Annotated in this window: 48 protein-coding genes and 4 tRNA genes (2 of these 52 running past the window's edge); 24 read left to right on the top strand and 28 right to left on the bottom strand. The window is 61.1% G+C overall.

The annotated features are described in order from the left end of the window. The 6 genes from AC0Z42_RS23115 to ahpF form a co-directional block, all read left to right on the top strand. Nucleotides 1–664: the 3' portion of a LacI family DNA-binding transcriptional regulator gene (locus AC0Z42_RS23115; RefSeq protein ID WP_485470524.1), read on the top strand. The gene continues 377 nt to the left of window position 1, outside the view; the window shows 664 of its 1,041 coding nt (coding positions 378–1,041); its start codon lies beyond the left edge, outside the window; it ends in the stop codon at nt 662–664. Then, on the top strand, nt 661–1,572 hold the full coding sequence (gene rbsK / locus AC0Z42_RS23110) for a ribokinase (protein WP_485470523.1): 912 nt from the start codon (nt 661–663) through the stop codon (nt 1,570–1,572). Before AC0Z42_RS23115 ends, rbsK begins: the two co-directional genes overlap by 4 nt. Before the next feature lie 4 nt (nt 1,573–1,576). Then, nucleotides 1,577–1,969, top strand: coding sequence for a D-ribose pyranase (rbsD, locus tag AC0Z42_RS23105; protein ID WP_485470522.1), 393 nt, complete (start codon nt 1,577–1,579; stop codon nt 1,967–1,969). 193 nt (nt 1,970–2,162) lie between these two features. Further along, nucleotides 2,163–2,573 carry a DUF3597 domain-containing protein gene (locus AC0Z42_RS23100; protein WP_485470521.1) on the top strand — a complete coding sequence of 137 codons (411 nt, stop codon included), beginning with the start codon at nt 2,163–2,165 and terminating at the stop codon, nt 2,571–2,573. A 156-nt stretch (nt 2,574–2,729) separates the two neighbouring features. Further along, nucleotides 2,730–3,293: an alkyl hydroperoxide reductase subunit C gene (ahpC, locus tag AC0Z42_RS23095; RefSeq protein WP_485470520.1), complete on the top strand. Its 564-nt coding sequence runs from the start codon at nt 2,730–2,732 to the stop codon at nt 3,291–3,293. Between the two features lie 98 nt (nt 3,294–3,391). Beyond that, the gene (gene ahpF, locus AC0Z42_RS23090; RefSeq protein WP_485470519.1) at nt 3,392–4,987 is read left to right on the top strand and encodes an alkyl hydroperoxide reductase subunit F; all 1,596 of its coding nucleotides are present in this window, start codon (nt 3,392–3,394) and stop codon (nt 4,985–4,987) included. Between the two features lie 73 nt (nt 4,988–5,060). Here ahpF and AC0Z42_RS23085 read toward each other — a convergent pair whose 3' ends face one another. From AC0Z42_RS23085 to AC0Z42_RS23050, 8 genes are all read right to left on the bottom strand, one after another. Further along, nucleotides 5,061–5,378, bottom strand: a complete 318-nt coding sequence (locus AC0Z42_RS23085) for a CzcE family metal-binding protein (protein WP_485470518.1) — start codon at nt 5,376–5,378, stop codon at nt 5,061–5,063. A gap of 119 nt (nt 5,379–5,497) precedes the next feature. After that, nucleotides 5,498–6,124, bottom strand: coding sequence for an ABC transporter ATP-binding protein (locus AC0Z42_RS23080; protein ID WP_485470517.1), 627 nt, complete (start codon nt 6,122–6,124; stop codon nt 5,498–5,500). Continuing rightward, on the bottom strand, nt 6,115–7,218 hold the full coding sequence (locus AC0Z42_RS23075; RefSeq protein ID WP_485470516.1) for a hypothetical protein: 1,104 nt from the start codon (nt 7,216–7,218) through the stop codon (nt 6,115–6,117). The genes AC0Z42_RS23080 and AC0Z42_RS23075 overlap by 10 nt, the downstream gene beginning before the upstream one ends. A gap of 102 nt (nt 7,219–7,320) precedes the next feature. After that, nucleotides 7,321–7,397 (bottom strand) — tRNA-Asp (locus AC0Z42_RS23070). A gap of 56 nt (nt 7,398–7,453) precedes the next feature. Beyond that, a tRNA-Val gene (locus AC0Z42_RS23065) sits at nt 7,454–7,529 on the bottom strand. A gap of 184 nt (nt 7,530–7,713) precedes the next feature. Then, nucleotides 7,714–7,790: transfer RNA gene (locus AC0Z42_RS23060), tRNA-Asp, on the bottom strand. A 54-nt stretch (nt 7,791–7,844) separates the two neighbouring features. Next, nucleotides 7,845–7,920: transfer RNA gene (locus AC0Z42_RS23055), tRNA-Val, on the bottom strand. Nucleotides 7,921–8,023: 103 nt separating this feature from the next. Next, entirely contained in the window at nt 8,024–10,165 is a 2,142-nt protein-coding gene (locus AC0Z42_RS23050) for a S9 family peptidase (protein WP_485470515.1), read from the bottom strand. Between the two features lie 176 nt (nt 10,166–10,341). Here AC0Z42_RS23050 and dinB point away from each other — a divergent pair, with 176 nt between their 5' ends. Continuing rightward, complete coding sequence (gene dinB / locus AC0Z42_RS23045) at nt 10,342–11,526, top strand: DNA polymerase IV (RefSeq protein WP_485470514.1); 1,185 nt, start codon at nt 10,342–10,344, stop codon at nt 11,524–11,526. Between the two features lie 117 nt (nt 11,527–11,643). Continuing rightward, a complete protein-coding gene (locus AC0Z42_RS23040) occupies nt 11,644–12,540 on the top strand; it encodes a recombination-associated protein RdgC (RefSeq protein ID WP_485470513.1) in 897 nt (298 codons plus the stop codon). 129 nt (nt 12,541–12,669) lie between these two features. On the opposite strand, the gene AC0Z42_RS23035 is transcribed toward AC0Z42_RS23040, so the two are convergent. After that, on the bottom strand, nt 12,670–15,405 hold the full coding sequence (locus AC0Z42_RS23035; protein ID WP_485470512.1) for a TonB-dependent receptor: 2,736 nt from the start codon (nt 15,403–15,405) through the stop codon (nt 12,670–12,672). Between the two features lie 487 nt (nt 15,406–15,892). Beyond that, entirely contained in the window at nt 15,893–16,378 is a 486-nt protein-coding gene (locus AC0Z42_RS23030) for an asparaginase domain-containing protein (RefSeq protein WP_485470511.1), read from the bottom strand. Nucleotides 16,379–16,529: 151 nt separating this feature from the next. On the opposite strand from AC0Z42_RS23030, the gene AC0Z42_RS23025 reads away from it, so the two are divergent. Beyond that, on the top strand, nt 16,530–17,303 hold the full coding sequence (locus AC0Z42_RS23025) for an L-asparaginase (protein WP_485470510.1): 774 nt from the start codon (nt 16,530–16,532) through the stop codon (nt 17,301–17,303). Here the strand turns inward: AC0Z42_RS23025 and AC0Z42_RS23020 are convergent. Next, on the bottom strand, nt 17,281–18,306 hold the full coding sequence (locus AC0Z42_RS23020; protein WP_485470509.1) for a D-2-hydroxyacid dehydrogenase family protein: 1,026 nt from the start codon (nt 18,304–18,306) through the stop codon (nt 17,281–17,283). The genes AC0Z42_RS23025 and AC0Z42_RS23020 overlap by 23 nt on opposite strands. A gap of 303 nt (nt 18,307–18,609) precedes the next feature. Between AC0Z42_RS23020 and AC0Z42_RS23015 the strand changes: the two genes are divergently transcribed. Then, on the top strand, nt 18,610–20,481 hold the full coding sequence (locus AC0Z42_RS23015; protein ID WP_485470508.1) for a phosphoenolpyruvate carboxykinase (GTP): 1,872 nt from the start codon (nt 18,610–18,612) through the stop codon (nt 20,479–20,481). Nucleotides 20,482–20,604: 123 nt separating this feature from the next. On the opposite strand, the gene AC0Z42_RS23010 is transcribed toward AC0Z42_RS23015, so the two are convergent. Further along, on the bottom strand, nt 20,605–21,276 hold the full coding sequence (locus AC0Z42_RS23010) for a hypothetical protein (protein WP_485470507.1): 672 nt from the start codon (nt 21,274–21,276) through the stop codon (nt 20,605–20,607). Nucleotides 21,277–21,911: 635 nt separating this feature from the next. Further along, nucleotides 21,912–24,761, bottom strand: a complete 2,850-nt coding sequence (gene uvrA, locus AC0Z42_RS23005) for an excinuclease ABC subunit UvrA (RefSeq protein ID WP_485470506.1) — start codon at nt 24,759–24,761, stop codon at nt 21,912–21,914. Between the two features lie 373 nt (nt 24,762–25,134). Between uvrA and ssb the strand changes: the two genes are divergently transcribed. The 4 genes from ssb (at nt 25,135) to AC0Z42_RS22985 (ending at nt 27,715) form a co-directional block, all read left to right on the top strand. Beyond that, the gene (gene ssb / locus AC0Z42_RS23000; RefSeq protein ID WP_485470505.1) at nt 25,135–25,644 is read left to right on the top strand and encodes a single-stranded DNA-binding protein; all 510 of its coding nucleotides are present in this window, start codon (nt 25,135–25,137) and stop codon (nt 25,642–25,644) included. Nucleotides 25,645–25,866: 222 nt separating this feature from the next. Further along, nucleotides 25,867–26,487 carry a nucleotidyltransferase domain-containing protein gene (locus AC0Z42_RS22995; RefSeq protein ID WP_485470504.1) on the top strand — a complete coding sequence of 207 codons (621 nt, stop codon included), beginning with the start codon at nt 25,867–25,869 and terminating at the stop codon, nt 26,485–26,487. Beyond that, nucleotides 26,429–26,869 (top strand): DNA-binding protein, encoded by a 441-nt coding sequence (locus AC0Z42_RS22990; RefSeq protein ID WP_485470503.1) that lies wholly within the window; start codon nt 26,429–26,431, stop codon nt 26,867–26,869. The genes AC0Z42_RS22995 and AC0Z42_RS22990 overlap by 59 nt, the downstream gene beginning before the upstream one ends. 54 nt (nt 26,870–26,923) lie before the next feature. Then, nucleotides 26,924–27,715, top strand: a complete 792-nt coding sequence (locus AC0Z42_RS22985) for a hypothetical protein (RefSeq protein WP_485470502.1) — start codon at nt 26,924–26,926, stop codon at nt 27,713–27,715. On the opposite strand, the gene AC0Z42_RS22980 is transcribed toward AC0Z42_RS22985, so the two are convergent. Further along, complete coding sequence (locus tag AC0Z42_RS22980) at nt 27,712–28,002, bottom strand: LURP-one-related/scramblase family protein (RefSeq protein ID WP_485470501.1); 291 nt, start codon at nt 28,000–28,002, stop codon at nt 27,712–27,714. The genes AC0Z42_RS22985 and AC0Z42_RS22980 overlap by 4 nt on opposite strands. A 142-nt stretch (nt 28,003–28,144) precedes the next feature. Between AC0Z42_RS22980 and AC0Z42_RS22975 the strand changes: the two genes are divergently transcribed. Together AC0Z42_RS22975 and AC0Z42_RS22970 are read left to right on the top strand one after the other, a co-directional pair. Then, nucleotides 28,145–29,236: a hypothetical protein gene (locus tag AC0Z42_RS22975; RefSeq protein ID WP_485470500.1), complete on the top strand. Its 1,092-nt coding sequence runs from the start codon at nt 28,145–28,147 to the stop codon at nt 29,234–29,236. A gap of 142 nt (nt 29,237–29,378) precedes the next feature. Then, a complete protein-coding gene (locus AC0Z42_RS22970; protein WP_485470499.1) occupies nt 29,379–30,158 on the top strand; it encodes an acetoin reductase in 780 nt (259 codons plus the stop codon). Between the two features lie 69 nt (nt 30,159–30,227). Here the strand turns inward: AC0Z42_RS22970 and AC0Z42_RS22965 are convergent, their stop codons facing one another. The 3 genes from AC0Z42_RS22965 to AC0Z42_RS22955 form a co-directional block, all read right to left on the bottom strand. Continuing rightward, complete coding sequence (locus AC0Z42_RS22965; RefSeq protein ID WP_485470498.1) at nt 30,228–33,839, bottom strand: M1 family aminopeptidase; 3,612 nt, start codon at nt 33,837–33,839, stop codon at nt 30,228–30,230. Nucleotides 33,840–33,849: 10 nt separating this feature from the next. Beyond that, nucleotides 33,850–34,752 carry an ABC transporter ATP-binding protein gene (locus AC0Z42_RS22960; RefSeq protein WP_485470497.1) on the bottom strand — a complete coding sequence of 301 codons (903 nt, stop codon included), beginning with the start codon at nt 34,750–34,752 and terminating at the stop codon, nt 33,850–33,852. 248 nt (nt 34,753–35,000) lie between these two features. Beyond that, nucleotides 35,001–35,849 (bottom strand): hypothetical protein, encoded by an 849-nt coding sequence (locus AC0Z42_RS22955; protein ID WP_485470496.1) that lies wholly within the window; start codon nt 35,847–35,849, stop codon nt 35,001–35,003. A gap of 149 nt (nt 35,850–35,998) precedes the next feature. On the opposite strand from AC0Z42_RS22955, the gene AC0Z42_RS22950 reads away from it, so the two are divergent. Further along, nucleotides 35,999–36,745 (top strand): metallophosphoesterase family protein, encoded by a 747-nt coding sequence (locus AC0Z42_RS22950; protein WP_485470495.1) that lies wholly within the window; start codon nt 35,999–36,001, stop codon nt 36,743–36,745. On the opposite strand, the gene AC0Z42_RS22945 is transcribed toward AC0Z42_RS22950, so the two are convergent. From AC0Z42_RS22945 to AC0Z42_RS22925, 5 genes are all read right to left on the bottom strand, one after another. Continuing rightward, nucleotides 36,738–38,084: a sigma-54-dependent transcriptional regulator gene (locus tag AC0Z42_RS22945; RefSeq protein ID WP_485470494.1), complete on the bottom strand. Its 1,347-nt coding sequence runs from the start codon at nt 38,082–38,084 to the stop codon at nt 36,738–36,740. The genes AC0Z42_RS22950 and AC0Z42_RS22945 overlap by 8 nt on opposite strands. Then, complete coding sequence (locus AC0Z42_RS22940) at nt 38,077–39,984, bottom strand: sensor histidine kinase (RefSeq protein WP_485470493.1); 1,908 nt, start codon at nt 39,982–39,984, stop codon at nt 38,077–38,079. The genes AC0Z42_RS22945 and AC0Z42_RS22940 overlap by 8 nt, the downstream gene beginning before the upstream one ends. A gap of 108 nt (nt 39,985–40,092) precedes the next feature. Beyond that, entirely contained in the window at nt 40,093–41,082 is a 990-nt protein-coding gene (locus AC0Z42_RS22935) for a porin (RefSeq protein ID WP_485470492.1), read from the bottom strand. Between the two features lie 103 nt (nt 41,083–41,185). Beyond that, a complete protein-coding gene (locus tag AC0Z42_RS22930) occupies nt 41,186–42,499 on the bottom strand; it encodes a dicarboxylate/amino acid:cation symporter (protein ID WP_485470491.1) in 1,314 nt (437 codons plus the stop codon). A 382-nt stretch (nt 42,500–42,881) separates the two neighbouring features. Further along, nucleotides 42,882–45,281 carry a catecholate siderophore receptor Fiu gene (locus AC0Z42_RS22925; RefSeq protein ID WP_485470490.1) on the bottom strand — a complete coding sequence of 800 codons (2,400 nt, stop codon included), beginning with the start codon at nt 45,279–45,281 and terminating at the stop codon, nt 42,882–42,884. Nucleotides 45,282–45,574: 293 nt separating this feature from the next. Between AC0Z42_RS22925 and nudC the strand changes: the two genes are divergently transcribed. Next, on the top strand, nt 45,575–46,411 hold the full coding sequence (nudC, locus tag AC0Z42_RS22920; RefSeq protein ID WP_485470489.1) for an NAD(+) diphosphatase: 837 nt from the start codon (nt 45,575–45,577) through the stop codon (nt 46,409–46,411). A gap of 74 nt (nt 46,412–46,485) precedes the next feature. Further along, entirely contained in the window at nt 46,486–47,052 is a 567-nt protein-coding gene (folE, locus tag AC0Z42_RS22915) for a GTP cyclohydrolase I FolE (protein WP_485470488.1), read from the top strand. A 54-nt stretch (nt 47,053–47,106) separates the two neighbouring features. Here folE and AC0Z42_RS22910 read toward each other — a convergent pair whose 3' ends face one another. Continuing rightward, nucleotides 47,107–47,925 (bottom strand): AraC family transcriptional regulator, encoded by an 819-nt coding sequence (locus AC0Z42_RS22910; RefSeq protein ID WP_485470487.1) that lies wholly within the window; start codon nt 47,923–47,925, stop codon nt 47,107–47,109. Between the two features lie 48 nt (nt 47,926–47,973). On the opposite strand from AC0Z42_RS22910, the gene AC0Z42_RS22905 reads away from it, so the two are divergent. Further along, on the top strand, nt 47,974–48,498 hold the full coding sequence (locus tag AC0Z42_RS22905) for a hypothetical protein (protein ID WP_485470486.1): 525 nt from the start codon (nt 47,974–47,976) through the stop codon (nt 48,496–48,498). A gap of 1 nt (nt 48,499) precedes the next feature. Here the strand turns inward: AC0Z42_RS22905 and AC0Z42_RS22900 are convergent, their stop codons facing one another. After that, on the bottom strand, nt 48,500–48,865 hold the full coding sequence (locus AC0Z42_RS22900) for a hypothetical protein (RefSeq protein ID WP_485470485.1): 366 nt from the start codon (nt 48,863–48,865) through the stop codon (nt 48,500–48,502). A 258-nt stretch (nt 48,866–49,123) separates the two neighbouring features. Between AC0Z42_RS22900 and AC0Z42_RS22895 the strand changes: the two genes are divergently transcribed. Further along, nucleotides 49,124–50,761, top strand: coding sequence for a methyl-accepting chemotaxis protein (locus tag AC0Z42_RS22895; protein WP_485470484.1), 1,638 nt, complete (start codon nt 49,124–49,126; stop codon nt 50,759–50,761). Here the strand turns inward: AC0Z42_RS22895 and AC0Z42_RS22890 are convergent, their stop codons facing one another. Further along, a complete protein-coding gene (locus tag AC0Z42_RS22890; protein ID WP_485470483.1) occupies nt 50,762–51,190 on the bottom strand; it encodes a hypothetical protein in 429 nt (142 codons plus the stop codon). It abuts the gene before it with no gap. A gap of 135 nt (nt 51,191–51,325) precedes the next feature. On the opposite strand from AC0Z42_RS22890, the gene AC0Z42_RS22885 reads away from it, so the two are divergent. Continuing rightward, a complete protein-coding gene (locus AC0Z42_RS22885; protein ID WP_485470482.1) occupies nt 51,326–52,024 on the top strand; it encodes a glutathione binding-like protein in 699 nt (232 codons plus the stop codon). 15 nt (nt 52,025–52,039) lie between these two features. Here AC0Z42_RS22885 and uraH read toward each other — a convergent pair whose 3' ends face one another. Both uraH and AC0Z42_RS22875 read right to left on the bottom strand, forming a co-directional pair. Next, nucleotides 52,040–52,447: a hydroxyisourate hydrolase gene (uraH, locus tag AC0Z42_RS22880; protein WP_485470481.1), complete on the bottom strand. Its 408-nt coding sequence runs from the start codon at nt 52,445–52,447 to the stop codon at nt 52,040–52,042. Between the two features lie 20 nt (nt 52,448–52,467). Next, a complete protein-coding gene (locus AC0Z42_RS22875; RefSeq protein ID WP_485470480.1) occupies nt 52,468–52,959 on the bottom strand; it encodes a GlcG/HbpS family heme-binding protein in 492 nt (163 codons plus the stop codon). 143 nt (nt 52,960–53,102) lie between these two features. Between AC0Z42_RS22875 and AC0Z42_RS22870 the strand changes: the two genes are divergently transcribed. Both AC0Z42_RS22870 and AC0Z42_RS22865 read left to right on the top strand, forming a co-directional pair. Further along, a complete protein-coding gene (locus tag AC0Z42_RS22870) occupies nt 53,103–53,786 on the top strand; it encodes a heavy metal response regulator transcription factor (RefSeq protein WP_485470479.1) in 684 nt (227 codons plus the stop codon). Further along, complete coding sequence (locus AC0Z42_RS22865; RefSeq protein ID WP_485470478.1) at nt 53,783–55,183, top strand: heavy metal sensor histidine kinase; 1,401 nt, start codon at nt 53,783–53,785, stop codon at nt 55,181–55,183. The genes AC0Z42_RS22870 and AC0Z42_RS22865 overlap by 4 nt, the downstream gene beginning before the upstream one ends. Before the next feature lie 68 nt (nt 55,184–55,251). On the opposite strand, the gene AC0Z42_RS22860 is transcribed toward AC0Z42_RS22865, so the two are convergent. After that, nucleotides 55,252–56,934 carry the 3' portion of a DEAD/DEAH box helicase gene (locus AC0Z42_RS22860; RefSeq protein WP_485470477.1) on the bottom strand. 1,656 nt of this gene lie beyond the right edge of the window, so only the last 1,683 of its 3,339 coding nucleotides appear in the window; the start codon falls outside the window, past its right edge; the stop codon is at nt 55,252–55,254.

The raw sequence follows: 56,934 nt of genomic DNA, 5'->3' as shown, positions 1-56,934 counted from the left end.
CCGCGATGGCGAATTGCTGCATAAAATGAAGGTGCCAGCGGTGCTGCTTGACCGCGCGCCGTGCGATCTGTCGCTCGATTCGGTGGCGGTCGACAACCGCGCCGGCGGTCTCTTGGCCGCCCGGCACCTGCTGGGCCTGGGACACCGGCGCATCGCCTGCATCGCCGGTCCGCGCGAGGTCGGCATTTCGAACGAACGCATCGACGGCGTGCGCGGCGCCCTGCAGGACGCCGGCGTGGCCTTCGACGATGCGCTGTGCCGCCACAGCGACTTTACCAGCGCCGGCGGCTATGCGGCCGCTTTGGAATTACTGGCGCTGCCGCTGGAGCAGCGCCCCGACGCGCTATTCTGCTGCAACGATTTGATGGCGTTTGGCGCCCTGCGCGCCGCCGCCGAACTCGGCATCGCCGTGCCCGGCCAGCTGGCGGTGGTGGGCTTTGACGATATTGACCTGGCCAGCTTCGTGCATCCGCCACTGACCAGCGTGGCGCAAAATACGCGCGAGCTGGGCCATATTACGGCCGCCTGTTTGCTGGCGCGCATTGCCGACCCTGCCTTGCCGCGCCAGCAGCGCAGCGTGGCGCCGGTGCTGCATGTGCGCGGCTCGTCCGGTGGCCATACTTTGACTTCACCTTTTACTGAATTGATGGGAATGACACCATGATCGTGGTTATCGGCAGCATTAACATGGACCTGGTCTTGCGCGTGCCGCGCATGCCGCTTCCCGGCGAAACCCTGACCGGCGGCGCCTTCCGTACCATTCCTGGCGGCAAGGGCGCTAACCAGGCCGTCGCCTGCGCGCGCATGAGCGGCAAGCTCGCGGCCGGTGGCCAGCAGGTGGCCATGGTGGCCTGCGTCGGCGACGACGAGTTCGGCGCCACCCTGCGCGCCGCGCTGGTGGCTGACGACATTATCGACAGCCATGTGACCACCATGCCGGGCGTGGCCTCGGGCATCGCCTCGATCCTGGTCGACGACAAGGGCCAGAACAGCATCGTGCTGGCCGGCGGCGCCAACGACCTGCTGAGCCCGGCGCATATCGATGCCGCCAAAGCACTGATCGAACAGTCCGACATCGTCGTGCTGCAGCTGGAAGTGCCGATGGAAACCGTGATCCACGCCATCAAGCTGGCGCGTACGCTGGGCAAGACCGTGGTGCTGAACCCGGCGCCGGCCGCCAAGGTGCCGGCCGACGTGCTGGCGCTGGTCGACTATCTGATCCCCAACGAAATCGAAGCGGCCATGCTGGCCGGCCCCGAGGTTGACGCGAACGACGTCAAGGCGCTGGCTGGCGCGCTGCAGAAACAGGGCAGCGACAACATCATCATCACGCTCGGCTCGAAAGGCGTGCATGCGGCGCTGTACGGTGGCGACTACGACTTTCCCGCGCAAGTGGTGCAGGCGGTCGATACCACGGCCGCCGGCGACACCTTTATTGGCGGTTTTGTCGCCGGCCTGGCGTCCGGCCTGGACGAAGCCGAAGCGATTGCGCAAGGCCAGCGCGCGGCCGCCTGGAGCGTCACCAAACCCGGTGCGCAGACTTCGATTCCCCATTTGCACGAACTGTTTTAAGCCCATGAAAAAATCACCGCTGCTCAATATCGCCCTGTCGCAACTGGTCGCCTCGCTGGGCCATGGCGACATGGTTGTCATCGGCGACGCCGGCCTGCCGTCGCAGTCCGGCGTGCCCCTGATCGACCTGGCGCTGACGCATGGCATACCCGGCTTTATCGACACCGTTACCACCGTGCTCAGCGAAATGCAGGTCGAATATCATTTCCTGGCCAGCGAACTGCCGCATCACAACCCGGCGATTGCCGCGCAGGTGGCGGCGCTGGACCTGCCGGACGCGCGCCAGCTGTCGCATGACGAATTCAAGCAGCTGAGCAAACGCGCGCGCGCCATCGTGCGCACCGGCGAATGCAGCCCGTATGCGAATGTGATCCTGGTCGCCGGCGTGGTGTTCTGACCATCATCACCGTCCTGCCTTCCTGAAATACCTGCCGCCAAGCCCCTGGCGGCGCCGCTCCCCTTGAAACACGCTCTCCCGCCGCCAGCTGATACCTGGCCAGCGGGACGACGTGCGTTCTTGTTCCCGGCTTATACTCGTCCGGCAGGTTCTCCATCGATACTTCCATCCACTGACTTAAAGAGGTGCATACATGGGCATTTTTACCAATATTTACAACAAGATTTTCCATCATGGCGACGCTGCCAAACCGGCGCCGGCAGCAACTCCTGCAGCTCCGGCGGCACCTGCCGCGCCAACTCCTGCCGCCGCTGCTCCTGCAGCCGCCCCGGCCGCGCCGGCACCAGTCGTTGACGTCGAAGCCGTGCTGACCAGCCTGGCTGAAAAAAATCCGGAAAAACTCAACTGGCGCACCTCGATCGTCGACCTGCTGAAACTGTTGCAACTCGACAGCAGCCTGGCCTCGCGCAAGGAACTGGCGCAGGAATTGCATTTCACGGGCGACACCAATGACTCGGCCAGCATGAACATCTGGCTGCACCGCCAGGTGATGACCAAGCTGGCCGAAAACGGCGGCAAGGTGCCCGACTCGCTGAAAAACTGATCGCTGTTCAAGCCCCTTGCAAGCCTCTATGATGGGGCTTGCATCATGTCATGATAGCCAAAATCAATTGAATCTATTGTGACAATCAATTTTGAATATGGGACAAAACCCTTTACACTAGGGTCTTACTGATTCACCACACGAGAGGAAATGACCATGTCGCTCATCAACACCCAAGTTAAACCATTCAAGGCAACCGCATACCACAACGGCAAATTCGTCGACCTGACGGAAGAGTCCCTGAAAGGCAAGTGGTCGGTCTTCATGTTCTACCCAGCCGACTTCACCTTTGTTTGCCCAACCGAACTGGAAGACCTAGCCGATCACCACGCCACGTTCCAGCAAATGGGCGTCGAAGTGTATGGCGTGTCGACCGATTCGCACTTTGCTCACAAAGCATGGCACGACACCTCGGACGCGATCAAGAAAGTGCAATACGCACTGATCGGCGACCCGACCGGCACCCTGTCGCGCAATTTCGAAGTCATGATCGAAGAAGAAGGCATGGCACTGCGCGGTACCTTCGTCATCAATCCTGACGGCTTCATCAAAGTGCTGGAAGTGCATGACAACGGCATCGGCCGTGACGCATCGGAACTGCTGCGCAAAGTCAAGGCTGCACAATACGTCGCCGCTCACCCAGGCGAAGTGTGCCCAGCCAAATGGACCGAAGGCGCATCGACGCTGACCCCATCGCTGGACCTGGTCGGCAAGATCTAAGCTTCAATGCACGACGCAGCAAACAAGTAGTTACCGCGATGCCGGACCGGGCGTCCGGCCCGGCATACGCCTAAATATTTGTAAAAGGAAAAAGAATCATGTTAGACGCAACCCTCAAAACCCAACTGAAATCCTACCTGGAAAAAGTGGTGTATCCGCTTGAGCTGGTCGCTTCTCTCGATGACAGCGCAAAAGCCCGCGAGATGAAAGAATTGCTCCAGGAAATAGTCCTGTTGAGCGACAAGATCACGCTGGTCGAGCGCCTTGACGCTGGCGTACGCGCCCCGTCGTTCAGCATCAACCGTGCCGGCACCGATATCGGCGTGCGTTTCGCCGGTGTGCCGATGGGCCATGAATTTACCTCGCTGGTGCTGGCGCTGCTGCAAGTGGGCGGCCACACCATCAAGTTCGACGAGGCCGTGATCGAACAGATCCGCAACCTCGACGGCGATTTCGAATTTGAAACCTTTATTTCGCTGTCCTGCCATAACTGCCCGGAAGTGGTGCAGGCGTTGAACGCGATGTCGGTGATCAACCCGCGCATCAAGGTCACCACTATCGACGGCGGCGTGTTCCCGAAAGAAGTCGAAGAACGCCAGATCATGGCCGTGCCGATGATGTTCCTGAACGGCCAGCATTTCGGCCAGGGCCGCACCAATGTCGAGGAAATCCTCGCCAAGCTCGACACCAATGCCGGCGCACGCCAGGCCGAAGCGCTGAGCAAGAAAGACGTGTTCGACGTGCTGATCGTCGGCGGCGGTCCAGCCGGCGCGGCAGCGGCCATCTACGCCGCCCGCAAAGGCATCAATACCGGTGTGCTGGCCGAGCGTTTCGGCGGCCAGACCCTCGACACCATGGCCATCGAGAACTTTATCTCGGTTAAGGAAACCGACGGCCCGAAATTTGCCACGGCGCTGGAACAGCACGTCAAGACCTATGACGTCGACATCATGAATACCCAGCGCGCCGCCAAACTGACGCCAGGCAAATTGATCGAGATCGAAACGGCCGGTGGCGCCGTGCTGAAAGCCAAGACCGTGATCCTGGCGACCGGCGCCCGCTGGAGGGAAATCAACGTGCCGGGCGAAAAGGAATACCGCAACAAGGGCGTGGCCTACTGCCCGCACTGCGATGGTCCGTTGTTCAAGGGCAAGCGCGTGGCCGTGATCGGCGGCGGCAACTCGGGCGTGGAAGCGGCGATCGACCTGGCCGGCCTGGTGAAACACGTGACCCTGATCGAGTTCGGTGCGGAACTGCGCGCCGATGCGGTACTGCAACGCAAGCTGCACAGCCTGGCGAATGTCACCGTAATCACCTCGGCGCAAACCACCGAAGTGCACGGCGACGGCCAGATCGTCAACGGCCTGAGCTACACCGACCGCGTCAGCGGCACGTCGAACAAGGTCGAACTGGAAGGCGTGTTCGTGCAGATCGGCCTGGTGCCGAACACCGAATGGCTGAAGGGCACGCTGGCATTGTCGCGCCACGGCGAGATCGAAGTCGACGCCCGCGGCCAGACCTCGATTCCCGGCGTGTTTGCGGCCGGCGACGTCACCACGGTGCCGTACAAGCAGATCATCATCGCCACCGGCGAAGGCGCCAAGGCAGCACTGTCCGCCTTTGATCACCTGATCCGTTCGGGCGACGATGAAGTGGTGGAAGAGTCGGCCTCGAAAGAAGCCATGACCGCCTAAGCTGTCTTGCTTGAGAAAAACCGGAACCGCCGCGAGGCCGTTCCGGGTTTTTTTATGGCCACCTGGTCAGACGTCAGCCTGCATACAAGGGATTGCCAGCCACATACACCTTGATGCCGTCGACCGGCATGTCTTTCGGCGCGATGGCGGCCAAGGGGAATACGGTGCGGTGGCTGTCGGTGTCGAGATGCCAGCTGAAGCGCTGGTCGGCGCGGACGATGGTGACGGTTTCGCCGCGCGTGACATTGATGTGGCGGGTATCCGCCTGCAGAACGATGGTGCGTCCGGCGGCGGACTCGGCTGCCGGGCTGCCGTTGGGGCTGGCCGCGTGGGCAGCGGTGAACGCGAGGGCGCAAACAAAAGCAAGGGTGGCGCGTGGGGTGTGGAACATGCAGGTCTCCGAAAGTGCCGGCCCCGGTAAGGGCCGTGTGTCATGGGAGCGCGCCGGGATCGCCGGCTTGCGCAGTCCGGCATGCTAAGCCGATTGTGCCTCATCTGCAAAGCGGTATTTCACAATTGCACGGTCGCCGCCAGCGGCAATTGCGGTTCCAGATGGCTGGTCAGCACGATGCACTGGCGCGCCAGGCGAGCGGGCTCGGCCAGGCGCTGGCGCAGATGCGCCATGGCCGCCGCGTCGAGGCCATTGAACGGTTCATCGATCAACAGCAACTTTACCGGCAAGGCCAGCGCCAGCGCCAGTTGCAGCTTCTTGTGCTGGCCCAGCGACAGCGCATTGATGCTTTGCTGCAGGGTCGTCATCATGGCAAAGGCTTGCATTTCGGTGTTCAGCAGGGCCTGGTCGCTGCCCGGATACAGGGCCAGGTGCAGGTCGAGAAATTCGCTGACCGTCAGCCAGGGCAGGGCGGGCGCGTCGCCGCCGCAATAAAATACCTGGGCGCGGTAGGCCAGCGGCATGCCGGCGCTATCGAGTTCGTCCAGGCGAATGACGCCCCGCGCCGGCAGCAGCGCGCCGCCCATCAGCTTCAGCAAGGTAGTCTTGCCGGCGCCATTGGCACCACGCAACCAGCTGATGCCGGGCCCAAATTTCTGACTGAAACCCTGGAACACGCTGTGCGTGGCGAAATGAAAATCGAGCTGCTCGACATGCAGCACGGGAGAGGGCAGGTTCAGTTCCATAATTCGCTTCCGATGGCGCTCAAGGCAAGGATGGACAGGGCGACCAGGACCACGCGCCCGCGCGCGCTCAGGCGCGGCAGGCCGACAATCGCCAGCACAGCCACGCTGGCGGTGATGGCATACACGCAGGTCACGCGCTGCAGCAGGGCGCCGGGGTCCAGGCAGTACAGCAAGATGCCGGCGCCCAGCAGTACGGCAAAGGCCGGCAACAGGCTGGCGGCGCAGGCCAGGCGGATCACGGCGGCGCTGGCCAGCGGCCAGGCGTCCAGCGATGGGCGCAGCACGGCAAGCTGTTCGCGCACGGCCTTGTCGCCGCGGTCCGTCACGATCACCAGGCTGGCGCTGGCCAGCAAAGCCAGCAGCGCCGAGGGCACATGGGGCAGGCGCAGCAGCCAGGCCAGCATGCTGGCGAGCGCGCCGGCCAGCAACACGCTTTGCTGGAGACCAATCACATTGTCGTTGCGCCAGAACGGCAGCCAGAACAGCTGGCGCCACAGGAACAGTGTGCGCCAGCGCGGCTGGCGATACGCATACGCAGTCATGCCTGGCGCGCGCGCCTGTTGCACCGGCCGTGGCGCACGCAGGCGCCGGTCCACTATTAAACTCGTCAATAGCCAGGCCAGCAGCCAGGCGGTGATGGTGGCAGCGATGCCGGATGCGGCAACCGGGCGCAACCAGGGTGGCGACTGCACCAGCCAGATGCCGGCCGAAACGGCGTAGGCAAGGCCCAGCGGCAGCATCAGCAGGCCGGCCACGGCGAGGTCGGCTTGCCAGCGCAAACGGCGCGCCAAGGGCAGCTGGCGCAGCCACGCCGCGACAGTCGCTGGCAACAATCGCTTGCGCAGCAGCCAGGCGGGCAGGCAAGTGAGCAAGGCTTGGCCGCACAGCAGGCCCAGAGCAGCGGGCCAGGGCAGGCTCATGGCAAGAAAGCCGGGCAGGGCGATCACGCTCAGCAGCGCCAGCAAGACGGGGCCGGCCAGGAACACGACGATTTCCATGGAACTAGCCAGGCTGGTGGCAAATTGCAGCAAACCATGGTGGGCCAGGCGCAGCCGCAGGGCAATATAGGGATGGGTGCTGCTGGGCAGGCGCATGCGGGCGGGGTGGAGTCAGAAAGAGCGATGATTCTAGTGCATTTGCTGCCCGGAAATGGGAAAAGCCCTTCGGTTCAGAGAACCAAAGGGCTTTTCTTTTATTGGCGGAGCGGACGGGACTCGAACCCGCGACCCCCGACGTGACAGGCCGGTATTCTAACCAACTGAACTACCACTCCAAGCTCGTATGATCTGTGTTGCTGATCCATGAAGCACTGGACAGTTTTCTGATTTTTGGTGGGTGCTGAGAGGCTCGAACTCCCGACCTACGCCTTGTAAGGGCGCCGCTCTACCAACTGAGCTAAGCACCCGCATACCCAGAAAACTATCCCGACGTTTGTCACCACGTCTGGAAGAGGCACTATTATAGAGGGCAGATTCCCGCTTGCGCAACTAAAAGTGCAAAAAATTTTCAAGGAAAACAAAGCGATGATTTTCTGGCGCCACAATGGGAAAAGCCCTTCGGTTCAAAGAACCAAAGGGCTTTTCTTTTATTGGCGGAGCGGACGGGACTCGAACCCGCGACCCCCGACGTGACAGGCCGGTATTCTAACCAACTGAACTACCACTCCAAGCTCGTATGATCTGTGTTGCCGATCCATGAAGCACTGGACAGTTTTCTGATTTGGTGGGTGCTGAGAGGCTCGAACTCCCGACCTACGCCTTGTAAGGGCGCCGCTCTACCAACTGAGCTAAGCACCCGATGCTTGCTTGTCTCAGAAAACCATCCCGACGTTTGTCACCACGTCTGGAAGAGGCGCTATTATAGGATGGCAAAAATCCTTCTGCAAGCGCTTTTTTCAAATTATTCGTCGATGCCCCATTGCGACAGCATCCACGCCATATTGAAGGCGTTCTCCTTGATCGCGTCATAGCGGCCGGAAGCGCCACCGTGGCCGGCGCCCATATTGGTTTTCAGCAGCAGCGGATTCTTGTCCGTTTTATAGGCGCGCAGCTTGGCCACATACTTGGCCGGCTCCCAGTACATCACCTGGCTGTCATTCAGGCCGGTAGTCACCAGCATCGACGGATAGGCCTTGCGGGCAATATTGTCGTACGGCGAATAGCTGAGCATGTAGTCATAGGCCGCCTTCTGGTTCGGATCGCCCCATTCCAGGTACTCGCCGGTGGTCAAGGGCAGGCTGGCGTCCATCATGGTGTTCATCACATCGACAAACGGCACGGCCGCGTGCACCGCGTGGAACAATTCGGGGCGCAGATTGACGACGGCGCCCATCAACAGGCCGCCGGCGCTGCCGCCCTGGATGATCAAACGGTTCGGGCTGGTCCATTTTTCGCGCACCAGGTAGTCGGCGCTGTCGATGAAGTCATTGAAGGTGTTTTTCTTTTTCATCAGCATGCCGTCTTCATGCCAGGCTTCGCCCATGTCGGTGCCGCCACGGATATGCGCCTGCGCATAGACCACGCCACGCTCCAGCAGGCTGATGCGGCTGATGGCAAAGCCCGCTTCCGTCGAGATGCCGTAGGAGCCATACGAATACAGCAGCAGCGGCGCCGAACCGTCGCGCTTGACGCCCTTCTTGTAGACGATCCACAGCGGCACTTGCACGCCGTCGCGCGCTTTTACCCACAGGCGTTCGGTGGCATAGCGGCTGGCGTCATAGCCACCGACGATTTCCTGCTGTTTCAGCACCGTGCGCTGGCCATCCTTCATGTTGACGTCAATCACCGTCGGCGGCGTGATCGGCGACTGGTACGACATGCGAAATTGCGCGGCATTGAATTCCGGCGTGCCGGCCGCGTTGGCCAGGTAGACCGGGTCATCGAACTTGACCGTCTTCCATTGCTTGCTGTGGAAATCGTAGATACGGGCGCGGTTCAGGGCGCGCGCTTTTTCCATCACCACCAGGTAGTCCTGGAACACATCGAGCGACTTGATGACGGCATCCTTGTCGTGCGGCACCATTGGACGCCAGTTTTTCGGCTGTGGCGCGCTCAGGGGCGCGCTGACGATGCGGAAGTTTTTTGCGTCCTTGTTGGTCAGGATATACAACTGGCCATCGCGGTGCTCGACGCTGTAGCGGTGGCCTTTTTCGCGTGGCAATACCTGCCGGAATTGGCCATCGGGCGTGCTGGTCGACAACAGCTGCACATCGCTGGTATCGGTGCTGCCGGCGCGCAAGGCAAAAAACTGTTTGTCTTGCGTACGGTTGATGCTGATGGAAAATTGTTCGACACCCTCGTGATACACCTGCTGCGGCGGAGCACCCAGGTTGAGGCGGAACAGGCGGTCCGAGCGCTTGGTGGTGGCGTCTTCCTGCACCAGCATCAGGGTGGCGTTGTTGGCGGCCCAGGCCAGCGAGGTGACGCGCGGCATGGTATCAACCAGCAGCTTGCCGGTTTTCAGATCCTTGATGTGCAGTTCGTACTGGCGAAAGCCGGTGGTGTCGGTGGTGTAGGCCAGCAACTGTTCGTTCGGGCTGACGGCAAACGCGCGCACCGAAAAGAAGGTGTGGCCTTCGGCCAGTTGGTTCTGGTCCAGCAGGATTTCTTCTGTTGCTTGCGCGTCATACGCGCCGTTGGTGCCAGCCGGCCGGCGGCAGCTGATCGCGTATTGCTTGCCCGCTTCGGTGCGCGTGTAATAGTAAAAATTGCCCATGCGTACAGGCACCGACAGGTCCACTTCCTGCATGCGGCCCTTGATCTCGCCGAACAGTTTGTCGGCCAGCGGCTGTATCGGGGCTGTCACGGCCGCCGTATAGGCGTTTTCCGCATTCAGGTAATCGATCACGGCGGGATCGGTCTTCTTTTGCAGCCAGCGGTAGTCGTCGGTCACGACCGTGCCGTGGCGGGTTTCCTGCCAAGCAGACTTGGCGGCGACGGGCGCGTCGGCCGCCGTCGCGAGTGGCGCCAGGGTGGACAGCAGCAGGGCCGGCAGACTCATGGCCAGACGGACGGTGTGCGAATAGCGTGATAGGCGAGACAAGGCAACTCCTTTGTAGTGTTGTGGCAAGATTCTATTCTTGCTACCCGGAAAAGCAAGCAATGATCCTGTTGGTTCGGTCGCAACTTGCCATATCGTCCGTTTCGGGTAATACTGTATGCATGACCAGTATCTTGCCGCCAATGTGTTGCGGCAGACCCAACCGCCGCGAGGTGTCCTTGACCGCATCCGTTTCCCCATCGCCTGAATCGCTCACGCCGCGTCGTTGGATCGCGCACCTGGATATGGACGCCTTTTTCGCCTCGGTCGAATTGCTGAAATATCCGGAGTTGCGTGGCGAAGCCGTCGTTATCGGCGGCGGTCGCCTGCAGCAGCCGGTGTTGCAGCCGGACGGCACGCGCCAGTTTGCCCGCATGCGCGACTATGTGGGGCGCGGCGTGGTCACCACCTCTACTTACGCCGCACGTGCGTTCGGCGTGTTTTCGGCGATGGGCATCATGAAGGCGGCCAAGCTGGCGCCCGACAGCATCTTGCTGCCGGCCGACTTCGAGGCCTACCGCGAGTATTCCACCCGCTTCAAGCAGGCGGTGGCAAGCCTCGCGCCGGTGATCCAGAACGTTGGCATCGATGAGATCTATATTGACCTGACCGAACACGGCAACGATGCGCCGGCGTTTGCGGCCAGGCTGAAGGCGGCCGTGTTCGAGGCCACCGGCCTGTCGTGCTCGGTTGGTTTGGCGCCGAACAAATTGCTGGCAAAAATCTGCTCCGACCTGGAAAAGCCCGATGGTCTCACCATCTTGCACCCGGAAGATATCGCCACGCGCGTGTGGCCCTTGCCGGCAAAAAAGATCAACGGCATCGGCCCGAAAGCCACCGCCAAGCTCGAAGCGATGGGGATAGTCACCATTGGCGAGCTGGCCCAGGCCGACCTGGCCGTGTTGCGCACCCAGTTTGGCGATTTGTATACGGGCTGGCTGCACCAGGCGGCGCTGGGCATCGATGACCGCCCGGTGCAGACCAGCCGCGAAACCAAGTCGGTCAGCCGTGAAACCACCTTCGAGCGCGACCTTCAGGTGGTGCGCGACCGCGCCGTGCTGTCGGAAAAACTGGAAAGCCTGTGCACGCGGGTGGCGGGCGACCTCGACAAGCATGCGCTGGCCGGTCGCACGGTGGGCATCAAGTTGCGCTTTGAAGACTTCAGCACCGTCACGCGCGATATCACCTTGCCCAGCGCCACGGCGGACGCGGCGGCGATTCTGCGCGCCACGCGCGACTGCCTGCGGCGGGTACCGTTCGAAAAGAAAATCCGCCTGTTGGGGGTGCGCATTTCCACCCTGTGCGACCCGTCCCAGGTAACGCGGCAGGCGCCGGCCCAGGCCGAGCTATTCCCCGCCTTGTAGCTGTTCAGATCTCTATTTCAAGCATTGCGCCAGAGCGCGCTTTTGACGGCAGGAACGTGTCGAAAGTGTAGAATGGCGTCCTATTAGCTCCAACGAAACAACCGGAAGACAAAAACTATGTGGTTCAAGAATCTTCAGATTTACCGCCTGCCCGCGCCGTGGGCTTACACGCCAGAACAACTGGAAGAGGCGCTGTCCTCGAACAAATTCACGCCCGCCACCAGCATGGACCTGATGCGCCAGGGCTGGGATACGCCACGCCCGAATGGCGGCCTGGTGCATGTGGTCAACAAGCAGATGCTGATCCTGCTGGGCACGGAAAAGAAACTGCTGCCGGCCACCGTGATCAACCAGGTGGCGAAAGCGCGCGCGGCTGAAATGGAAGAAGCGCAAGGCTTTGCACCTGGCAAGAAAGCCATGAAGGAATTGAAGGAGCGCGTGGCCGACGAACTGCTGCCGCGCGCCTTCAGCATCCGCAGCAATGTGTGGACCTGGATCGACCCGGTCAATGGCTGGCTGGTGATCGATGCGGCCAGCCCGGCGAAAGCCGACGAAGTGATCAAGCTGCTGCTGAAAGCGGTCGACAAGCTGCCGCTGGAAAGCCTGCGCGTGCAGCGCTCGCCGGTGGCGGTGATGACGGAGTGGCTGCAGGCCGATGACGCGCCGGCTGGCTTCACGGTCGACATGGACACCGAATTGCGCGCCACCGGCGAGAGCAAGGCCACGGTGCGCTATGTGCGCCACACCCTGGAAGCGGACGACGTGCGCCGCCATATCGCGGCCGGCAAGCAGTGCACGCGCCTGGCCATGACCTGGAACGACAAGATCTCGTTCGTGCTGACCGAATCCTTGGCGATCAAGAGCATCAAGCCGCTCGACGTGATCAAGGAAACCGAATCGAGCACCAAGAACGACGAAGAACGTTTCGATGGCGACATGATGCTGATGACGGGCGAGCTCTCCAAACTGATGGCAGACGTGGTCGAAGCACTGGGCGGCGAAGCGACGGCATAAGTTATTGCCATACCAACGAAAGAGCCGCTAGCGGCTCTTTTTTTCGTCCACTTTTTTGCCGAGACGTAAAAAAGCGCCCTGCACGGTGAAGTGCAGGGCGCCTGGTCAAGCCTGATTCAAAACGTCAAATCAGAACTTGTAGTTGCCGGTGATGTAGAACGAACGCATCATTGGATCGGCGTAGCGTGGATCGAAACCGATCTGGTGACCCGACGAAGCGCGCAGCGACAGCGGTGGTGCACGGTCGAACAGGTTCTTGATGCCGGCACGGATCGTCGTCGATTTGTTGACGGCGAAACGGCCTTGCCAGTCGATGGTCGTGTACGAAGGCACTTCCAGGCGGATCGCTTCGTTCTTGCCGGTACCGAGGTTGCGTACCGTTGCTTCAGCATCGGTGTAGCCGTTGCGGTAGCTGGCGATCAGGGTGTTGGTCATGCGGCCGCTTTCGAAGCTGACATTCAACTTGATCAGGTTACGGAACGTCACTGCATCGGTCAGGCCGAAGTAGTTCATGTTGGTGGTCCACTGATCAGCCGTACCTGGCACGGTGTAGTCAGCTTTCAACATGTGGGTACCGCTCAGGTTGGCGGTCAGCTTGCCGAAGTCAAACTTGTGGTTTGCCGACATGTCCCAGTCGATACCGCGGTTATGCGTCTTGCCGATGTTCATCGCCAGCGACTTGAACGCATAGTAGGTGTTGCCGGTCGATGGCTCGGTGTACAGGCCAAACAGCGAGTTGTACAGCGCTGGATTGCCGAACGCCTGGGCTTCGCTGACTGCCGAAACCGCATCGGTGATCTTCACATCCCACAGGTCGGCACCGAACGAGTAGGCCGAAGTTGGTTCAATACGGAAACCAATGGTGAATTGTTTCGATTTTTCCGATTTCAGGTTTTCGTTACCGCCCGACAATTCGTTGTACTGGGTCGACGACGAACGGCAGTACTGCGTGCCTGGGAACGGGCAATCGTAGGACTTGGCGGTAAAGCCGGCATTGACCAATGGCTGGCCGATGTCGAGCATGTCAGGTGCCTTGAAGCCGGTACCGTAGGAACCGCGGATCAGGACGGTCTGTACTGGCTGCCAGCGGGCCGACACTTTATAGGTGTTGGCGCTGTCGCTCTTGCCCATCTTGGTGTTGGTGATACCGTTGTCGATCGACGATACATTGTCGTAACGGCCGCCAACGGTGACTTCCAGCGATTTGGTGATTGGCGCCAGCAACTCGACGAATACACCATAGGTATCGCGGCTCAGGTCGTAAGCTGGCGATTCGTTGAAGTTGTAGATGGTGCTGCTGTTGGCATTGCCGTTTGGCGATTGCTCGTAGCGGTAGGTACGGTAGTCGCCGCCCACGCCGATGCTGGCCTTGCCGCCTGGCAGGTCGAACAACTCGCGCGAACCGTGGGTATCGACGCCGCGCATGGTGGTCGATGCGGTGCGGATCGAGCCGTTGTACTGCGATGCATCGATTTGCGATTGCAGGGCAGCCGATTGCGTGCCGGCGAATGGATTGAACAGCGGGTTGGCGACGATGGCGCGGAATTCCGCGTTTTTCGCGTAGCCACCGGTGTAGCGCTCGTCGATCGCGTTTTGCGACCAGGTCAGGCCGCTTTCAACGTTCCACGAAGCCACTTCGCCTTCCACGCCGACCACCATGTGCTTGGTTTCGGTGATGGTGTTGCTCGAACGCAGACCCCAGTCGGTGGTGCGGTAGTTGGCGGTCACCGATTTGACGTCGGCGCGTTGCGCAGGCGTCAGGTAAGGCGACACATAGGTGTTGTACAGCGCGCTGTTCTTGGCGATCGAGATCGGTACTGGATTGGCGGCGATACGGGCGGTCAGGTCATACCGCGACAGGGCCATTTCCGCAAACGCATTCAGATTCTCGTTGATCTTGTACGTGCCCTTGAGGAACAGGCTGTCGCGTTTCGATTGCGGCAAGATTTCAACGGTCGAACCGGTATCGAAACCGCAAGCACGCGAGTTAGCCAGGGTGACGTAGTTGTCCGGTGCGCAGTTGCCGTTTTTCAGCAGGTAAGGACTGAAGGCGGTCGACGGCGTATTGACGTTGTTGTAGGCAACCGTTGCACCGGCAGGCGATGCCGAGGTGCTGGTGCGGTCCCAGATGTAGTTCTTGCCATTGCGCGAGAACGGTACGAACGAGCTGCGGGCAAACGAACGGTCGGTGGCGCGCAGTTTTTCCTGTTCGTCGTGGCGATACGAGAACAGCACGTTGTAGCGGTCTTCGTCCAGGTCGCCGAAACCGGCGGTGACATTGGCATTCCAGGCGTTGCCGCCTCGGTCTTCAGGACCGCCATAGGTCGCTTCCAGGGTAGCACCCTGGACATTTTTCTTCAGGATGAAGTTGATCACGCCGGCAATCGCGTCCGAACCGTACAGGGCCGAAGCGCCGTCGGTCAGGATTTCCACGCGCTCGATGGCGCTCATTGGAATCGCGTTCAGATTGACGGAGGTACCCGAACCTTGTGGCGCGATACGGCGGCCGTTCAGCAGCACCAGGGTGTAGGACTCGCCGATATCATGGATCGACGCGCTGGTGCGGCCGCCCGAGTTCGAACCTGCGGCGACGGCGCCGATGGTGAAGCCTTGCATCGCTGGCAGTGCTTGCATCAGGTCGGCGACGGTGGTCGCGCCTGTTTTGGCGATCGCTTCTTGCGTCAGGCGCTGCACTGGCAGTGCGCCTTCGACGGCGATACGTTTGATACTGGAGCCGGTAATTTCGACTTTTTGTACGACTTCCTGCTCCTGCGCCATTGCCTGGCCGCTCAACAAGACACTACCTGCCAGGACGGTCAGGGCCAGGCGCACGCTGCGAACGCCAATCTTTTCTTTAAATGCCATTATAACAATTACTCCGTAGTAGTTTTAATAACGACAAGCGGCGCACGAGCAACTTCACGGTCAGCGGGTAGCGGGCCGGTAATGCTGTACACAGTAGGCTGATCCACATCGGACAGATGAGAACGACCGTATCGCACAATATTGTTATAAATGCACTTTTTGCTTGCCGAGACAAACATTATGTCGTCTCAGCAATAAAAAAAGGAACTCAACCATGTAGGATTTGGCAATAAATTGTGGATACTGAAGAATATTTCATAGAATGTTAAATGTTAAGATTTATATTCTTAAATATTGCCGATGTAAGCAATTATTACTGGCGTTTTTTTACAACAGAAAACTGTTCGTATTGAAAAATAACTATTTTACCGATCATAATTCAATGGTTTCACTAAAATTGCAGAATTTTTAACAGGCGAAAAAAAGCCCGCCAAAGGCGGGCTGCATGAATTGTGTCGGCGCACTGGCGCCGGTTTGGCTGAATTGCCTATAAAGGCTGGAACACGCCGGCGGCGCGGTTTTTCTGCACATTGTCCCAGGCAAAAATCTGCCCGTTCATCGCCACATACACGCCGGCCGGCAGCGCTTGGGCCACGCCGCAGGCAAAGCCCAGGTTGAACAGCGCATCGGAGTTGGCGATTTCATACGGAATCATGGCGCCGGTCAGGATAATGGTCTGCTGCAACTGCGCCGCGCCCAGCACTTGCGCCGTTTCGCGCATGGTGTCGGTGCCGTGAATGATGACGATGGCTTTTTCTTGCGCCGCGCGGCACGAGGCCAGCACGCGCTGGCGGTCGGCATCCTGCATGTCGAGCGAGTCCAGCAAGGGCAGCTGCTCCAGCGCCACCGGCGCCGTCATGCGCGCGCGCGCGATGGCGGCAGGCAAATGACTGTCGGAAAAACCCAGGGTGCCGTTCAATTCGTTGTAATGCTTGTCGAAAGTGCCGCCGGTGGCGAGGATGCGCAAGGTCATGATGTGGTCACGATGTCAGTGGAGAATGACGCGCATGATAGCGTGAATAATGGCGCCCGGGCGAGCAAAGCTTATTGCGCCGCCTCTGGAAAATTCGCTCATCTGTGAGTACACTTGATTCTTTGTTCCTGCTCCGGCTCGATGATTCCCCATGAAAGCGCTTGCTCCCGGCACCGTCATTTTTCACCGCCATCGCGGCTATGGTGTGATCACGTCCGTCAACTTGCTGACCGGCTGGATCGCCGCGCGCTTCGGCAGCGAATCGCGCACGCTGGACCTGAACCTGTCCACCGATGACGTCGAGTTTGCCGATGGCGAAGCAATCCGCTTTCGCCGCGCGCCCCCCGATCGCATGCCACATGCGCGGCTGATGGCGATGGTGCGCGAGTTGCATCGCGCCGGCTATCAGAAGCTGTATCTGTATTCCTGGCCCAAACCGTCCGGCCTGCACTGGCGCTGGCATTTGTTTACCGGCCCGCGCGACTGGCTGCAGCGGCCCTGGCGCGAAGGCTGGTATGGCTCGGGCGCCGACTACAATGTCAATCCCGTGATGGGTTGGGGCGATACGCCGGGCGCCACCACGGCCGAGCTGGTTGACGCGCTGGCGCGCTTCGACCCGCAAGGACTGGCCCAGGCGCTGGGCCGCGACGAAGATCATGCGGCTTGGTTCGGGCAGGTCTGCGACGCCTTGCTGCCCAATTATATGTACAGCCTGGACATGCCGCGCGAACCAGGCGCGCCCTTGCCCGAGATGCCGCCGGTGCCGGTGATTGCCGTGCGCGCCGGCTTGCCGCCGTATGCCGGCCCGATGATTGCCTGGCCGCCAGGCTGGACTGGCCTGTGGTCGCGTCCGTACGTGCTGCCGGCGCCAGCCATCAGCATCACGGGCGAACCGGACCTGCTCAAGGGTTTCCAGCGCTCCTGAATGCTTGCTGCCGTGCATGCTCCAGCACTTCCGGGTTCAGCAGGCGCGTGCATTGCCCCTGCTCGTAGTCGACGATGTTCTGCAGCGCATAGCTGAAATACAGTTCATAGCCGTCACGCTCCACGTAGCCCAGGTGTGGCGTGGCCAGCACATTGGGCAGTTGCAACAGCGGTGACGTGGGCGGCAGGGGCTCGTCGGTAAACACATCGAGCGCGGCCGCGCCCGGGCGCCCTTGCGGCAGGGCCGCTGCCAAAGCCCCGTCAGCTACCAGCTCGGCACGGCTGGTATTGACGAACAGGGCCGTCGGTTTCATGCGCGCCAGGTCCTGCGCCGTGACGATGGCGCGCGTCTTGTCGGACAGGCGCAGGTGCAGGCTGAGCACATCGGCCTGCGCAAAAAAGTCCTCGCGCGACTGCGCCGCCGTGTCGCCGGCCGCCGCCGCCGCCGCGCGGCTCGCTTCGCTGCCCCATACCAATATCCGCATGCCGAATGCACGGCCATAGCCGGCGATCAACTGGCCGATCTTGCCGTAGCCCCAGATCGCCAGGGTGCGCCCCTTGAGCGCCGTGCCCAGCGTATTTTGCGCCGGCTCCAGCGAGGCCATCTGCCACAAGCCCTCTTTCAGGTTCTGTGCGTACGGCACGATCTTGCGCTGGGCCGCCATGATCAGGGCCCACGTCAGCTCGGCCGGCGCCGTCGGCGAACCGACGCCTTCGGCAATCGCGATGCCCAGCTCGGTGGCCGCCGCCACATCCACATGGCCGCTGACCTTGCCCGTTTGCGACAGCAGCTTCAGATTGGGCAGCTTGGCCAGCAGGGCGCGGTTGAAACTGCTGCGCTCGCGTATCAGCACCAGCGCGTCAAACGGCGCCAGGCGGATAGCCAGCTGGCCCAGCCCGCGCGCCGTATTGCTGAACACTTTTACGTCATGTCCTGCAATTAACTTGAAACAATCGAGGCCGCGCACGGCATCCTGATAATCATCGAGTATGGCAATTTTCATGGAAGTTGACCGATTTCAATGTGGATTTGGTAGCGAAATAACAGGATACAGGCAATGCCGAATAGCCTACTACATTAGTCGGACTATTCTCCTACATTTTTGCGAGAATAGCGGTTTTTCGGGTGTACAATCGCCGACACTTTGCAGCATCCTGATGCATGCACCGCGCGCCCCCAGGCGCAAACACCTGCCGCCAGCGCCACGCGCTGCGGCGGGCACGACAGTCAAGCAGCCGGCGTGAGTGCACCGCGGCAGGGCTGTCTGCCTGAATGACCAGAATTCTTAATTGGTATTGGAGGTAGTATGAATCAGCCCGTCATGGGTGGCGTTGCCACACTCAACGTCCCAGCTTATATTAAACAACAGAAACTGATCAATTGGGTGGCCGATATTGCCGCGCTGACCAAGCCCGACCGTATCTACTGGTGCGATGGCTCGCAGGAAGAGTACGAGCGCCTGTGTGCCGAGATGGTTGCCAGCGGCACCATGAAAAAACTCAACGCCGACAAGCGTCCGAACTCCTACCTGGCCTGCTCCGACCCAAGCGACGTGGCGCGTGTTGAAGACCGTACTTATATCTGCTCGGCAACCAAAGAAGCGGCCGGCCCGACCAATAACTGGACCGAACCGGGCGAGATGCGCCACACCCTGAACGGCCTGTTCGACGGCTGCATGCAGGGCCGTACCATGTATGTCGTACCGTTCTCGATGGGTCCGCTGGGCTCGCCGATCGCGCATATCGGCGTGGAATTGTCCGATTCGCCTTATGTTGCCGTCAACATGAAAATCATGACCCGCATGGGCCGCGCCGTGTATGACGTGCTCGGTACCGATGGCGAGTTCGTGCCTTGCGTGCACAGCGTGGGCGCGCCGCTGGCCGCCGGCCAGGCCGACGTCAAATGGCCATGCAACAGCACCAAATACATCGTGCATTTCCCGGAAACGCGCGAGATCTGGTCCTACGGTTCGGGCTATGGCGGCAACGCCCTGCTGGGCAAGAAATGCTTCGCGCTGCGCATCGCCTCGAACATGGGCTACCAGGAAGCACAAGCCTCTGCCGAAGCGCCGGGCTGGCTGGCCGAACACATGCTGATCCTCGGCGTGGAGTCGCCGGAAGGCAAGAAGCATTACGTGGCGGCGGCCTTCCCGTCGGCCTGCGGCAAGACCAACTTCGCCATGCTGATTCCACCGGCCAGTTTCCAGGGCTGGAAAGTGACCACCATCGGCGACGATATCGCCTGGATCAAGCCCGGTGCCGATGGCCGTTTGTACGCCATCAACCCGGAAGCGGGTTACTTTGGCGTGGCGCCCGGCACCAATGAAAAAACCAATTTCAACTGCATGGCCTCGATGCGTGAAAACACCATCTTCACCAACGTCGCGCTGACCGACGATGGCGATGTCTGGTGGGAAGGCCTGACGAAAGAAGCGCCGAGCCACCTGATCGACTGGCAGGGCAAGGACTGGACACCGGCGTCCGGCACCAAGGCCGCCCATCCGAACGCGCGCTTTACGGTTGCGGCGACGCAAAACCCGGTGATCGACGCCGCCTGGGACGACCCGGCCGGCGTGCCGATCTCGGCCTTCATCTTCGGTGGCCGCCGCTCGACCACCGTGCCGCTGGTGACCGAAGCGCGCAACTGGGTCGAAGGCGTCTACATGGCCGCCACCATGGGTTCCGAAACCACGGCCGCCGCCGTTGGCCAGATGGGCGTGGTACGCCGCGATCCATTTGCCATGTTGCCGTTTATCGGCTATAACATGAGCGACTATTTCCAGCACTGGCTGGACATGGGCGTGAAAGTGGGCAAAGTCAACCCGGCGGCGCTGCCGAAGATCTATTGCGTCAACTGGTTCCGTACCGACGAAGCCGGAAAATTCGTCTGGCCTGGCTTCGGCGACAATATGCGCGTGCTGAAATGGATGCTCGAACGCATCGAAGGCAAGACCGGCGGCGTGGAAAACCTGTTCGGCACCACGCCCGAATATGGTGACCTGAACTGGGACGGCCTGCCGTTCACGCAAGAGCAATTCGACACCATCACCTCGATCGACAAGGCGGCGTGGGTGGAAGAATTGAAATTGCATACGGAATTGTTTGAAAAGCTGGCGTATCATCTGCCGCAGGAACTGGCCGACAACAAGGCCGCGCTGGAAAAACGCCTGGCTGCATAAGAGTTTAAGTGGGGGGAGACGCACGCTGGCAAAGACCGGCGTGTGATAAAAGACGCGCCGGCAATGACCGGCGTGCTAGCAGAGAGAAACGGCGCGGATTGCATGAGCAATACGCGCCGTTTTTTAATGTCCGCGCGATGGCGGCCAGCCGGTCTTGGCTGGTACGAAATAGATCGGGTACACCTCATCCATCATTTTGGGACATTGCCCGGGCTTTTCTGCAGGAAATGTGATGCCGAGCGCAGCTGTCTCATGCAGGCTGTCTTCCACTTCCAGCATGCCCGCATATGCCTTGATCTGGCGTGGCGCCGGTGACTGGCAGTCGCCGATAGCCAGCTCCCGGCCATTGCCGTGAAAGCTGCCGCCATACGGAATGGACACGCACAGGGCAGGCAAGTATTGGAACGACGCAAATCGTCCGACCGACCCGAATTGCCGCCTGTCTGCCTGCAGCAATTGGTGCTGCATGAAATACAGCAGTTGCGGCCGGTATGGTTCATATGCCGCCGGCAGTACAAGACGCAATGGCTGGGTGGCCAGGGTCGCCAGGATATCGCAACTACCGCCACGTGCGACAAGCAATTTTTCGCGCGTTGCTGTGCCGTCGGTACGTACGGTGAACATGGCATTGCCATCGATCGCCAGCGACCGGCTATCCATGCGCAGCTCGGCCTTCAGTCGCCGCTTGCCCTCCCTGTATTCAATCTGGTAAATCTTGCCCGGCTTGAAGCCGTCGCGTGCTTCGACGCGGTACAGGCCATAGGCCGCATCGACTTCTTCGCTGATATCGCGCAACCATGCTCTATAGCAAATCGCTTGACCTTGTTATCAGGGGCTTCCTGTTCGTGCCCGGGCAAGTCGTGTCCCAATGCCTCCAAGGTACGGCACACAGTCAAGCCTGCGTTGGCAGGTTTGCTGCATTGCTGCATCTGCGGGTTGCCAAGAAAGAAGCCTTCCCGTTGTTTGCCCATTTGTTTTTCCACTCTCAGCCGCACCAGTCGCGCAGGCAAGCTGCGGCCGGAACCTTGTTCGCGAATGTGAAACTGTTTCGCGGACAACGGTATCGGAACGCTGACGATGTGGTGGCCATCGTTTCCGATGACCAGGGCATCAGGATAATCATCAAAAAGGAACAGGATGCCGCGGGCATTCGCCGGCAGGGTGATCGATGCTGGATGCTTGGCCGTCGCTGCGGCAAGATGCAGGAATTTGCCCGCTTCCTCCGGTGGACAGAAACAGCCCATTGCCGCGCCAGGCAACAGCGCTAAAGCGAGCGCCAGATGGCAGCGCATCTGCTTGAGCAAGGAAAAGACGGTGTGATACATGGAAGCGTGAATACACAAAAGGAACCAGTCCGAAGAAAACAGTTTCCCATAGAAAAATCCCCCGGGCAAGACAACTGGCCGGGGGATCGTGAGGACAAGCGGACCTTACTGCTTGAGCAGCGGCCCCAAGTATTTACCCGTCACGCTGGCCGGATTCAAGGCCACTTCTTCCGGCGTGCCGGTGGCGATGATCTGCCCGCCGCCGGCGCCGCCTTCGGGGCCCAGGTCGACGATCCAGTCGGCCGTCTTGATCACGTCAAGGTTGTGCTCGATGATCACCAGGGTGTTGCCCTGGTCGCGCAGGCGGTGGATCACTTTCATCAGCAGGTCGATATCGTGGAAGTGCAGGCCAGTGGTCGGCTCGTCCAGGATATACAGCGTGCGGCCGGTGTCGCGCTTCGACAATTCCAGCGACAGTTTCACGCGCTGCGCCTCGCCGCCTGACAGGGTGGTGGCACTCTGGCCCAGCTTGATGTAACCCAGGCCCACGTCGAGCAGGGTCTGCAGCTTGCGCGCGATCAGTGGCACCGGCTTGAAGAATTCATGCGCTTCCTCCACCGTCATGCCCAGCACCTCGGTGATGTTCTTGCCCTTGTATTGCACTTCCAGCGTTTCGCGGTTGTAGCGCTTGCCGTGGCACACATCGCACGGTACATACACGTCCGGCAAGAAGTGCATCTCGACCTTGATCACGCCATCGCCCTGGCACGCTTCGCAGCGCCCGCCCTTGACGTTGAACGAGAAGCGGCCCGCGCTGTAACCGCGCTCCTTGGCCGTCGGCACGGTCGAGAACAGGTCGCGGATCGGCGTAAACAAGCCGGTATAGGTGGCCGGGTTCGAACGCGGGGTGCGGCCGATCGGTGCCTGGTCGACCGAAATGACCTTGTCGAAATGCTCGAGGCCGCTGATCGAATCGTGCGGCGCCGGTTCCGTTTGCGAGCCGTACAAATGGCGCGACAGGGCCGGATACAGGGTGTCGTTCACCAGCGATGACTTGCCCGAACCGGACACGCCCGTCACGCAGGTCATCAGGCCCACCGGCAGGCTCAACGACACCTTTTTCAGGTTGTTGCCGGTCGCGCCCGTGATCACCAGTTGCTTTTCCGGATTGCTGGCATGGCGCTTCTTGGGCACCGCGATTTTCAGCTTGCCGTTCAGGTATTGCGCCGTCAGCGACTTCTTGTTCTTCAGGATGTCCTTCAGGGTGCCTTCGGCAATGATCTCGCCACCGTGCACGCCGGCGCCCACGCCCATGTCGACGATATAGTCGGCGGTGCGGATCGCGTCTTCGTCATGCTCGACCACCAGCACGCTGTTGCCGATATCGCGCAAGTGTTTCAGCGTTTCGATCAGGCGGTCATTGTCGCGCTGGTGCAGGCCGATCGACGGTTCATCGAGCACATACATCACGCCCGTCAGGCCCGAGCCGATCTGCGACGCCAGGCGGATGCGCTGCGCTTCGCCGCCGGACAGCGTATCGGCGCTGCGGTCCAGCGACAGGTAATCGAGGCCCACATTGTTGAGGAATTTCAAACGCGAAATGATCTCTTTCACCACCCGGTCGGCGATCTCTTTCTTGGCGCCCGTCAATTTCAGTTTCTCAAAGAAATCAAGGGTGTCGCGCAGCGGCTTTTCCGCCACTTCATAGATGGCGCGCTGTTGCTTGCCGGTGCCGACTTTTACATGGCGCGCTTCGACCCTCAGGCGCGCGCCGTCGCAGGACGGGCAGCATTTTTCGTTGATGAACTTGGCCAGCTCTTCTTTCACCGCCATCGAATCGGTTTCGCGGTAGCGGCGCTGCAAATTGTTGACCACGCCTTCAAACGTGTGTTCCTTGACCACCGTGCGGCCGCGCTCGTTCACATAGCTGAATGGAATTGATTGCTTGCCCGAGCCGTACAGCACCGCTTGCTGGGCGTTCAGTTCCAGCTGCTCGAACGGCATGTCGAGATCAAACTCGTAAAAATCGGCCAGGTTCGACAGCATCTGGAAATAAAATTGGTTGCGGCGGTCCCAGCCCTTTACGGCGCCCGAGGCCAGCGACAGGTTCGGGAACGCGACAATGCGTTTCGGGTCAAAGAATTCAATGTGGCCCAGGCCATCGCATTCCGGGCAGGCGCCCATCGGATTGTTAAACGAGAACAGGCGCGGTTCGAGTTCCTGCAGCGAATAGCCGCACTCGTTGCAGGCAAATTTGTTCGAAAACACCTGTTCCTGCGCGGTATCCATTTCGTAGGCCACGGCGCGGCCATCGGCCAGGCGCAGGGCCGTTTCAAAACTTTCCGCCAGGCGCTGCTTGATCTCCTGGTTGACCTTGACCCGGTCGATCACCACGTCGATCGTGTGTTTTTCGGTCTTTTTCAGTTTCGGCAGGTCGTCGACTTCATAGATCTTTGCCTCATGCGTACCGCTTTGCACGCGAAAACGCACGAAGCCCTGCGCCTGCATCTGTTCGAACAGGTCGACGTGTTCACCCTTGCGGTTGGCCACCACTGGCGCCAGTATCATCAGCTTGGTGTCTTCCGGCATCGCCAGCACGGCGTCGACCATTTGCGACACGGTCTGCGCGGCCAGCGCGTGTTCCGGATGGTTGATGCAATACGGCGTGCCGACGCGCGCATACAGCAGGCGCAGGTAATCGTGGATTTCCGTCACCGTGCCCACGGTCGAGCGCGGATTGTGCGAGGTGGCTTTCTGTTCGATCGAAATGGCCGGCGACAAGCCTTCGATCAGGTCGACGTCGGGCTTTTCCATCAGTTGCAGAAACTGGCGCGCATACGCCGACAGCGACTCGACATAGCGGCGCTGTCCTTCCGCATACAGGGTGTCGAAAGCCAGCGAGGACTTGCCGGAGCCGGACAGGCCGGTAATCACGATCAGCTTGTTGCGCGGCAAATCGAGATTGATATTCTTGAGGTTATGCGTGCGAGCGCCGCGAATGCGGATCTGTTCCATGTGATTAGCCTTGCTTTCAGTGGGATGCGGCGGGCACGTACCGCCTGGGAACGTGCCGACAACGGGTCAATTTGTTACTATAGCCGGGTTTTGTTGCGCACGCCTGAGGTGGTGGCTGGCGAATTTTGCCGCCTGGCCGGCGTGTGCGGACAAAGGTTTGATGCAGATGCGTGCAGATGTTCAAGCACTGTATATAATACCAGTATTCAATATTCTTGTTTGTGCGCACCACGAAAAAAACGTTGTGCCGCACAGTTGCGGGACGGTCCAGAAAGCGGATGCTTTGCATCGCCTACTCGCTTATAATTCCCGTTTACAGAAAATCCAACGCGCGGCAATTCCGGCTGCCGCAGCCGTTCATCAGGAGTTATTCATGGCATCAGTCAACAAAGTCATTATCGTCGGCAATCTGGGCCGTGACCCGGAAATCCGCTACATGCCTAGCGGCGACGCGATCGCCAACATCGCCGTGGCCACCTCGTACAAGTCGAAAGACCGCAACACGGGCGAGCAAAAAGAAATCACCGAATGGCACCGCATCTCGTTCTTCGGCCGCCTCGCTGAAGTGGTTGGCCAGTACCTGAAAAAAGGTTCTTCGGTCTACGTCGAAGGCCGCCTGCAAACCCGTAAATACACGGACAAGGACGGCGTCGAGAAATACGCAACCGACATCGTTGCCGAAAACATGCAAATGCTGGGCGGCCGTTCCGGCATGGGCGGCGACGCCGGCGGTGACGACAGCTACGGCGGCAACAGCGGCGGCTACGATGCCCCGGCCCCACGCCAGGCACCCGCCCCACGTCCATCCCCGGCGCCAGCACCACGCCCGGCACCGAAGCCAGCACCGAACTTCTCGGATATGGATGACGATATTCCGTTCTAAGACCGCCGGCTGTTTCGGCTGTTTCAAAAATCCCCTGCAAATCAACGGTTTGCAGGGGATTTTTGTTGACTCATGCGAGCTGCTCTGTGGCTAAAGTGCTGTGTCACCGGACGATCAAGGTAGTAATTAAAATGTATCTTTTTGGGAGACGTTCGTCTCTCAAAGTGAGACTTTCGTATCTTATCGGGAGACAACCGTCTTCTTGCATGATACATTGAGCGGATGCTAGCAGACTTCCTTTTCGGTCCATTTCGCACGCGCGTGTTGTCAGTCCTGTTTTCACAACCAGATGACGCATGGCACGTCAGGGAGCTTGCGCGTCGTATTCATGCGCTGCCGGGTAGCACCAGTCGGGAGTTGATCAAATTGGCCGATGCCGGCATATTGATCAGTCACCGCATAGGGAATCAGGTCCACTATCGTGCAAACCGTGATTGTCCGATCTTTGACGAATTGGCTGCCATGCTTCAAAAGACCTCAGGCTTGCCCGCCGCGCTGGAGGACGCACTCAAACCTCTCGCCGAAAACATTCAATTTGCACTGATATTCGGTTCGGTCGCACGTGGAGAAGAGACGACCTACTCTGACGTGGATATACTGGTACTTGGTGATATCGGCTTTGCCGAAGTGATTGAGGCTGTGCATCCTTTGCAGGAAAAAGTTCAGCGTGAAATTAACCCGGCGGTCTACCGTACCGATGATTTTTGCGCCAAGCTTGCATCGAACAATACATGGGCGCGCGAGGTCGTGGAAAAACCCAAGGTATTTCTGATCGGAGATGCAAATGACTTTGCAAAACTTGTTGAAAATACAGAGCCTGAGCGAGTTCAACGCTCAGCGTGACGATATTCAACGGCTAATCGCAGCCGCTGAACGCAACCTGAATGATGCTGCCGCTACGAATATCAGTGACGAAAATCGATTCGATGCGGCATACAAGTGCGTGATGCAGTGTGGCATGGTGAGCTTGTGGGCGCATGGCTACCGGCCTTCGAAAAGCAAGCCGGGCCATCATCAGACGATTATTCAAACGCTGCCGTTGACGGTCGGCCTTGATGCCAGAACGATGATGGTGCTCGATGCCCTGCGCAAGCAACGCAATATCAGTGATTATGACGGGGAGATCATCAGCCCCACGGTGGTCGTCGAGTGTATGAAGCAAGCACATGCGCTGTTGGCGCATGTTCGCTCCTGGCTTGTTGAGCACCGTCCGGATCTGTCTTAAAAGCACCGTCTTCTCGCACGAGAAAGGCACCTGTTCACCTTACGCAAGGCCCACATGGCACACCCCTCATTCGACATCCTTTCCCAGCTTCTGAAGGCCGCTCCCGGCCGCAACACCTCGGCGCTGCCACGATTCCGCGACGAGGTCTGGTCGATGCCAGTCTGGGCGCCGGGCGAGCAGGTGGCGGTGGCGAACGGGCAGACGGCGACCTCGCTGCACCTGGCCGCCGGGACCGGCGACGCGCTGCCACTGCTGCCGGCCTATCTGAATGAAGCCGAGGCGAACGACGCGCAAGGCAGCGGCAACTGCATCACCGTGCCGTTTCGCTTCCTGATCCTGTTTGCCGAGTCGAACCGGCTGGACGTTGCGCTGAACGATGGCGGCCAGGTGCTGGCCATATCGCACGATGGCCTGATGGCGCTGCGCGACGCCGAAGGGCTCGGTGGCGATGGCGTGCCGGTGACGGCCGAGGAAGTGGGGCAGATGGTGAGCGCCGTCGAGCGCTTTGCGGCGCAGGCGCGCGCATATTGCGCCAGTCAGGCGGAGATCGCCAGCCTGCATCTGTCGTTGGTCAGTATTACCGGCGTCAAGCCCATGCTGATCGGCTGGCTCGATGGTGGTCGTGGCGAGCAGGCGGCGGCCCTGGAGCTGCTGAGCCGCCAGTTCCTGCAGCCCAACTGGCGTTGCATGGTGTTTGACGGCCTGCGCAGCGAGGGGCGGCTGGTCGAGGAACTGACGGCGTTGCCGGCCGTGTATGAGCGCCAGGCCAGCCAGGGCTGGTTCGGCAAGATGAAACAGAAATTGAGCGCGCCAGCGGTGCAGATCATCCAGCTGGACGTCTGCTAAGCGCTACTGCAGATGCGGCGGCGTTGGCTCCACAGCTTGCCGCGCAAGATGAAATGTTCCTCGTTGGTGGCGACGTTCCAGACTGGCGTGAACGAGTACAGCTTGCGCGTCACGGTCGCCACCTCCAGGCCGTCTTGCGTGATGCTCCAGGGCTGGCTCAGCCAGCCCCAGCGGGCGCGGCTTTCGTACAGGATGGTGCCGGCATCGTCGGTGATCTCGATCTTGCCAACGAGGGACAGCAGCTTCCTGGCGATGTGCAGCGTCTTCGGGGCGGCGGTGGTGGTCATGGGAGAACCCTGGCAGCGGAGATACCGGTGATTCTACAAGCCTGCCGCGGATATTGCCGGGGTTGCGCGGCATAGCCTGCCATGCGCGAAGGAAACAAGCCCGGTGGTAAGCTGTGTCCTCCCACCATGACAGGAGCCCGGCTTGCAATCCGAATCGAACCACCGTCAGATCGCCCTGGTCAGCTATGGCACGCAATTCCTGCGCGACAAACTGGCGCTGGACGACTGGTACCGGCATGGCATTTTTTTCGGCGCCCGCCTGCAGTTCCGGCAACTGGCTGACAACGCCCTGCTGGCCGATGATTTCACGTGGTGGCTGGGCATCCTGAAACAGTCGGGCGCGGTGCGCTTGTCGCTGCACCTGCTGAGTGAATTCGGCATCGCGCGCCCCGCCGTCATCCATTACGGCGATTACGCGGTGGTGGCGCATTTCCCCGACCGCCATCAGATCTGGGCTGTCGGCGTCGAGCGTCCCGCGTGGCTGGACCATCCTTTGGTGCCGGACGTGCCGGGCATACCGATCTTTCCCGACGCGACACATTGGGGTGGCGAGATCGACAGCTACTGGTGCCTCGAAGAGCGGCCAGGGCCACTGGCGGTGCCAGAGACCAACTGGAAAGCGCTGGCGAACAGCATTGCCACCGATCTCGACATCACGATACCGTCCAGCCTGGCGCCACCCGGGCCGATTTTCCTGCCGCCGACGCCACCCGCAGCGTGGGCAAGGTTTCCGCTGTTCCCCAGCGGCAGCGTGACGGTCGTGGCGCACGGCATCCTGGCCTCGCTGTATCGGGAACAATCCAAGTTTGCCAACGATACACATTTTAAAAATGACAGCAGTTACTACCAGGGCCTGGACGACGAGGGGGCGGCCAAGGTGGACAACTGGGGCCGGCGGCTCGATGGCTGGATAGTGGAAGTGGAAATGCGCTGCGCAAACGAATATCGCCAGCGGGTATCGAGCGATGACGGCGTGCCCTTGCCACTGTCGCCCGCTGCGGCGAAGCCGGTAGCGCCTTCTTCGCGTCAGGAGCAGGAGCGGAAAGCACCAGCCTACACCGACCCGGTGACGCCACCGGGCCGCAAGTGGTTCCGCCGCGTCGTCTTCCTGGTGGTGCTGGCGGTGGTGTGTCTGCTGCTGCTGGCCTTTGCCCATATCGTGGCGGCGTGGCCGTGGCTATCCGTGGTGCTCGGTTTGCCTTTCGCCATCTATGCCGTGTATGTAAAAGAGTAGCGGCGTGCCGTTTCCTTGACCTGCCTCGCCGTTTCCCGCATTCCCCTGCCGTGCGCTCTTCCCCTGCCCGTCAAAAAGGTTTTTGATGGGAGTGGAAGCGAACCTGCCTGTTGCAGGTTTGCTGATTTCGAGAGGAAAGCACATGAGCATCACAGGAAAAGTCGCACTGGTCACGGGCGCCGCGCAAGGCATCGGCAAGGCGATCGCGCTGCGCCTGGCAAAAGATGGCGCCGATATCGCACTGGTCGACCTGAACCAGGAAAAGCTGGACATTGCCGCCGCCGAAGTGCGCGCGCTGGGCCGCCGCGCCTTCACTTTTATTGCCGATGTGTCGCAGCTGGACCAGGTCACCGCAGCGGTGGCGTTTGCCGAGAAAGAACTGGGTGGCTTCGACATCATGGTCAACAACGCCGGCATCGCCCAGGTGGCGCCGCTGCTGGACGTCACGCCCGACGAAGTGGACCGTATCATGCGCATCAATGTGCAGGGCACTTTGTGGGGCATCCAGGCGGCCGCCAAAACCTTCAAGAAGCGCGGGCAGAAGGGCAAGATCATCAATGCCTGCTCGATTGCCGGCCATGACGGTTTTGCGCTGCTGGGCGTGTACTGCGCCACCAAGTTTGCCGTGCGCGCGCTGACACAGTCGGCGGCGCGCGAACTGGCAGCGCACGGCATTACCGTCAATGCGTATTGCCCCGGCGTCGTCGGCACCGACATGTGGGTCGAGATCGACAAGCGCATGGCCGAGGTAACGGGCGCCGAGCTGGGCGCTACCTACAAGAAATTTGTCGACGGCATCGCGCTGGGGCGCGCCGAAACGCCGGACGACGTGGCCGGCCTGGTGTCGTTCCTGGCGGGACCGGATTCGGATTACATGACGGGGCAGGCGCCGCTGATCGATGGCGGGATGGTGTACCGCTGATCGTTGCCGGATAAAAAAAACAGGCCGCGCCATCATCGACGGCGCGGCCTGTTTCATGTGGTTGGCGGTTTAATTGAAACTGACCTCCTTGCGGTTATCGCTCGACACCCGGTCGATCATCTTGTTATACGGATCGACCCCCACTTCGAACGGTTTTTCCTTGACCGTGATGGTCACCACCGGGTCGCTGCCGACCAGCACGCGCTTGTCCGTGAAAAGCACGGTTTCATCCTTTTCCTTGGCGATGGTTGGGATACGCATGGTTGGGCTAAGAATGACAGGCCGCGCAAAGATCGCAATCTCCACCGGTTCGTCATACACGCGCGGGCTTTCCTTGCCCTTGCCGTCCGATTCGAGCTTGGCCAGGTGCAGCTTCATGGTGACATCCCACTGGCCGTCCGGCCGCTGGACGGCGGAAGCTTCCTTGACACGGTTGTCGTAGAAGACGATTTTCTCGAACAGGTCGGTGATCAAGGCCTGCTTGTCTGCCGGCGCTTCGGCGCGGATATACGCCAGCAGTTCGGCGGTGGTGGTGAATGGCGCCTGCTGGTAGCCTTTATCTTGCAGGAAGCGTTTCAACGCGCGGTTGACGGCCGCTTCACCGATCTCGTCGCGCAGGCGATAGAAGATCAGGCTACCTTTGCGGTAGTGGATGTATTGCTGGTTTTCTACACGCGCCAGCGGCAGTTCCTCGATCAATTCGCCGCTGCGTCCGCTCAGGTAGCGGTCCAGTTCATAGCGCAGGAAGCGGCGCAGCTTGTTGCGGCCGTATTCCTTTTCCATCACCATCAGCGCCGAGTATTGCGCCAGGGATTCCATCAGCATCGAGGCGCCCTGCACATTGGCGCCGATCACCTGGTGGCCCCACCACTGGTGCGCCATTTCATGCGCGGTGACGTAGTACACGTAGTCGATATCGTCCTTGTCGCGCAGGTCGGCGATAAAGCCGATACCTTCCGAGTACGGAATGGTGTTCGCAAACGACTGCGCAAAGCTGGCGTAGCCGGGAAACTCCAGGATGCGCACCTGCTTGTGCTGGTAGGGCGTGAACTCGGTGGTGTAATAGTCGAGCGACTTCTGCACCGAGGTGATCATGCGATCAAGGTTGTAGCCGTGTTTCTTGTCGGCATAAATTTCGATCGGCACGCCGTGCCAGTCGCCTTTTTTCACGTCCCAGCGCGCCGACAGATAGGCAAAGAAGGGCATCATCGGCTGGCCCATCTTGTAGTGGTAGTAGCGGCGGCCATCTTTTTCCCAGCTTTTTTGCAGGTAGCCGGGCGCCAGCGCGATTTGCTCGCCGCTGGTCGACACCGTGGTGTCAAAGCTGATCCAGTCCGCTTCACTGCCAAACACGGTATTGCCATAGGCCGACTTGTCTTCCAGCTTGGCCATGCGCTGCGGTTCGCCCAGGCCCCGCTTGCGCCGTTCATTGCGGTCCTTCAGCTCCATCTCCTGCTGGTAGCCGAAGTGGGGGAAAAAGGACATGTTGTTGAAGAAGGTGCCGTTCAGGTTGACCTGGTCCGGCGCGCCGCTATTGGTAAAGCCTTCATGCGTGACGGCCACCGTGAAGTCGAGCGGCAGTTGCGCGCCCGGCGCCAGCGGCGTGGCCAGCTTCAGGATGCTGAAGCCGAGGTCCTTGTCGTTCAGTTGCGTGCTGTGTGCAGGCAGGTTCAGCCATTTGGTCTCCAGTTCGGGATCAAGCTGGATGCGCAGGGTGTCGATCGCTTGCGCGGTCTTGTTCTGCAGCAGGTAATGACCCTTGATCAGCACCTTGCGCTGTTCCGGATAGATATCGACATTGGCCTGTACCTCGGTGATCTTCAACTGCGGCAAGTCCTTGTACTGGCGGTACAGTTTTTCGTAGCGCGCCAGCTTGTCCATGCCCTCGTCCGCCGTTTCATAGGTGTTTAGCACATTGGTGTTGTAGAAGATCCAGCCACCGGTGCCCAGCCAGCACAGCAGTACCGCTGCCAGCGCCGCGCCGGTGCCGCTTTTCAGGCGGCGGCCGGCCAGGCTGATGCGTGAGCGCCAGCCAGTCGACAGGCCGCGCACCCAGAACGCCTGCGCCAGCATCACCAGCGCCACCGTGAACAGGCTCCAGTACAGCGCATACCAGCGCCAGCCCGTCAGGAAATGGCCATAGCCGTTCATGTCGGAATATTTGATATCGGGCGTGGCGCCGAAGTTGTACAGGTTGTGTTCGAAGTGCAGCATGCCCAGCACGGCTTGCGACACCATCAGCAGAATCACCGCCAGGTAGCCGATGAATTTATTGTTCGACAGCACTTGCAGCACGATGGCGCACAAGCCCATCAGCACGAAGAAGAAGGCGCCCAGCAAGCTACCCTTCAGGTACAGGGCCAGCTCCACCGGCGCGCCGCCCTTGTAGAGTTGAAAGATGATGGTGGTGACCACGCCGACCAGCATGTAGCCCGCCACCACGCCGACCAGCGCCGTGCACTTGGCCAGCAACGGCGTCCAGTCTGCCACCGGCATGGCGTCGCTGACGTCGGCGATTTTCACTTGCCGCTCCTTGAAGATCAGTTCACCCGCATAGAAGGTGACGATAATGATCAGCATGAAGCTGAAGCTCTGGCTGATCTGTTGCAACATCAGGTAGGTCATCGGATACACGGTGGTACCGTACAGCTTGGAGCCCAGTGTGACGCCGGCGACCAGGTTCATCACGCCGAACAGCAGCATCACCAGGAAGGGCACGCTCTTGAAGACGCCGGCGGCGTCGAAGCGCAGGATCTGCCACCACTGGCGCCAGGCGGTGGCGGTGCCGAAAGTGGGCGTAATGCGCGGCAGTAGCAAAGGCGCGGCCACGGCGGGCATCGCAGCTTGCGCCTTGTGCTTGCCGAACAAACGCTTGCCGGTACCGGTGCGCTGCGGCTTGAACAGGATCACGGTGGCGGCGAACAGGGCGGTGGTAATTCCCAGCCACAGCAGGCGGTTGGCCAGCAGGAAGCCGGAAAACGGCGGCAGGCTGGCGTTCGCTTCCGAGGACGTGAAATAGCGTGTCATGCGGCCAAAGGCGGTCACGCCGAAGGGGTCGATCAGTACCGCCAGCCATTCGTTGTTGATGTCGCGCGTCAACAAGCTGGCGATGGTGCGCAGCACGAAAAACGCCAGCACGCCCACATACACCAGCAGCATCGAACGCGTGGTGGCCGCCAGCAGCATCAGCAGGGCGCCGACAAACAGCAGGTTGGGGATCACCAGCACGGCAAAGGTCCAGCCATAGGTGTGCAGTGAAAACGGCCCCACGCGTTGCGGGTCGACCCACGGCATCAAGGGGCCGATCATGGTGCCGAGCGCGATGCAGACAAAAATCACCAGGCAGGCAACGAAGCCGGCGGCAAAGCGGCCGAACAGATAATCCCACTTGCGCATCGGCGTGGCGAACAGCATGTCGGCCATGCCCACTTCGCTGTCGCGCAGCACGGCGCCGGCGATAAAGACGGTGATCAGGAACATCGACAGCAGGGTGAACATGCCCAGCAACTGCGCCACCACGGTGGGCGCATTGCGGTTGACATTGCCGATCGCGCCACCCATCTGCACCGAATCACTGGTCGTCACGCCAAAGGCCATCAAGGCCAGGATGGCGGCAAATACCCACAGCAGCGGTTGTTTCAGCTGGTAGCCGAGGTCAAACTTGAAAAATTCCTTCCACATGGCGCGCTCCTCAGGCCACGGCTGCGGCAGGCGCGGCGGCATGGCGGCCGGCGTTGCGCACATGCATGAAATACACGTCTTCCAGGCCGGGTGCGATCAGTTCGAAGCCGGCATCGGGCTGGCTGTCGGCAAACACATTGATCTGCGTGCGGCCAGCCACCAAACGCGTCGACAGCACGTTCAGGCTTTGCTGGTACTGCGCCAGTTCGTCGGCCGAGACGCTGCGGCGCCACACTTTGTTGTTCAAGGTGTCGATCGCCGCCTGCGGTTCGCCCTGCACCAGTACCTGGCCCTTGACGATCATTGCCATGCGCGGGCACAGGTCGGTCACGTCGGCCACGATATGAGTCGACAGAATCACCACCACCTGCTCGCCGATTTTCGCCAGCAGGTTCAGGAAGCGGTTGCGTTCGTCCGGGTCCAGGCCGGCCGTCGGTTCATCGACGATCACCAGGCGCGGCGCCCCCAGCAGCGCCTGGGCAATGCCGAAGCGCTGGCGCATGCCGCCCGAATAGGTGCCGAGCTTGCGCTTCCTTGCTTCCCACAGATTGGTTTGCTGCAGCAGCGCTTCGACCGCCTCCTTGCGCGGCCCCTTTTCCGTCAGGCCTTTCAGCACCGCAAAGTGGTTCAGCAAGGTTTCCGCGCTGACCTTCGGATACACGCCGAAATCCTGCGGCAAATAGCCGAGCTGGCGGCGCAGTCCTTCCTTGTCTTTCAGCACATCGACGCCGTTGAAGGTGATGCTGCCGCTATCGGGGTCCTGCAAGGTTGCAATGGTACGCATCAGCGACGATTTGCCAGCGCCATTTGGCCCCAGCAGGCCAAACATGCCGTTCGGAATGTCGAGGCTGACGTTGTGGATGGCCTTGACGCCATTGGAATAGGTTTTGTTCAACTGTTTGATCGATAGCATGGGCAGCACACTCCTGGCTTGACAGTAAAAAATGCCGGTCGATTCATGTCGGCCGGTCGTCCCTGGTTTTTCCGCGATAGCGGATGTTACTTAAAGACAATACTCTACTGACAATTAAAAAGTAAATAATATTTTTGCGACCAAGGGCCAAAAGACGGGGCCGGAATGCGGCAGGGAGCGACGAATGACGGGGCTGTATACGACAACGTCCCCGCACGCAGCGGGGACGTCAAAGGGGAGAGGGCCGATCAGAAACGCATCTTGACGTAGGCCGACGGGCCCGTCAGGCGGATATTCAGGTCGGCATCGCGCGTGCTGTCGCGGCGCAGGGCGATTTTCGAGATGCCGTAGTCGGCCACGAAACCGACATTTTTGAACGGAAACCATTCCACGCCAATATTGCCACTGTAGATATGGCCGTTGATGGTGCCGCCATTTTTCTTGATGCCCGACGCTTCCATGTACATGCGCACGTCCGGCGTGAAGGCGTGGCGCCATGCCACTTCGACCAGCGGTGCAAACGCGTGTTCACTGACGGAGTCGCGCGCGGTCGCGCTCACGCCATTGACCAGGCCAGTTGCCGTGCCGTCGAGCTTGGCGCTGTAGTAGGCCGCGCCCAGGCCGATGCCGAAGGTATCCTTCTCCTGGCCCAGCCACCATTTGTAGGCCAGCTTGGCCAGGTCCAGCTGCAGGTCGGCGTCGGCCGTGGCGGTGCCCGACACGGGCTGGCCGTTGATGATGGTCTGGCCGGACAGGGTTGGCGTATAGTTCTTGTCGTAGCGGTAGTAGTCGAACGACAGGCCATGGCGGTCGCCGATCAGCAGGTCGGCCTTGACGCGTGGAATGGTGGTGTGATTTGGATTGGAATCGGGCGCATCGAGGCGGCCGAACTGCGTGTCGGCACCGATATCGATGCGCGGATCGGCGTAAAAGGCGCCGAGCGAAATGCTGGCGCGGTCCAGCGCCACGGAAGGCTCGGCATGCGCCGCCGTGCCGCTGGCGGCAACGCCCACAAACCCCAGCAACATGGCGCTGCGCATGGCAAGATGGCGCAAACGTGGTGGCGACAGGCGGATGGCAGTGGACGTGGCAAACATGGAAAAGCTCCTCAAATAGGTTGGTATCGCCGCAGCGCAGGCGCGGCAATGCAGTGGGGAAATAGTAACAATTACACCATGTTGCCCATGTAGCCGCACTTCTCAAATTTGCGTCAGAATAATCCTACCGATTGTGACAAGGAGTCCTTATGCGTATCGCCGCCATTTCCGATATCCACGGCAATCTTGCCGCGCTGGACGCCGTGCTGGCCGACATCGCGCGCCGCTGTGTCGATGCCACCGTCAACCTGGGCGATATCGTCTCGGGCCACTTGCAGCCGCGCGAGACGGCGGCGCGCCTGATGGCGCTGGCGCTGCCGACCATCCGCGGCAACCATGAACGCCAGTTGCTGGCCGACCCGGCGCGCATAGGTGTCTCCGATGCGTATGCGCGCGCGCAGTTGCTGCCGGCACAGCTGGCGTGGATAGAGGCGCTGCCGGCTACCTTGCGCCTGCGTCACGATGTGCTGCTGGTGCATGGCACGCCGGCCAGCGACCTGGTGTATTTCCTGGATACCGTCACGCCGCAAGGCAGCCGCGCCGCCACCGTGGACGAGGTGGCGCGGCGCGCCGGTGATGCGGCTGCCGCCCTGATCCTGTGCGGCCACACGCATATGCCGCGCAGCGTGGCGTTGGCTGACGGGCGGCTGATCGTCAATCCCGGCAGCGTCGGCCTGCAGGCGTACGACGACGATCATCTGTATCCGCACGTGATGGAAAACGGCACGCCGCATGCGCGCTACGCGATTGTCGAGGACGATGCGCAAGGGCGCTGGCACGCGCAGTTTCACCAGGTGGACTATGACTGGGAGTCGCAGGCGCGGCTGGCGCTGGCCCACGGCCGGCCAGACTGGGTGACACCCTTGCGTGCCGGACGCGTGGGGATGGCTACCTGAACTCTTCGGCCACCAGGTTGTATTTCTGCATCTTGTGATACAGGGTCTGTTTCGGCAGGCCCAGCACATTGCTCACTTCGCTGACGTTGCCGGCGTAGGCGCGCAGTTCCTGCTCGATCAGCGCGCGCTCGAAACCGTTCACCTGTTCGGCCAGCGACAGTGCGCCGGCTTGGGCGCTGGTCGCCAGCAGGTTTGAGGCGCCGCCGGCGATGCCCAGCACGAAGCGGTCGGCGATATTGCGCAGTTCGCGCACATTGCCGGGCCAGCCATGCGCCATCAGGTTGCGCATCTGCGCGCTCGACACCATCGGCGCGGCGCGGTTGTAGCGCGCGGCGGCGGCCAGCACGAAATGTTCGAACAGCATTGGAATGTCGTCGCGCCGCTCGCGCAGCGGCGGCAGGTGCAGCACGATCAGGTTCAGGCGGTAGTACAGGTCGCTGCGAAACTTCTGCTGGCGCGATAGCTCTTCCAGGTCCAGCTTGGCCGCCGCCACCACGCGCACGTCGACCGGCGTGGGAATGTTCGAGCCCAGCCGTTCGATATAGCGCTCCTGCAGCACCCGCAGCAGTTTCACCTGCAAGGACAGCGGCAGGCTTTCGATTTCATCGAGAAAAAACGTGCCGTGATCGGCATGCTCGATCTTGCCCACCTGGCGCTTGGCCGCGCCCGTAAATGAGCCGGTTTCGTGCCCGAAGACTTCGCTTTCAAAAATGCTTTCAGGAATTGCGCCGCAATTGACTGCCACGAAGTTGTGCTTGCGGCGGTGGCTGAAGTCATGCAGGCAGCGCGCCACCATTTCCTTGCCGGTGCCGGTATCTCCATAGATCAGCACGTCGGCCGGCTCGTCGGCCACGTCGAGGATCAGGCGGCGGATATCGCGCATCGATTGCGAATTGCCCAGCAAACGCGATTCGATGCCGCCGCCGTCTTCCAGCTGGCGGCGCAGGCTGTGCACTTCCAGCATCAGGCGCCGGGTTTCCAGCGCGCGCAGGATCACGTCGACCAGTTGCTCGGACGAATACGGTTTTTCAATAAAGTCATAGGCGCCGGTGCGCATCGCGTGCACCGCCATCGTGATGTCGCCGTGGCCGGTGACCAGGATCACCGGCAGGTTGGGGTCGAGCTGCTTGATCGCCTGCAACAAGTCCAGGCCGCTCATGCCGGGCAGGCGCACATCGCTCACCACAATGCCGGGAAAGTCGGGCACCAGCAGCTTGTAGGCCAGTTCGGCCGAGTGAAACGCCAGCACGTCCAGGCCGGCCAGCTGCAGCGCCTGCTCGCTGCCTTCGCGCACGGTCGGGTCGTCTTCGACCAGCAACACTTTCAAACCATCAAACATGCTTTTCCTCCTGCGTTGCCATCTGTAATTCGATGGTGAATATGGCGCCGCCACCCGGTGCGTTATCGGCGCGCAGCACGCCGCCGAACTGGCGCGTGATCTGTTCTGAAATGGCCAGCCCCAGCCCCAGGCCCAGGCCTTGCGGCTTGGTGGTGAAGAACGGCTCGAACAGGTGTTCGTACACTTCGGTCGACAGGCCCGGCCCGGTATCGGCCACATGGATCAGCACCAGCGGCGCCTTGCATTCGACCGTCACGCGCAGGCTGCGCACCTCGCTGCCGTTCATGGCGTCAAGCGCGTTCGCATACAGGTTGACCAGCACCTGTTCCAGGCGGTTGCTTTCGCACATGGCAAAGATGTCGTCGGGCGGCAGCTGCAAGGTGAAGCGCACGTTTTCCACCTGCAAGCGCCGCTCGACCAGGAACAGCGCATTGCTGATCGCGGTCGGAATCGATACCGAGGTCAGGCTGGTGGTCGACTTGCGCGCAAACACTTTCAGTTGGCCCGTGATCGCCCCCATGCGGGCGGCGATTTGCGAGATCTTGGCCAGGTTGCGCCGCGCATCGTCGAGCCGGCCCCGTTCCAGCAAAATCACCGCGTTGTCCGACATGGTGCGCAGGGCCGTCAGCGGCTGGTTCAGCTCATGTGTGATGCTGGCCGACATCTGCCCCAGCACCGCCATCTTGCCGGCCTGGAACAGCTCGTTTTGCGTGATGTGCAGCTTTTGTTCGGCCTTGCTGCGCACCTCGATTTCCTGGCTCAGGCTTTGCGTCATGGCGTTCAATTCCGAGGTGCGTTCCTCGACCATGGTTTCCAGGTTGTCATACGCATGCTGCAAGTCTTCGCGGGCGCGCAGCTTTTGCGCCACCGCCGCGCGCCGCTGGCGCACATAAAAGAACAGCAGCATGAAAAAGCCCAGCAGCACCCCCGAAAACGCCGCCGCCGAGCGCGCGCTGGCCTTCGCCTGCGCCAGGTCGGACAGGTAGATGAAGGTCCAGCCGTTGGGCGACTTGAGCTTCATCTGCGTCATCACGCTCGACGTGGTTTTCTGTGGCGCGTCGGCCCGTTCCTGCTCGCGCAGGCTGATCACGCGCGCGCCATTGCCCAGCTGGCGGTCGGACACAAAGGGGATGGTTTCCAGCTGCTTCGAATAATACTGGCGCGTGCGGTTGATTTCCTCGACCACCGCCGGCGACAGTGGCGCCAGGGTCTTGTATTTCCAGTCGGCCACGGAACTCAAAAAAATCACGCCGTGCTCGTCGGCCAGCATCACCTTGTCGGCGCCTTGCACCCAGCGTTTTTCCAGGTTTTCCAGGTTCAGCTTGACGGTGGCCAGGCCCAGCATGCGGCCATTTTGATAGATGCCGTGGGCAAAGAAGTAGCCGGGTTCGAGGCGCGTCGTGCCGACGCCGTAAAAGCGGCCCGGCGTGCCGCGCAGCGCATCCTGGGCATATGGGCGAAAGGCAATATTGTCGCCGATAAAACTGTCCGGGCGCTGCCAGTTGCTGGCCGCGCGCGTGTTGCCGTCGAGGTTGCTGATAAAGATGGTCGACGACTTGGCCTGGGCATTCATCTGCTCCAGGTAATTGTTGACCGTGTCGATCAGCACCGGGTCTTCCGGGTGCTGCAGCAGGCGGATCACGTCGCGATTCAGTTCCAGCGTCTTGGGCAGGAAATCGTATTTTTCCAGCGCGTTTTCCAGGCTGCTGACATACACCTCCAGGCGCTGCGCGCCGCTGGCTTGCAGCTTGCCGATAGCGATGCGCTCGGTCCAGAAATACACCAGCCAGACGATGGCCAGGCAGGCAGCCAGCACCACGCCCCAGGCCAGGGCCTTGCGGGCCGAACGTTGCGCCAGGCGCTGGCGCCAGGAAAGAGAAGGTGTGCTGCTGTTGGTCATGGTTCGGTGTCAGACTGCAAGAGGCCACAGTATCGCATCAAGGCGTGCGCATAAATGAAAAAAGCCGCCGGAGTGGTCTCCGGCGGCTCTGGCGGGAGCTAGGCGTGATCAGAACAGATGGCGCATGCCAAGGTTGAAGCCGGAGTTGCCGGTACCGTTGTCGGTGGCGTTGCCGACCACGAAGGTGGCGCCGTTCTTGTTGCTGATATGGCCGTAACCGGTGTACAGGTCGCTGCGCTTGGACAGGGCGTAGTAGGCGCCGATGGCCCATTGCTGGGCGTCGCGGTTCAGGTTGCTCTTGTCGTTGTGGCGAATGTAGGAAGCAACCATCTTGGTCGGGCCGAACGGCACGCTCACCCCCAGCAGCAGGTCATTGCTCTTGACACTGGCCAGGGCGCGGTTGTCGGCGTAGCCGAGGTTCGCTTGCGCCACGCCGAAGTCATAGCGCATGGCCAGCAGGCTGTTGCGGGTCTGGTCGGTACCGGCGACGTTTTCCTTGCGGTGATGCGTGACGGTCAAGTTCAGCGGACCGTCGATGTAATGCACGGCGGCGCCCATGCTGCGGTTTTTCTTGTTGTCGTCGGCCACTTCGCCAAAACCGTAGGCCACGTCGGCCGACAGCTTGTTCCAGGTCGGCGTGCTGTACTGCGCCATATTGTCGACACGGATATTGGTGACCATGATGTTCGATGCCGTGCCGGCCAGGCCGATCACGAACGGGTCGGCCACGTCGCGCAGGGCCAGGTAGTACGGCGAGTACTGGCGGCCCAGAGTGACGGTGCCGCCCTTGCCGGACAGGCCCACATACGCCTGGCGGCCGAACAGCAGGCCGCCCTGGCCCGAGGTGCCCGTATCGATATTGAAGCCGCTTTCCAGCACGAACAGGGCAGACAGGCCGTTGCCCAGGTCTTCCTTGCCCTTGAAGCCGATGCGCGAGCCGGAGGCCACGCCGGAAGCGACGCGGGTCAGGCGGTCACCGGCAGCGTCCTTGTCGACAACCAGGCCGGCATCGGCCACGCCGTAGATGGTGACGCTCGATTGCGCCAGGGCGGTGCAGGAAGCACCGAGAGCCAATAAGGTAAACAGGACTTTTTTCATGAAAATCTCTCTATTAGGGGTTAACTACTGATCGCACTGCCCGACTGCTTGTTACTCAACATTGAGATTAAAACAATGGCCCGCTTGTGGCGGGCCATTCTGTTTAAGCCTTCTTAGCGTGGTCTGCTTCGCCCCAATGGCTTTCGGTATTCATGTTGGCGGCATTGGCTGCCGCCGCTTCTTCTTCGGTGGCCAGGCCGCCTTCCCACTTGGCGACGACCGCCGTGGCAACGGCATTGCCGACCGCGTTGGTGGCCGAACGGCCCATGTCGAGGAACTGGTCCACGCCCATCAGCAGCAGCAGGCCCGCTTCCGGAATATTAAATTGCGTCAAGGTGGCGGCAATCACCACCAGCGAGGCGCGCGGCACGCCGGCGATGCCTTTCGAGGTCAGCATCAGCAGCAGCAGCATGGTGATCTGGGTGCCGATCGACAGGTCGATGCCGTAGGCCTGGGCAATGAACAGCACGGCAAAGGTACAGTACATCATCGAGCCGTCCAGGTTGAACGAGTAGCCCAAAGGCATCACGAAGCTGGAGATCTTGCGGTCCACGCCGAACTGGTCGAGCGCCGTCAGCAGTTTCGGATAAGCCGCTTCCGAGCTGGCGGTCGAAAAAGCCAGCAGGAACGGTTCGCGGATCAGGCCGACCAGCTTGAAGATGCGCGGACCGATGACCACAAAACCGGCGCCCACCAGCAATGTCCACAGGCAGATCAGGCCGACATAAAAGCCGCCCATGAATTTGGCGAACGTGACCAGCACGCCCAGGCCATGGGTGGTGACGACCGAGGCCATCGCGGCAAACACCGCCAATGGTGCCAGGTTCATGATGGTGCCGGTGATGCGCAGCATGACTTGCGCCAGCTGGTCGATGACGTTGGTGAGCGCCTTGCCCGATTCGCCCAGGCCAGCCAGGGCGCCGCCGAAGAAGATGGAAAACACCAGCACTTGCAGGATTTCATTGTTGGCCATCGCCTCGATCGGCGACTTCGGTACCAGATGCGTGAAGAAGTCTTTCATGGTGAAAGCGGCGGTCTTCAGATTGGTCGACGCATGCACGTCGGGCAGCGGCAAGCCCAGGTTGGTGCCCAGCTGCATGATATTTGACAGCACCATACCCAGCGCCAGCGACACCAGCGAAGCGACCAGGAACCAGCACATGGCTTTCAGGCCGATACGGCCGGCGGTCTTGCCGTCACCCATGTGGGCGATGCCGACCGTCAGGGTCGAGAACACCAGCAGCGCAATGATCATCTTGATCAGGCGCAGGAAAATATCGGTGACGATGGAAATATTGCCCGCAATTTGCGCGCTGACCTTCTCGTCCGGGAAAGTGGTGTTGCAGGCATAGCCCACCAGAATGCCAAGGATCATGGCAATCAGGATGTACAGGGTTAATGGCCGTTTCTTTTTCATTGCGTGACTCCTCCAGTAAAGCGCCGCTGTGAGCGGATTATAAATAGCGAGCAACTTAAGCTTGGAAGAAATGTTGCCGTAAAACAAGCTCTTGCATGCCAACTTTTTTTTGCTGCAAAGTCACTACATAGCAAAGGATATGCCTGAAAATGACTTTTGGTACAGAACTTATTAAGCGCTTGATTTCAATGTGATTTTTTGTTGTCAGGATGTAGCACCGTGGCGGCTGTTGCGCGAGATATTGGACGCAGCCAGCCTCGGCTGTATGAGTTTTCATACAGTTGCCGCGTCACCAGAAAGACAAGATTATCAGGACCATAAAAAAGGCCCCGCATGAAGCGGGGCCTGTCGATACTGCGGTACTGCCTGCGTCAGGTGCGTCCTAGAACTTGACGTTGGCGCTCAGGCTGAACGAGCGTGGCTGGCCTGGCGTGTAGCGGTAGCCGCTCTTGTTGATTGCTGCCACGTAGGTCTTGTCGGCCAGGTTGTAGGCGTTCAGCTGCAGGTCCAGGTTCTTGTTGACCGTGTAGGTGGCCATCGCGTCAAACACCCAGTACGAATCGATGCGGGCCGGGGTGCCGTAGGCGCCGTCGGTGCCGCGCAGCATTTCACCGACATAACGACCGCCGCCGCCGATCTTCAGGCCGAAGGGCAGGATGTACGAGGTCCAGGCCGTGAATGCCTGTTTCGGCGTGTAGCTGAGGTTGTTGATGCCGCTGGCGGTTACCACGCGGCCCGATTTGACGCTGGTGTTCATGCGGGTGTAGCCGGCGCTGACCAGCCAGTTATGCATGACTTCGCCAACCACACCCAGTTCCACGCCCTGCACGCGCTTTTCGCCCGTCTGGTAGTAGATGGTGGGGATAACCGCGTCTTGTTCCACTTCATTGGTCACCGTGGTCTGGTACAGGGCGGCCGTCAGCGACAGTTTTTGCTTCAGCAAGTCCCACTTGGTGCCGATTTCCTTGGTGGTGGTTTCCTGTGGATCGTAGCTCAGGTTCTGATTGCTGCTGGCGGCCGTGCTCAGGGTGAAGTTGGTGCCTGGCGGCGCTTTCGAGGTCGAGTACAGCGCATACACGCTGCTGTCCGGCGTCGGCTTGTACATGGCCGAGATCTTGCCGTTGTACACGGTGTCGCTCAGCGACAGGCTGCTGCCGATCGGCGTGCCGACCGGAATCAGCTGTGGCTGGTTGGCAGCGGCGGCCGCTTGCAAGGTGATGGCATTGTATTTCGTGTTGAAATGGTCGGCCCGCACGCTGCCACTGATTTGCCATTGATCGTTGAATTTCAGCGTGTCGAACAGATAAAGGCTTTGCGTGTCGATCTGGCCGTCGGTGGTGGCGCCGCTGCGCACTGGCGTGAATACGGCCGTGCTTTCGTTCGGATTCGGGTTATACAGATTGGCCAGCGGAATGGTGCGCGGGTTGGCTGCGGTCGGCACGGCAACGCTGGTGCCCAGGCTGGAGGCGACGTAGCTGTAGTTGGTCTGTTTCTCGGTGGTAAACTCGAAACCGCCGACCAGCGAGTGCTTGACCGCGCCGGTGTCGAACGCAGCGGTGACTGTCGACTGATTGGTCAGGATGGTGTTTTTCTGGTCCTTGATGGTGCGGTTCGAGCGCGCCAGCAGCCAGGTCGACGGATTGCCCGGCACGGCGCCCAGTGCCGCATTATTGGTCACCAGGTTGGCGGAAGAGCCCATAAAGGCCGACAACAGGTAATCCTGCTTGGTCTTGCCCCAGCGCGTGACGTTCTGCAGCTTCACGTTCGGCGAAAAATCGTGATCGACCTTGACGGTAAACATGTCGGCTTTGACCTTGTCATAGTCCGATGCCAGGCCGTAGAAATTCTTCGGATCGACTTTAGGCGCCGAATTGATATAGGTGCGCACCGGAGTCGGGTTGGCAGCAGTCACGCTGGCCGGATTGTCCGGGCCAACGTAACCTGGCAGGCCGATGGTCGGCACGCCGCCGTCGGGCACGTTGTCCTGGTCGACGTGCAGGAAGCTGGCGGTGACGCGGGTCGGTTTGCCCAGGCCAAAGGTGACCGATGGGGCGATCGCCCAGCGCTCGTTCTTGACTTCATCGCGCGCGGCGTTGCCGCTGTCCTGTTTCAGCAGGTTCAGGCGGAAAGCGGTGCCCGAGTCGGTGTCGATCACGCGGTTCCAGTCGGCGGTGGCGCGTTTTTGCTTGCCGCTGCCGACGGTGATCAGCGAATTGATGCTGTTTTCCAGGTTCGGCGTCTTGCTGACCAGGTTGATCGAGCCGGTCGGCGAACCACGGCCACTGTCGGTGCCGGCCGGGCCTTTCAGCACGTCGATCTGTTCGATATTGAATACATCGCGCGAGATCGAGCCGATGTCGCGCACGCCGTCGACGTAGATGCTGCTCGAGGCGTCAAAGCCGCGCATGTAGACCGCGTCGCCGGTATTCGTGTTGCCGTTTTCACCGAGAAAGAAGGTTCCCACGCCTGGCGTATTGCGCAGCGCGTCGGTCAGGGTCAGTGCGCCCTGCTGTTCGATCAGTTCTTTTTTGATCACGACGATGGTTTGCGGCGTATTGACCAGCGCTTCCGTGTATTTTGGCGACGACGCCTTGTCGGCCTTGAAGTCGTTTTCCTTGGCGCCAACGACGGTCACTTCGTTCAGCATCTGTTGCGATGCCTGCGCGCTCTGGCCGGCAGGATCTGCGGCCTGTGCTGCGACGGGCAGCAGCATCACGGCCAGGGCGGCGCCGACATGTTGGTTGAAGCGGGATTGGACGTGCTTGCGGCTCTTGATTGCCATCTTGCTCTCTCGTTATGATCAGGGTAGGTGTCTCTGCCCTGCGCTGCGGCCGCATGCGCACTGGCTGGGAAACGGTGAGTGACATTGTAATAATTTGCCGCGTTTTCGTAAATGAGAATCGTTATCAGTCTCGTTTAAGTCTCGTTAACGCAACGTTTTTTGCGTGCCGAAAAAAATACACTGTGATTTTCCGTGCGGCCTTGCAAACTCGCATGGACTGGTGCTATTACGCACGCTGCGCACGTGAACTTGCGCGAGAGTATGATGAGCAACCCCTCTCTTATTGGTGCTGCATGCTGGAAACTCCCCTTGCCTTTGTTCCCCTGATCGACGTTCCCGTGCCGGCGCCATTGCCGCAGGACACCTTGACCTTCATTTTTCACCGTGGCCGCTTGCTGCTGCGCGTATCGGACCTGTCCTTGCCGTCGGCCGAACAGGTGGCCGTGCTCGGTGTCGACCTGGCGCGCGCCCAACCGGTGGGCCTGTGGCAAGGGCGCTATTGCCAGACGGTCTGGCTCGATGATGAAAGCTTGCCCGACGCCAGCCTGGAATGGCGTGGCCTGCGCTCGCTGTTCAATGTGCTCGACGACGGCTTTGTCGGCCTGGCCAGCCGCGCCGTACAGCTGGCCGAATGGGCGCGCACGCACCGCTACTGCGGCGTGTGCGCCACGCCGATGGTGCGCCTGCCTGGCGAGCGCTGCTTCAAGTGCCTGAGCTGCGGCATGATGGCTTATCCGCGCATTTCGCCGGCCATGATGGTGCTGATCCGCAAGGGCGACCAGGTGTTGCTGGCGATGCACAAGCATTCGCCGTCACAACGCTACAGCCCGCTTGCCGGTTTCCTCGAAGCGGGCGAATCGGTGGAAGAAGCCGTGCACCGCGAAGTGATGGAAGAGGTCGGCTTGCGCGTGCACAATCTGCAATATTTCATGAGCCAGTCATGGCCGTTTCCCCATTCGCTGATGCTGGCGTTTACCGCCGATTACCTCGATGGCGAGATCAGGCTGGACGAAAACGAAATCGCCGAAGCGCGCTGGTTCGGCCCTGGCGATACCTGGCCGGAAGCGACCTCCAGTGTTTCGATCTCGGCGCTGCTGGTGCAGGCGCACCGGCCGCCGCAGCCAGCGTAAAAGCCGGCCGCCCAGGGCAGCCTTCCCAGTTTTCTATATACTTGCGGCAATTGAAAATTTTAGGAAGTTTTAGCATGTCTCAAGAAGAATTTACCGAAGACGACTGGCGCCGGCTGATTACCAGCATCGGCGAAGACCCGCAACGCCCGGGTTTGCTGGAAACCCCGGCGCGCGTCACGAAAGCCTGGAAACACTGGACTTCGGGTTATGGCCAGGATCCGGTCGAATTGCTGAAAGCGTTTGAAGATGGCGCGGAACAGTACAACGAACTGATCGTCGTGCGCGGCATTCCCGTCTACAGCCATTGCGAACACCACTTGGCGCCGTTCTTCGGCAAGGCCACCATCGGGTATGTGCCGAACGGCAAAATCGTCGGCCTGTCGAAACTGACGCGCCTGGTCGATTGCTTCTCGAAACGCCTGCAAGTGCAGGAACGCATGACGATGCAGATCGCCAATGCGCTGATGGAAGTGCTGGAGCCGAAAGCGGTCGGCGTCGTTGTGCGCTGCCGCCACCTGTGCATGGAAAGCCGCGGCATCCGCACGCCGGGCGAAGAAACCATTACCTCGGCCATGCTGGGCGAGTTGCAGCCGAACCTGGCGATGCGCACGGAGTTCCTGGCACTGGCGCGCGAAAGCTGATTTTTACGTCAGATGCAAGCGAAAGGCGGCGCGATGCCGCCTTTTTTGCCTCTATCACCCGCGTTCGGCCAGGTAGCGCGCCGGCGGCTTGCCGACCGCCTTGCGGAACATGGTGACAAAACCGCTGGTGTTTTCATAGCCCAGTTGCAGCGCCACGGCTTTCACGCTATCGCCTTGCGCCAGGCGCTGCAGGGCGATAATCACATGCAATTGCCGGCGCCAGCGGCCCACGCTCATGCCGATTTCCTGCAGCAACAAGCGCGTCATGCTGCGCTCGCTCATGCCGATGCGGCTGGCCCATGCGGCCAACGGTGTCTTGTCGCCAGGGCTGGCCAGCAGCATCGCCGCCAGCTGGCGCAGGCGGGTGTCGCGCGGCATCGGCAGGTGCAAGTCTTGCACGGGGGCGGCCGCCAGTTCATCGAGCAGGGTTGCCACCAGCCGTTCCTGCGCACCGTCGAGCGCAGATGGCACAGGAAAGCCGGCCGCCTTGAAAATCAGCTCGCGCAGCAGCGGCGATACGGCCACTGTGCAGCATTCGGCAGGCAGTTGCGGCGCCTGTTCCATCTCGACGAACAGGCAATAACACTGCGCCTCGCCGGCGCCGCGCGCCGCATGCAGCAAGCCGCCCGGTATCCACACGGCGCACTGCGGCGGCACGATCCAGGTGCCACTGTCCACTTCACAATGAATCACCCCGCGCACGGCGTACAGCAATTGCGCCTTGCGGTGCCGGTGCGGCGCCTGTTCCCATTCGCTGCTGACATGCGCCGCACCCACCGCCAGCACGGGGCGCAGGATGCCATCGACGTCGATATCGATGGGTGCAAGGCCTGGCGAGCCGGTCGAGCTGGCGGAAAACAGCGGAATGGGCATGGTGTCAGGGATTGGCTGGATTGAACAATATTGTGGCTATTTTGTGCAATGACGTCCAGCAGCGCTTGCCGTATCGTGATGTTTTCCGCAGCCTCTTCAACGCCAGACAGCCGCCGCCAGCTCTTGATGAAGGTGCGGGCGCCGGCCATCTACCTTGAAGGAGTCACCATGCTGATCGACAGTTCCACTTTTCCCCTCGTCTGGCTGCGGCGCGATACCGGCGCCGCCGACAGCGACGCCTTGTTCGCGGCGTTCGAGCAATTGCTGCAGCGCCGGCAAGCCTTTGTGCTGCTCAGTGATGCGGGGTTCGACGCTGACGGCCATGAACATGCGCAGGAGGAACGCAAGCGCCTGACCTTGTGGATGAAGAAAAACAAGGCGGCACTGCGCGCCTATATCTGCGGCATGGTGCTGATCGAGCCCAGCGCCGCCAAACGGCTGGCAGGCAAGGCGTTTGCCGTGATGTTCGGCAAGTTCTGGGGCTATCCCCTGCATTTCGGCGACAGCGGCGACGATGCGCTCGATATCGCCCGCAGCCTGCTGCAAGCTTGGTTGCCGCCCAGACAGAGCTGAATCAGTAGCGGTATTCGCTGACCAGGTGTTTGGTAAAATTGTATTTGCTGCCGCCGTCGAGCAAGTCGACCAGGCGCTTCGGCGCCGAAGCCGACATGAAGGCGTCGGCGGCGCCGTCGGTGCTGCGAAACTTCATGCCGGGGCTGAGGATCTGGTTCGCGCCGATTTTCAAATGCTGGAAGCTCTTGGTCTTCTCGTTGTTGAGGATGAAGTGCAGTTCCTGCTTGAAGGTCAGGAACGGGATCTTCAGCCACCAGCCTTCGTCCGTGCCATAGTTGGTCACGCTGGAAAAATGCGTGTTCTTGTCCGTCAGGGTGGGTTTGCCCAGGCGGTCGTTGATGCGTTTCATGGCGTCGTTCTTGGTCATGCGATTCTTTCTTGAGCAGCGTTACAGACGCGCATTCTGCCACAGTTTTCCTTCCCTCCATCTTGTCGCCCTGCCAGCAACGCATTAACAACACCGGCAAAAAATCATTGCTCATGAGCATTGTAAATAAGGCCAGTTCAAGCGTATGCTGGAAACGTCTGATCGGCGCCGCCAGAGTGCCGGCGCCGCCGCATTCCATGCCCGCCATGGAAGCGGGGCAAGCCCATGCCACTGCAAAAATACAAGTAGGAGACACGCATGAATAAACTGTCGTTCAAGCAGAAATTATGGATACCCCTGATTTGCAGCCTGCTGTGTATTTCGATTATCTTTGTCTATAACGCCTTTGAAGTACGCAAGATCCGCATCGAAGAGCGCAGCGCCGACATCACCAACGCGGCCGACCTGGGCCTGGGCGCCGTCAAGATGTTCGGCGAACTGGCCGCCAGCGGCGCTTTGAGCACGGCGGAAGCGCAAAAGCAGGCGCTGGCCGTGATCCGCAGCATGCGCTTCGGCGAAACCGGCTACCTGGCCGTCATCAACCACGAAGCGGTGGTGGTGATGAACCCGGCAGCGCCCAAGACCGATGGCAAGAACATGTCCGACTTCCAGGATGCCAACGGCACTTATCTGTACCGCGACATCGTCGCCGTCGGCAAGAGCGACACGGGCAAGGGTTTTGTGCGCTATTACTTTCCCCGCCCCGGCCAGAAAGTGGCCGAACCCAAGCTGAGCCGCGTGGCCGCCTACAAACCGTGGAACTGGAACATCGTCGTCGGCGTCTATATGGATGATATCGACGCCGCCTTCCGGCAAACCCTGCTGGTGTCGCTGGGCCTGCTGGTGCTGGTCTGCATCTTCCTCGGTGGCGTGGTGGTGGTGATCAACCGCAGCCTGCGCCACGCGCTGGGCGGCGACCCGGAATATGCGGCCGATGTAGCGGCCAAGATCGCCGACAACGACCTCAGCGTTGACGTGCACACCCATGCCAAGGATCGTCACAGCGTGCTGTATGCGATGAAAACCATGCAAGCCAACCTGTCTGCCGCCATCAGCGAAATTCGCCACAGCGCCGAGACCATCGCCACCGCGTCGGGCGAGATCGCCAGCGGCAATATGGACTTGTCAGCGCGCACCGAAATGCAGGCCAGTTCGCTGGAAGAAACCGCCGCATCGATGGAAGAGCTGACCTCGACCGTGACGCAAAACACCGGCAACGCGGTGCAGGCCAACGAGCTGGCCAAATCGGCCTCAGACGTGGCGCGCCAGGGCGGCGCCGTGGTGGCGCAGGTGATCGGCACCATGGACACCATCAATGCCTCGTCGCGCAAGATCGTCGACATTATCGGCGTGATCGACGGCATCGCGTTCCAGACCAATATCCTGGCGCTGAACGCCGCCGTGGAAGCGGCCAGGGCAGGCGAGCAGGGCCGCGGCTTTGCGGTGGTAGCGTCGGAAGTGCGCAACCTGGCGCAACGCTCGGCGGCCGCCGCCAAGGAGATCAAGGCCCTGATCGGCGCCTCGGTCGACAGCATTGCCGCCGGCAGCACCCTGGTGGCGCAGGCGGGCACGACGATGGATCAGGTGGTGGCCAGCGTGTCGCGCGTGACCGACATCATGGCCGACATCACGGCCGCCTCGCATGAGCAAAGCACCGGCATCGGCCATGTGAACCAGGCGATTTCGGAAATGGACTCGGTGACGCAGCAAAATGCGGCGCTGGTTGAGCAGGCGGCGGCCGCGGCCGGCAGCATGCAGGACCAGGCGGCCGTGCTGGCGCAGCTGGTGTCGCGTTTCAAATTGACGGCGCAAGAAGGAAGCGCGCCGCGCCTGGCTGCAGCAAAACCCGCTGCCAGGCTGGCCAAGGCGCCGGTGCGCAAACTGGCCCGCGTGTAGTTATTGCACCGGCGCCGCAGCCTGTGGCGCTGCGGTAAATGTCAGCTGGTCATCGACGATCTCGAATTTGCCGACCGGCTGGCCCAGGTCGGCTTTCGGGTCGTTTTCCATTTCCACCAGGCTGTTGCAGGTATTTGTTTCCGCCTGCCACAACTGGTCGCCCATGCGGATATTCCACACGCCGTCGCCAGCGGCAAACACGTCGACCGTGACCTCGTCGGCCGGCGTGTCGAGCGACAGGGTATGCAGGCGCTGGCATTGCGGCAAATTGGTGGCCATCAACTGGACTTCCACCGTGTCTTGCCAAAAGTAATTCTGCTGGCGGCGCACGGTCAGCGAATGCTCCTGGCCATCGATCATGAAGATGGCGAAATCTTTGACGCAGCCCGACAGCAACAGGCATAGCGAGACGATCAGGAGTTTGCGCATGGTCGGCTTTCGGTGAGGGTTCTCGGGGCAGGCAGTCCCCGGCTTGTTTTCCGCTTACGTGGCATTATATCCATGCGTACCCGTTGCGGCGCGACAATATCGGCGCCGCCTGCCACCCTGACCTGAGAGACCACGATGATCGATCTGTACTATTGGACCACGCCCAACGGGCACAAGGTAACCATGTTCCTGGAAGAAGCGGGCATCCCCTACAACATTATTCCCGTGCATATCGGCAAGGGCGAGCAGTTCACGCCCGAGTTCCTGGCCATCGCGCCGAACAACCGCATTCCGGCGATTGTCGACCAGGCGCCGGAAGATGGTGGCGCGCCGCTGCCGCTGTTTGAATCGGGCGCCATTTTGCAGTATCTGGCCGAGAAAAGCGGTCAATTCCTGCCGTCCGATGTGCGCGGCCGCGCCGAGGTAATGCAGTGGCTGTTCTGGCAAATGGGCGGCCTGGGGCCGATGGCCGGCCAGAACCATCATTTCGTGCAATACGCGCCCGAACCGATCGACTATGCGATCAATCGCTATGTTAACGAGACCAATCGCCTGTACGGCGTGCTGAACAAACGCCTGGCCGACCGTGCCTATGTTGCTGGCGATACCTATACGATCGCCGACATGGCGATCTACCCGTGGATCGTGCCGCACCAGCGCCAGCGCCAGGACCTGGCTGACTTTCCGCACCTGGCACGCTGGTTTGCCGACATTGCCGCCCGTCCGGCCACCGTGCGCGCCTATGCCCGCGCGGCCGCAATCAATCAGCAGCCGACCGTCAGCGGCGACGCGAAAAGCGTGCTGTTCGGGCAAACAGCGAAGTCGCTGGGCTAAGCGTCAGTTGCCGCCTTAGTTGCCACGATAAGTGGAAAACCCGAAAGGGCTGAGCAGCAGCGGAATATGGTAATGCTGGTCGGTCTTTTCGACATGGAACTGCACCGGGATTTCCGGGAAAAACGTCTCCTGTTTCAGCTGCGCATAATGCTCGCCGGTCTTGAACACGATGCGGTAATCGCCCTTTTCAATTGGCTTGTCAGCCGGATACATTTCCGCGATGCGCCCCTGCGCATTGGTCACGCCGCTGGCCAGCTGGCGCCAGTCATTGCCAGTCTTTTGTTCCAGGGTCACGGTCACGCCTTGGGTAGGGGTACCGGTTTGCAGGTCGAGGATATGCACGCTGAGCGGATTGGCGGCCAGGGCGGCGGTGGACAGGCTGGCGATGGCCAGGACGAGGGCGAGTTGCTGCAAGTGTTTCATGGCAGGTCCTTGTTGAGTTATTAAATGGCTGGATCGAGTTCGGGAATGGCGGCCATTGCCGCCTGCGCGCAGGCACGGTCCTGCAGGGCGCCGCCGCCGCCGGCCACGCCGATGGCACCAACGATTTTGCCCTTGGCCGTCAAGGGCACACCGCCGCCAAGCAGCAGCAATTCCGGCAAAGTAGTCAGGTTGGCGGCATCGATGTTGCCGCGCGCATTGGTCGCCAGTGTCTGCGTATCGGTCCTGGTGGACAGCGCCGTGTAAGCCTTGCGCCGGCTCGCTTCGGTGTTGTGCGGACCCACGCCATCGGCGCGCTGCACGCTGACAATATTGCCGCCACGGTCAAGCACGGTGACGACGATGGACTTGCCCTTTGCCTGGCAGGCGGCCATGGCGGCGCCGCTCAGTTGCTGCGCCGCCGCCAGGGTCAGATCGCTGACCTGCTGCAATTGCGCCTGGGCCGGGCCGGCCAATAGTGCCAGCAGGCTGCTGGCAACAAAGTAGTGTTTCATGCGCTGCTCCATGCAAAAATGATGACGCCAGTATGGCCCTCGCCGCCCTACGCGAAGATGATGGCCGCATGACATTTTTATCATCCGCACAGACCGCTGCCGGGCGTAAAATGTTCCATCCTCCCTCATGAAAGCCACCCTCCATGCGTATCCTGGTAATCGAAGACGAACCGAAGACCGGCGACTACCTGTTGCGCGGCCTGGGCGAAGCGGGCTTTGTGGTCAGCCTGGCGCGCAATGGCCGCGACGGCTTGCAGATGGCCGGCGAGGGCGGCTTTGACCTGGTGGTGCTCGACGTCATGCTGCCCATCATGGACGGCTGGCAAGTGCTGCGTTCCTTGCGCCTGCAGGACGGCGGTGCCGATGTGCCGGTGATTTTCCTCACCGCCCGCGACGAAGTGCAGGACCGTGTCAAAGGGCTGGAACTGGGCGCCGACGATTACCTGGTCAAACCGTTCGCGTTCGCCGAACTGGTGGCGCGCATCCGCACCCTGCTGCGGCGCGGCCCGCCGCGTGAGGACGAGGTGATCCGCATCGGCGACATGGAAATCGACGTGATGAAACGCAAGGTCAGCCGGCAAGGCCAGCGCATCACCCTGACGGCAAAAGAATTCGGTTTATTGCACTTGCTGGCGCGGCGCCAGGGCGAAGTGCTGTCGCGCTCGATCATCGCCTCGCAAGTGTGGGACATCAATTTCGAGAGCGACACCAATGTGATCGACGCGGCGATCCGCCGCCTGCGCAGCAAGCTCGACGATCCGTTCGAACCCAAGCTGATCCATACCCTGCGCGGCATGGGTTATGTCTGCGAATTAAGGGCGTCATGAAGCTGGCAGGCGCAAGCCATTCATTGACCTTGCGCGTGACGGCGGTATTCGTGCTGATCGTCGCGCTGGTGTCGGCCGGGCTGGGCGTCCATCTGTACCGCTCGTTCGTGGCCGAAATCGAGCGGCGCGACGATATCCTGTTGCTGGGCAAGCTGCGGCAGATCCAGCAATTGCTGGGCAATGCGGGCACCCTGGACATCATCCGCGAACGGCCGCAATATTTCCGCGACACCATGAGCGGCCAGGAAAATTCCCTGGTGCGCATCGTCCGCGACGACGGCACGCGCCTGATCGACGTCAACCCCCATGGCGAAACCTTGCCGCTGCCCACACCGGTGGCGGTCGATGCGCCGGCGAACAGCAGCGCGATCCATGGCTGGACCAGCCGCGACCGCTATCCGGCGCGCGTGGTGGCGGCCAGCGCGCGCATCGGCCAGCCGGCGCAGATGGCCGATATCACTGTTGCCAGGGTGTATGGCGACCGCAGCGCCATGTTTGCCGCCTACCGCTGGCAAATCGTCATTTCAGTGGCCGTCAGCGCGCTGGTGGCGGCGCTGCTGGCCAGCGCCATGCTGCTGCGCGGCCTGCGTCCCTTGCGCGCGATTGCCGCGCACGCGGCGCTGGTGCGTCCGGGCAAGCTGGAGCAGCAGCTCGACGCGCGCGGCGCGCCGACCGAACTGCTGCCGCTGATCCAGGCGCTGAACGCCATGCTGGCGCGGCTGCAGGAAGGCTATGCGCGCCTGTCGCAGTTTTCGGCTGACCTGGCGCATGAATTTCGCACCCCCGTGACGAACTTGCTGGGGCAAAGCCAGGTGATGCTGGCGCGCCCGCGCAGCAGCGTGGAGTATGAGCAACTGGTGTCGTCAAACGTGGAGGAACTGGAACGCCTGTCGCGCATGATTGACAGCATGCTGTTTCTGGCGCGCGCCCAGCAAGATGAAATGGTGCTGGTCAAGCAGCCGCTGCCAGTGCAGGATGAATTGCTGCGCCTGGCAGACTTTTTCGAAGGCCTGGCCGAAGAGCGCGAGCTGGCGCTGGCCTGCCACGGCAGCGGCGAGGTAGTGGCCGAGCCTCAACTGCTGCGCCGCGCGCTGGGCAATCTGCTGTCGAACGCGATACGCCACGCCGCGCCCGGCAGCACCATCACGCTGCGTTCGCACACCACCACGCAAGGGGTGGAACTGAGCGTCAGCAACCTGGGTCCGGCCATCCCCGCACGCCACCTGCCGCACCTGTTCGACCGCTTCTACCGCGCCGACCCGTCCCGCAGCGATTCGGCCGCCTCTACCGGCCTCGGCCTGGCCATCGTCACCGCCATCATGCAGTTGCATGGCGGCAGCGCCAGCGTGGCGTCAGACGCGGCGGCCACGACGTTCAGCTTGCGGTTTCCTGCTTAAACCCAACTGCAAACACCGGGGTCGGACCCTGAGGGTCCGACCCCAGCCTTTGCCTTTGGGGTAAAAAATCACCCCATCTCCACCAAAAACTCATGCATCCCCGTATGCGCCAGCTGCGCGCAGGCCGGCGCAAAGTGCGGCAGTTGTCCCCACAACAGCGGGTTGCCGACGATATACACGTAATGCTGCGCACGCGTCAGCGCCACGTTCAGCAAGTTTGGCGTACTGGCGGCCCATTGCGCGGCGCCAGGCGTGCTGTCGTCGGCGCCCAGGATCAGCATCACCACGCTTTGCTCCTTGCCCTGGAAGGTATGCACGGTGCCGACCATCTGTTTGGCCCATTGCCGCAGTTCACGTGCCGTGGGCGCCTTGCCGTAACCCAGGCGGCGGTCCCAGTCCAGGTCGACGATGCGTGCGCGCAATTCGTTGCGCACCGCCTTGAATGGCGTGATCAGGTACATCGCTGGCAGCTTGCCGTCGCGGCGGTAGAGCTTGAGCAAAACCTCCAGCACGAAATCGAGTTGCAGCGGCACCACCTGCTTGTAGCTGACGGGGCCGATGGCGTCGATCCAGCGGCTGGGGCCGCGCGTCAGGCCACGGCTGCCGGCCGGCGGCGTCGTGTCACCAAGGCCATACACCATCTTGTCTTCATAGGCGATGGCGTTGGCCAGCGAGAACATCGGTTCGACGCAGCGGCGGTGCACACGCAGGGGGCTGCCGATCCACAGCGGCTGCGGGCCGCTGGCACCGACCAGCGCGCCGTAGCGGTTGGCCTTGTCGGCCAGGGTCTGCACGGAAACACTGCTCGGCGCGTAGCTGCCATCCTGCGTGTGTTCCGACAGCGCCGACAAGCCATGCACCAGGCGCGGCGGCACCGTGAATACCGGTTCGATCTGCAGCGGGTCGCCCACCACCACAGCCCGCCTGGCGCGCCACAGGCTGCCGACCGCCGCTTGCGGCACGGCCTGGCCCGCTTCATCGATAAACAGCCAGCCCAAGGACTCCGCGCCCATGCCCTGGAACTGGCGCGCGAACGAGGCAAACGTGGTCGACACCACCGGCACCACCATGAACAGGCTCTGCCACACCATGGCGATATGCGACTGGTCGTAGGCGCGCTTGTTTTTCAGCAGTTTTGACACCGCCAGCAAGTTGCCGCCAAAGCCGGGGCCGCCTTTCCTGGCCACTTCAGCCAGCCACGCTTCGTGCAGCGCCAGCGCCTTGGCAAACAGGCGCGAGCGCAGGCGCGCCAGCGCCGGCTCATGCCACAGCCCGCCTTTCTGCAAGGCGTCGCCGTCGAGTTCCTGCAAGGTCGCCGGCGAGGCAATGGTGGGGAAACGCAGGCGCGCGCGGCGCAGCATTTCCGTGCTGTCGTCCCATTCGCGTTCGCGCGATTGCTGCGTGCGCAGCGCCACATGCAGGCTGTTGCGGGCCCGCTCGCAGCGCGGCTCCAGTTCACCCTTGAGCAGCAGCTTGATGGCCGAGACGTCGCGCGCGGCCTGGCGCTGCGCCTCGGCATTGGCCAGCACCGCTTCCTTGAACGCGCGCGCCGGCGCGGTGCGGAACAATCGGGCAAAAAAGCCCGGCTGCGTCAACGCTACCAGCCGTTCTTCTTCCAGCAACTCCTTCTTGCTGGCCAAAAGGGTGTCCTGCTGGCTCATGGCGCTGGCCAGCGCCGCGTTGGCCGCTTCCATTTCCACCTCGGCCGCGCGCAGGGTCTCGACGCTGGCGTGCAGGAACTCCTGCTCGCT

The organism is Janthinobacterium sp. 1L-D-8-B-C4 (genome assembly GCF_057291295.1).
This window is presented reverse-complemented; position numbering and strand designations above follow the sequence as displayed.

Excerpts from the sequence above, each read along its gene's own strand:
- rbsK (WP_485470523.1), top strand. The coding sequence starts at position 661 with ATGATCGTGGTTATCGGCAGCATTAACATGGACCTGGTCTTGCGCGTG.
- rbsD (WP_485470522.1), top strand. The coding sequence starts at position 1,577 with ATGAAAAAATCACCGCTGCTCAATATCGCCCTGTCGCAACTGGTCGCC.
- AC0Z42_RS23100 (WP_485470521.1), top strand. The coding sequence starts at position 2,163 with ATGGGCATTTTTACCAATATTTACAACAAGATTTTCCATCATGGCGAC.
- ahpC (WP_485470520.1), top strand. The coding sequence starts at position 2,730 with ATGTCGCTCATCAACACCCAAGTTAAACCATTCAAGGCAACCGCATAC.
- ahpF (WP_485470519.1), top strand. The coding sequence starts at position 3,392 with ATGTTAGACGCAACCCTCAAAACCCAACTGAAATCCTACCTGGAAAAA.
- AC0Z42_RS23085 (WP_485470518.1), bottom strand. The coding sequence starts at position 5,378 with ATGTTCCACACCCCACGCGCCACCCTTGCTTTTGTTTGCGCCCTCGCG.
- AC0Z42_RS23080 (WP_485470517.1), bottom strand. The coding sequence starts at position 6,124 with ATGGAACTGAACCTGCCCTCTCCCGTGCTGCATGTCGAGCAGCTCGAT.
- AC0Z42_RS23075 (WP_485470516.1), bottom strand. The coding sequence starts at position 7,218 with ATGCGCCTGCCCAGCAGCACCCATCCCTATATTGCCCTGCGGCTGCGC.
- AC0Z42_RS23040 (WP_485470513.1), top strand. The coding sequence starts at position 11,644 with ATGTGGTTCAAGAATCTTCAGATTTACCGCCTGCCCGCGCCGTGGGCT.
- AC0Z42_RS23035 (WP_485470512.1), bottom strand. The coding sequence starts at position 15,405 with ATGGCATTTAAAGAAAAGATTGGCGTTCGCAGCGTGCGCCTGGCCCTG.
- AC0Z42_RS23030 (WP_485470511.1), bottom strand. The coding sequence starts at position 16,378 with ATGACCTTGCGCATCCTCGCCACCGGCGGCACTTTCGACAAGCATTAC.
- AC0Z42_RS23025 (WP_485470510.1), top strand. The coding sequence starts at position 16,530 with ATGAAAGCGCTTGCTCCCGGCACCGTCATTTTTCACCGCCATCGCGGC.
- AC0Z42_RS23020 (WP_485470509.1), bottom strand. The coding sequence starts at position 18,306 with ATGAAAATTGCCATACTCGATGATTATCAGGATGCCGTGCGCGGCCTC.
- AC0Z42_RS23015 (WP_485470508.1), top strand. The coding sequence starts at position 18,610 with ATGAATCAGCCCGTCATGGGTGGCGTTGCCACACTCAACGTCCCAGCT.
- uvrA (WP_485470506.1), bottom strand. The coding sequence starts at position 24,761 with ATGGAACAGATCCGCATTCGCGGCGCTCGCACGCATAACCTCAAGAAT.
- ssb (WP_485470505.1), top strand. The coding sequence starts at position 25,135 with ATGGCATCAGTCAACAAAGTCATTATCGTCGGCAATCTGGGCCGTGAC.
- AC0Z42_RS22995 (WP_485470504.1), top strand. The coding sequence starts at position 25,867 with ATGCTAGCAGACTTCCTTTTCGGTCCATTTCGCACGCGCGTGTTGTCA.
- AC0Z42_RS22990 (WP_485470503.1), top strand. The coding sequence starts at position 26,429 with ATGACTTTGCAAAACTTGTTGAAAATACAGAGCCTGAGCGAGTTCAAC.
- AC0Z42_RS22985 (WP_485470502.1), top strand. The coding sequence starts at position 26,924 with ATGGCACACCCCTCATTCGACATCCTTTCCCAGCTTCTGAAGGCCGCT.
- AC0Z42_RS22980 (WP_485470501.1), bottom strand. The coding sequence starts at position 28,002 with ATGACCACCACCGCCGCCCCGAAGACGCTGCACATCGCCAGGAAGCTG.
- AC0Z42_RS22970 (WP_485470499.1), top strand. The coding sequence starts at position 29,379 with ATGAGCATCACAGGAAAAGTCGCACTGGTCACGGGCGCCGCGCAAGGC.
- AC0Z42_RS22965 (WP_485470498.1), bottom strand. The coding sequence starts at position 33,839 with ATGTGGAAGGAATTTTTCAAGTTTGACCTCGGCTACCAGCTGAAACAA.
- AC0Z42_RS22960 (WP_485470497.1), bottom strand. The coding sequence starts at position 34,752 with ATGCTATCGATCAAACAGTTGAACAAAACCTATTCCAATGGCGTCAAG.
- AC0Z42_RS22955 (WP_485470496.1), bottom strand. The coding sequence starts at position 35,849 with ATGTTTGCCACGTCCACTGCCATCCGCCTGTCGCCACCACGTTTGCGC.
- AC0Z42_RS22950 (WP_485470495.1), top strand. The coding sequence starts at position 35,999 with ATGCGTATCGCCGCCATTTCCGATATCCACGGCAATCTTGCCGCGCTG.
- AC0Z42_RS22945 (WP_485470494.1), bottom strand. The coding sequence starts at position 38,084 with ATGTTTGATGGTTTGAAAGTGTTGCTGGTCGAAGACGACCCGACCGTG.
- AC0Z42_RS22940 (WP_485470493.1), bottom strand. The coding sequence starts at position 39,984 with ATGACCAACAGCAGCACACCTTCTCTTTCCTGGCGCCAGCGCCTGGCG.
- AC0Z42_RS22935 (WP_485470492.1), bottom strand. The coding sequence starts at position 41,082 with ATGAAAAAAGTCCTGTTTACCTTATTGGCTCTCGGTGCTTCCTGCACC.
- AC0Z42_RS22930 (WP_485470491.1), bottom strand. The coding sequence starts at position 42,499 with ATGAAAAAGAAACGGCCATTAACCCTGTACATCCTGATTGCCATGATC.
- AC0Z42_RS22925 (WP_485470490.1), bottom strand. The coding sequence starts at position 45,281 with ATGGCAATCAAGAGCCGCAAGCACGTCCAATCCCGCTTCAACCAACAT.
- nudC (WP_485470489.1), top strand. The coding sequence starts at position 45,575 with ATGCTGGAAACTCCCCTTGCCTTTGTTCCCCTGATCGACGTTCCCGTG.
- folE (WP_485470488.1), top strand. The coding sequence starts at position 46,486 with ATGTCTCAAGAAGAATTTACCGAAGACGACTGGCGCCGGCTGATTACC.
- AC0Z42_RS22910 (WP_485470487.1), bottom strand. The coding sequence starts at position 47,925 with ATGCCCATTCCGCTGTTTTCCGCCAGCTCGACCGGCTCGCCAGGCCTT.
- AC0Z42_RS22905 (WP_485470486.1), top strand. The coding sequence starts at position 47,974 with ATGACGTCCAGCAGCGCTTGCCGTATCGTGATGTTTTCCGCAGCCTCT.
- AC0Z42_RS22900 (WP_485470485.1), bottom strand. The coding sequence starts at position 48,865 with ATGACCAAGAACGACGCCATGAAACGCATCAACGACCGCCTGGGCAAA.
- AC0Z42_RS22895 (WP_485470484.1), top strand. The coding sequence starts at position 49,124 with ATGAATAAACTGTCGTTCAAGCAGAAATTATGGATACCCCTGATTTGC.
- AC0Z42_RS22890 (WP_485470483.1), bottom strand. The coding sequence starts at position 51,190 with ATGCGCAAACTCCTGATCGTCTCGCTATGCCTGTTGCTGTCGGGCTGC.
- AC0Z42_RS22885 (WP_485470482.1), top strand. The coding sequence starts at position 51,326 with ATGATCGATCTGTACTATTGGACCACGCCCAACGGGCACAAGGTAACC.
- uraH (WP_485470481.1), bottom strand. The coding sequence starts at position 52,447 with ATGAAACACTTGCAGCAACTCGCCCTCGTCCTGGCCATCGCCAGCCTG.
- AC0Z42_RS22875 (WP_485470480.1), bottom strand. The coding sequence starts at position 52,959 with ATGAAACACTACTTTGTTGCCAGCAGCCTGCTGGCACTATTGGCCGGC.
- AC0Z42_RS22870 (WP_485470479.1), top strand. The coding sequence starts at position 53,103 with ATGCGTATCCTGGTAATCGAAGACGAACCGAAGACCGGCGACTACCTG.
- AC0Z42_RS22865 (WP_485470478.1), top strand. The coding sequence starts at position 53,783 with ATGAAGCTGGCAGGCGCAAGCCATTCATTGACCTTGCGCGTGACGGCG.